Consider the following 55,140-nt stretch of genomic DNA (forward strand, 5'->3'; position numbering starts at 1 on the left):
TGCGAGAGCGCACCGGCGCCTGGGTCGGCTGGGACGGCTCGCCCGACGGCGTGGGCGAGCGCTTCGACTTCGAGGGCATCCGCCTGGTGACGGTCGGCCTGTCGTCGGACGAACGTGACGAGTACTACGGGGGCGCCTGCAACGAGACCATCTGGCCGCTCTTCCATGGCTCCATCGAGGCTGCCCAGTTCCATCGTGAGACGTGGGCCGCCTATCGCACGGTCAACCAACGCTTCGCGGACGCCGCCTGCGCCGAACTGGCCGAGGGTGGCACGGTCTGGGTCCACGACTACCAGCTCCAACTCGTTCCCCAGATGATCCGCGAGCAGCGACCCGACGCCAAGATCGGGTACTACCTCCACATCCCGTTCCCGCCGCTCGAGCTCCTGGCTCGGTTGCCGTGGCGGCAGCAGGTGCTCGACGGCCTGCTCGGTGCCGACGTCATCGGCGTCCAGACCCAGGCCGACGCCCGCAACGTGCTCTCCGGCGTGCGGCGCTTCTGTCGGACCGACGACGTGACGTTCGCCGGCGACGGTGGCATCGTCCGCACCGCGAACACGACGTCGGTGGTCAAGGCCTTCCCGATCTCGGTCGACTTCGGTGCCATCGCCTCCCAGTCGTCCACCGACGACGTCCAGATCGGCGTGAAGCACCTGCGGAGCGAGCTTGGCGACCCCGACGTCGTGCTGCTCGGTGTCGACCGCCTCGACTACACCAAGGGCATCGACCTCCGTCTCAAGGCGATCCGCGAGCTGCTGATCGAGGGTCGCCTCGACCCCCGCAACACCGCGGTCGTGCAGGTCGCGGTGCCCAGCCGCGAAGACGTGCTGGGCTACGACGAGGTGCGCAACCGGGTCGAGCAGTTGGTCGGCACCATCAACGGCGACTTCGGTGAGCTCGGCCGTCCGGTCGTGCAGTACATCCACAAGAACCTGCCGTTCTCCGAGTTGCTGGTGCTCTACCGCGCGGCCGACGTCCTGCTCGTCACACCGTTCCAGGACGGCATGAACCTCGTGGCCAAGGAGTACGCGGCCGCACGCGTCGATGAGCGCGGCGCCCTCGTGCTCTCCGAGTTCGCCGGCGCCGCCGAGGAGTTGACCGAGTCGTTCCTCGTGAACCCCTACGACACCGAGGGTCTGAAGGACCAGATCCAGGCTGCGGTCGAGATGGGCGAGGACGAGGAGCGGCAGCGGATGATCGCGCTGCGCTCCCAGATCGAGAGCAACGACCTGGCGGCATGGGCCAAGGCGTTCCTCGCCCTGTTGTCGATGGCCTGAGCTCGGCTGCGTCCGATCACGGCTCCGCCCATACGATCGCTCGCCATGGACCTGTCGCCGCTCGCGCTGCTCGAACGCGCCAAGCTCACCGCCGACGCACTTCGCGCGATGGGCGAGACCGGACTCCTCCGTCCCCGGGTCGCGGTCACCGCGGCGCAGGCGGTGCGTTCGTGGGGGCCCACGCTCGCATCGGGGTATGTCGCCAGCGCCCGCCGTTCACCGGACGCCATCGGCATCGTCGACGACGAGGGTTCGCTCACCTTCGCCGAGATCGACGACCTCTCGAACCGTCTGGCCTCGGTGCTGGCATCTCGCTCGGTCGGCCCCGGCACGCCGGTCGGGCTCCTGGCCCGGAACAGTCGGTGGTTCGCGATCTGTACGGCGGCCCTCAACAAGCTGGGCGCCTCGGTCCTCTACATGAACACCGGTTTCGCCGGGCCGCAGTTGGCCGACGTGATGAAGCGTGAGGGCGGCGAGTTGCTGCTCCACGACGACGAGTTCTCCGCCGCGGCCGCGAAGCATGCGCCGGACCTGGCGCGGATCATCACCGACCGAACCGACGGCGGAGGCGACGCCGATGTCATCACGGCGCTGATCGACGGCGTGGAGGCCGGCCCGCCGGACCCGCCGGCCACGCAAGGCCGACAGGTGATCCTGACCTCGGGCACCACGGGCGTTCCCAAGGGAGCGTCCCGGAGCAACGAGGGGATCACCGACCTGGTGGCCACGAGCGCGCTGTTCCAGCGGGTGCCCTACCGGGTGGGCGACGTGCACGTCATCCCGTCGCCGGCGTTCCACTCGCTCGGCAACGCGGCCCTGCTCCTGTCGGCTCAGCTCTCCCAGACCGCGGTCCTCAGCCGTCGCTTCGACCCGCGCCACACCCTCGCCCTCGTCGCCGAGCACCAGGCACAGGCGATGACCGCGGTCCCGGTGATGCTCCAGCGGATGGTCGACCTCCCCGAGGAGGACATCGACACCTCGTCGCTCCGTTCCGTCCTGTGTTCCGGCGCCGCGCTGCCCGGCTCGCTGGCGACCCGCTGGATGGACCGCTTCGGCGACAACCTCTACAACATGTACGGCTCGACCGAGGTCGCTGCCGCCACGATCGCCACGCCGGAGGACATGCGCGCCGCACCGGGCACTGCGGGCAAGCCGCTCGCCGGCGTCGCCGTCCGTCTCTACGACGACGACGATCGGGAGGTGAAGGCGCCCGGCGTCGACGGGCGGATCTTCGTCGGCAGTGCGCTGCGCTTCGACGGGTACACCGGTGGCCAGACCAAGCCGTCGATCGACGGTCTGTTGTCGAGCGGCGACGTCGGCCGCTGGGACGACGACGGACGTCTCTACGTGGGCGGCCGCGACGACGACATGATCGTCTCCGGCGGCGAGAACCTCTACCCGCGTGAGGTCGAGGATCTCCTGGCCGACCTCGACGGCATCAACGACGTCGCCGTGGTCGGCGTCGACGACGAGGAGTTCGGCAAGCGACTGGCAGCGTTCGTCGTCCTCGAGTCCGGCGCCGCCTTGACGGCCGACGACGTGAAGGCCCACGTGAAGGCCAACCTCGCCAACTTCAAGGTCCCCCGGTCGGTCACCTTCATCGACCAACTGCCCCGCAACGCGACCGGCAAGGTCCTCCGGCGCGACCTGCGCGAGAAGTAGTTCAGCTTCGGGGCGTCGGCCCGTCGGTGGCGCCGCCGGCGAACGCCTGCGCGATCTCCATCCATCCAAGGGCGAGTTCGCCCTCGGTCTCGAGTGCGGTGTCGTCGACGTGGCGTCGCTGGGTGACGACGAGACAGAAGTCCTCGGCCGGGCCGCGCACTGCGCCGTCGGTCGCCCCCTCGTTCCATGTCCAGGTCTCGCCCGACGGGGCGGTGAGTTCGACCAGGATCTTGCCGCCGGGCGACTCGAGGCCACGGTTGCGGTACGACCAGCTCCGGGTGATGACGCCCATGTGCGCGATGTGTCGCAGCCGATCGGTGGCCGGACGTTCGGCGCCGACGGTGTCGACGATGTCCTGGCCGTGCGCCCAGGCCTCCATGAGTCGGGCGGCGAGGAACGCCTCGCCTCCCATCGGCGGGCCGTACCAGGGGACGCGCGTGTCGTCGGTCAGGCGTTCGGCCGCGGCGGCGAGTCGGTCCCGGTTGGTCCGCCACCGGGTCAGCAGGTCCGCCGGCGTGAGGTCGCGGCTCCACGTCAGCGTGGCAGCGTCCATGTCGACGTCGCCGCCGGTCATCTGTTCGAAGAGCGCGGCGGTGTCGGCCTGGAAGCGTTCGGGGTCCTCGATGGCCGTGGCGGCGGTGTCGTCGAAGTAGGTGAGGTGTGCGATCTGGTCGAACACCGTCCAGCCGGGGCTGGGGGTGGCGGCCGCCCACTGCGTGTCGGAGAGGGCGGCGACCACGTCGTCGAGCGCGGCCTGCTCGGCTCGGAGATCGGTGGCGACGTCGGCGACGGTCATGATCGAGAATCTACGGCCGAGCGGCTACGCCTTGGCCAGGTCGACCCACGTCGGGAACTCCCAGTCGACCGGCGGGCCGCCGGTACCCCGGACCGCACGACAGCGGCCGGTGCCCTCACTGGTGGCGAGGTCGAGTGCGGTGCGGGCGATGTCGGCGGGGTCGATCAACCCGATGCCGAGCTCACTCGGCGACGCTCCACCGAGCGCCTCGACGGTCATCGGCGTGTCGACGATCCCGGGGCACACGGCGTCGATCGAGATCTTGTCGGGAGCGAGGCTCGGAGCGACGGCTCGGACGAAGCCGGCGACCGCCTGCTTGGTCAGCGTGTAGAGCGGGTTCCCGTCGAACGCCACGATGCCGGCGACCGACGCGGTCACGACGATGGCCCCGCCGCCGTTGGCCCGCAGCGCGGGTACGCACGCCCGGGTCCCGAGGACCACGCCGCCGATGTTGGCGTCGACCGTGCGCTGGTAGAGGTCGAGGGGGAGTTCGTCGATGGGCCCGTTGTGCCCGTACAGCCCGGCGTTCAGGTACACGGCGGCCAGTCGATCGCCGGCGGCGTCGACCAACTCGTCCCAGACCTCGGGGTCCGACACGTCGCCGGCGACGGCGATGCCGTCCACGGCGTCGGCTGCATCCTGGGCGGGTTCCGGGTGGATGTCGGCGGCGATCACGGTCGCACCTGCGGCGGCGAACACCTCGCAAGCGATCCGTCCGATGCCCGATCCGGCGCCGGTGATGATGACCGTCCTGTCGTTCAGATCCATGTGCGGGACCCTACGGCGGTCGTCAGGGCTCGGTGACGACGACCTTCTCGAAGAAGTGATCGGGGTAGGGGTTGTCGTTGTACCGATCGATCTCGACGTAGCCGGCGGCGCGGTACATCGCCACCGCCTCGGGGAGCTGGCTGTTGGTGTCGAGACGGACCGTGTGGTGCCCGAGCCGCACGGCCTCCGCTTCCAGACGTTCGAGCAGCTGCCGCCCGAGCCCCTGCCCTCGTGTCGACGGCGCGACCCACATGCGCTTCACCTCGCCGATGCCCGGTCCGATCATCTGCAGCCCGCCGCACCCGACCACGGCCTCGCCGTCCTTGGCGACGACGAACGAGCCGTCGGGTGGGCCCATGGCATCGAGGCCGGTCTCCAGCGCGTCGCCGGGATCGAAGCCCTGCGCGAAGCGAGCGTCCAACTCGTCGAAGTACTGGCGCATGGCCCACACCGCGTCGTCGGTGTCGGGGGCCACGACGTGGAACGACGCGGTCACGGTCGGGTCAGCCGCTGAGCTCGTCGGCCACGGCCTGCACGCCGCGTCGGATGATCGTGGTCAACGTGCGGACGAGTTCGTCCCGGTCGGGCTCGTGGGTCTCCTGCCACGACTCGACGGCTGCGAACACGAAGCCGAACAAGCCGTCGGTCAGCACGGCGACGTGCGCAGCCGGGGCGTCGGGGGAGACCAGTCCGACCACCATCGTCGCCCGGTCGCGGACGACCCGCACCAGTGCGTTGTCGAGGAATCCGCGGTCGCTGACCCGGATCGACCGCACGAGGAAGGCGTAGAGCTCGGGCTCGCGGACGATGATGTCGATCAGGCTGTCGATGGCCGACTGGATGGCGACGTCGACGTCGAACACCTTGTTGGCCTTGAGTTCGTCGAGCACCACGAACTCGAGGTCCTCGGCCAGGACGAGGGCGATGGCGTCGGCGATGCCGAGCTTGCCCCCGAACTCGTCGTAGAGGACCGGCTTGCTCACGCCGGCCGCGACGGCCAGGTCGTCGATCGAGATGTCGGGCCCGCGATCGCGCACGCCCTGCATCGCCGCGTCGACGAGGCGTCGCCGTTGCGCGGCCCGCTCCGTGGCCGACCGGGGCGGGCGGCCCCGGCGCCGTGGCGCGTTCGCTGGCTGCGTGCTCACACCGTGCAGGATGCCACTGCCGGACGTGTGGTGGGGAAGCCCGATGTCGGGAATCGAGGTGTCCACGTCCTTGCCGCCATCGCATCGAGTCGGGACGATGACGCCATGCTCGAGATGCGCCCCCACTGCGAACGATGTGAGTCCCCCCTCGACGAGGCGTCCACCGACGCTCGGATCTGCAGCTTCGAGTGCACGTTCTGTGCGACCTGCGCTGCCGACGACCTCGCCGGCGTGTGCCCCAACTGCGGGGGCGAACTCCTGCAACGCCCCGCCCGAGTCGCCGCCACCTGACACCAACCCGTCCTCCCGGCGGCGCTGGGCGGGCGGAGGGGCGCCGGCGGGCGGAGGCGGCGGGTGCCAGCGGGCCGGTGGCGTGCGGCGTGCTGGCGGGAGTGCGTGCAACGTGCCGATCGGTACGTTCGATGTCGAAAACGACGCGGTACGTGCCGATCGGTACGTTCCGAACATCGGGTGGGTGCAGCGGGGCGGCGCTACGTCGCCGGCGCCAGACCAACCACCGATCGCGTCATCGTCGTCGGCACAATGAGCGGCGCCCGCCGTCGAGGACGGCGAACCCGATCCGAAGTCGCGCCCATGACCAACCGTTCGACCGCCGCCGACCTCGCGCCGATCGAGCGCGCCCGCACCCGGACCACGGCATCGGGTCTGCCGTATCTGCCTGGCCTGGACGGTCTGCGTGCGGTGTCGGTGGTGGCGGTGGTGCTCTACCACCTCGACAACGACCACGCGATCGGCGGCTACCTCGGTGTCGAGGTCTTCTTCGTCGTGTCCGGCTACCTCATCACCAGCCTGTTGCTCACCGAGCGCGATCAGCGCGGTCATGTCGACCTCGGCCGGTTCTGGCTCCGTCGCGCCCGCCGGCTCCTCCCCGCCGCCATCGCACTCATCACGACGGTCTGTCTCCACGGCCTCGTCTTCGCACGGGACGACGTCGCCGGGTTCCGGGGCGACGCCCTGGCCAGCATCTTCTACGTCCAGAACTGGTGGGCGGTGGTCAGCGACCAGTCCTACTTCGCCGGCTTCGGGCGTCCGTCGCCGCTGCGCCATCTGTGGTCGCTGGCGATCGAGGAGCAGTTCTACCTGTTCTGGCCGGTCGTGGTCGCGGTCGTGCTCCACCGCTTCGGTGGGCGTCGGACCCTGCTCGTCGCGACGTCGGTTGCCGTCGTGGTGTCGCTGGTCCTGATGCGGTCGCTGGCCGACGTGACCGATCTCGACCGGGCCTACTACGGAACCGACACACGAGCGTTCGGCCTCCTCGCCGGCGCAGCGCTGGCCATGGTCTGGCGGCCGGGTCCGTCACTGGCCGATCGAGCGATCCGCGTCCCGGTCGTCGCGCTCGACGTCGCAGCGGCCCTCGCCGTCGGTGCATTGGTCTGGCAGTTCGAGTTCCGCAGCGAGTTCGACTCGTTCACCTTCCCGTGGGGTTTCGCATGGGTCGACGCCCTCACCCTCGTCGCGATCGTGAGCGTGTCGACAGCGGGCACGGTGAGCGGGCGCATCCTGGGGGCGTCGCCGTTGGTCGCACTCGGTCGGCGCTCCTATTCGATCTACCTCTGGCACTGGCCGGTGTTCGTGTTTCTCCGGCCGGGCGAGGAACTGCCCTTCGGCGGTGTCGTCGCCGACCTCCTGCGGATCGCGGTCGCTCTCGTGCTGGCCGAGCTCTCGTATCGACTGGTCGAGCAGCCATTTCGCGACGGGCGCGCCCGCGCGGCACTGCGTCGTGTGGTGGCCCGGCTCATGGCCGCCGACCGGCTCGGGGCGGGGGTGGGTGGCGCCTTCGGTGCGGTCGTGCTCCTGGTCGGTGCTGTCGCGCTGCAGAACGGGTCACCCGGCGACGATCTCGAGGCGCAGTTCCGCGATGCGGTCGAGGCCCAGGGCGTCGATGCCGACGACGTCATCGCCGACGAGAACGCGCTGCCCTCGACCACCGCCGTGCCGACCACCGGTACCGGTCCGATCGGGCCACCCGCACCAGCCGTGCCCACCGAGGCGACCACGACCACCTCCACCACCACGACCGTGCCGATCCCGACGTCGCTTCCCGACGGCACGCCGACCGGCGGCCCGGTGACGATCATCGGCGAGTCGGTCACGTTGGGAGCCCGCGCCGAACTCCTGCGCCGGCTCCCCGTCAGCACCGTCAACGCCGAGATCAGTCGGGAGTTCGTCAAGAGCGTCGACGTGGCAGAACTGCTGGAGGCCGGTGACCTGCTCCAGCCGACCGTGCTGGTGCACATCGGCAACAACGGCGTGGTGCCCGACGGTCAGCTCGATCGTCTCCTCGCCATCGTCGGCGGCCGTCGGCTGATCGTCACCACCGTCAGCGTCCCCCGTCGTTGGGAACAGCAGGTGAACTCGTCGTTGCTCAACTTTGCCAACGCCCACGACAACGTCGAGCTCCTCGACTGGCAGGCCGTCGTGGCCGCGGAGGACGGGCTGCTCTTCGACGGGGTCCACCTGACGAAGCCGGGGATCCAGCGCTATGCGGCGTTCCTCGTCGAGGCCATCGGGCCACCGTGATCGCGGTCCGCCCCACGTGGGCGGACCGCAACGGGACGGGTCAGCCGCCGAGTCCGGCGTCGACGGTCGCGTCGATCACCGACTGTTCGATGCCGCAGTCGAGCGCGGCCTGGACCACGGGTGCGAGTGCCTCGGGGGCGAACGACGCGAGCCCGAGTCCGAGCAGCTCCTGCTCGCCCACTCGTTCGACGGCGGTCGAGCCGGCGCACACCGCCTGCTGCTCGGTGGCGCCCTGCTTGACGAGGAGCGGGAACAGCGTGGACTGGATGAGGCCGTCCTCGGGCACGGTGCCGAAGGTCGACACGTCGACCGCACCGGTCTCCGCCGGCTCGGTCGTCGACGTCGTCGGCAGCGGCTGCGATGCGTACGACAGGGCAGCGACCTCGCCGCTGGTCTTCTCCGACGTCGTGTAGAGCAGCACCGCGGCGATGCCGACGACGACGATGGCACCGACCCAGGCGATGGCTCGGGTGCCGACCGGCTTGGTGGCGAGCACGACGGACTTCTTGGCGTCGACGTCGCCGGTGGTCAGCAGACCCTTCTCGTCGGCCCAAACCAGCAGCGGGGGCATGACGACGAGGGCGGCCAGCAGTGCGACCGTGACGTTGAGGGTGACGATGATGCCGAAGTCACGCAGGAGGGGGAGCGCCGAGCCGATCAGCACCGCGAACCCGCCGATGGTCGTGATCGCGGAGGTGAAGAAGGCTCGTCCGGTGCGTCCGGCGGCCTGATCGCTCGCCTGCCGCGGGTCGAGGCCGGCCTGACGTTCCTCGAGATAGCGGGCGAGGATCAGAACAGAGAACTCGGTACAGCTGGCCACGACGAGTGGTCCGGAGACCGTCGTCAACGGCGAGAGCGTGAGCCCGAAGGCCCCCACGACCACCGACGACGTGCCCACGGCGAGCCCGATCGGGACCAGGGCGAGGAGGGCCCGGGCGAGGCTGCGGAAACGGATGAGCAGCCACAGGGCGACCAACGCGAGTCCGAGGTAGGTGAGCACCGCACGGTTCGCCGAGAGGTTCTCGAGCAGACCGACGCCGACGACCGCGAGTCCTGCAGGGACGGCGCGGATGGCTGGGTCGTTGTCATCGAGACCGACACGCAGGAGCGAGTCGTCCGGGAGGTCGAGGGCGTCGATCCGTGACTCGAGGTCGGCTTCGAGGCGTTCGACGAGCACCGCTCGTTCGTCGAGCCCGGCGGGAGCGAGACGCAGGTTCACCTGGGTCGCGGTCCGATCCGGGTTGAGCAGGACGCGCTCGATGTCCGGTGACATCGCTTCGGCGGCGGCGACCAGGTCGGCCGACGTCGGAGCGAGCGGTGTGGCACCGGGGACGGCGATGATCTTGGCGATGGTGTTGACGAGACTGGACGACGTGACGACTTCGTCGCTCGACTCGGCCTCGAGCGTGAACTCGTTGACGACCTCGGCGACCTCGTCGGCGAGCACGTTGTTCGACTCGACGAGGATTCCGAGGGTCGACGAGAAGCCGGTGTCCTCCTCGAGCGTCTCGACGTCCTTCACCGTCTGGCTGCTCTGATCGATCCAACGCAGCGGGTCGGACTCGATCTTGAAGCTGCCCTCGAGCGCGATGCCGCCGATGAACAGTGCGATCGATGCGATCACCAGGGGTACCGCGGTGGTGGACGGGAGTGAGCCGAGCTTGACCACGGCCCGCTCGACGAGCGAGGCGCCGCGCTGCGACGTGGGGACCCGGTACTCGCGGATGCCGAGCAGGGCCGTCGGGATGACGATGCCGACCATCACCAGGACGACGATGCCGATGGCGAGCATGACGCCGAAGTCGCGGATCATGGGGACCTGCGAGACCTGGAGTGCGAGGAATGCCACCACGCCGCTGATGGTGGCGACGATGAGCGCCGGCCCGAGGTTGGCGAGCGTCTCGGACATCGGGTGGTCGGCCTTGTCGAGGACGACTTCCTCCTCGACCCGGTTGTGCACCTGGATCGCGAAGTCGATGCCGAGGCCGATGAGGATCGGGAGTCCGGAGATGGTAACCAGCGAGAGGTCGACGTCGATGAAGCCGAGCAGTGCGAACGACCATGCGACGCCGATGAGCACCGACAGGAGGGGGAGCAGGCGCCAGCGGACCCGGAACAGGAGCAGCAGCACGACGGCCATGACGGCCAACGCCGCGGCACCGAGGGTCAGCATGCCGCCCTGGAGGTAGTCGTTGATCTCCGCGAGGAAGACGGGCGAGCCGGTGGTGATGACCTCGAACCCCTCGAGGTCAGCGGTCTCCATGATGGCGAGGACCGACTCGGTGCCCGTGGAAAGGGTGTCGAGGTCGGCGTTGCCGGTGAGCAGCACGCCACCCACGGCGGTCTGCAGGTTGGGGAAGGTGCCGCGCAGCGATGCCCGCACGATGCGGTCCTCGTCGGCCGGAGCCACGACCCCGTCGTCGCCGGTGCTGAAGCCGGTGTTGTCGAAGAGGAGGAACTGCGTCCAGTCCGGGTTCGTCATCTCCTGCCCGTCGATCTGGCCGAGGCGAGCGAGCTGGAGTTCGATGTCGGCCTGGCGAGCCGCCTTGCCCTCTTCGGAGGGCTCGCGTTCGAGCGCCGACAACAGTGCGTTGGTGCCCACGCTCTGCTTGACGATGGCCTCGGAGTACCCGACCGAGGTGAGCGGTGCGACCACCGAGTAGACCTCGGGCACCTCGCGCAGCTCGGCCTCGAGGCGGGCCAGCTCATCGAGGTTGGCGCCGGCGAACAGGTCGGTGATGTCGGCACCGTCCTGCGCCCGGAACAGGACGATGATCGCCTCGCCGCCGAAGTCGTCCTGGAACTCGACGTTGTCGATCGCGACCTGCGAGTCCGGGTTGAGATAGCTGTCCTGGCCCGTGGCGAACTCGAGCTGGCCGAGGCCGAAGCTCAACATGCCGGTGATGGCGACGGCCAGTGCGAGGACGGCGTACCAGTACTTGCCGAGCTGTACGCCGGCTTTCCTCCAGAACTGTTCCATGGCGGGTGTGATCCTCGGTGGTCGATTGTTACCGGTAGGTAGGTTGACGCCCGTGTCGAACCGCTTTCTACTCGCCACCGCGGTCGCCGTGCTCCTCGTGGTCACAGGTTGTCGCGAGCGGGACGATCTCGCCGGTGACACCGTGCGCGTCACGTATCCGGACAAGAAGGTCGAACTGGACGTCGTGAGTTGTGGGCTCGATGGCGACGTGTTCGTGCTCGCTGCCGCCTCGGCCGACGCGGTCGTGCAGTTGCTGTTGGTGAGCGACGGCGACGAGGTCGACCGTGCGGCGTCGGCCTTCACGGTCGAGGTCGCCGGCGACGGCGTCCTCGGCGCGGGGTCGGCGGCGTTGTTGCAGGTGGCCGTGTCGGTGCCGGGCGAACTCGACGCGGCATCGATCCGTGGGGACCGCGTTGACGTGACCGCGTCGGCCAGGCGACTCGACGGCACGCCGGCCGACGAGGTCATCGGCGTCGAGGTCGCCGCGCGCTGTCCCGCGGTCGACGACTTCGTCTGATCGCTCCGGTTCTCCCCATCGGGGCGCGAGGCGGGAGAATGGGGGAGTGAGTGATGTCGCTGCCCCCGAAGGATTCGAAGGACTCGGCCTCGCCGATGAGTTGCTGCGCTCGTTGGCGCGGCTCGGGTACGAGGAGCCGACGCCCATCCAACGCGAGGCGATCCCGGTGCTGTTGTCGGGCCAGGACGTGTTGGGGCAGGCCGCCACCGGAACCGGGAAGACGGCGGCGTTCGCGCTCCCGATCCTCCAGTCGATCGGCGCCGGCGCCCCCGCCGTGCCGACCGCCCTGGTCATTGTGCCGACGCGCGAGTTGGCCGTGCAGGTGAGCGAAGCGCTGTTCAAGTACGGCCAGGACTTCGGGATCAAGGTGCTCCCGGTCTTCGGCGGACAGCCGATCGTCCGCCAGCTCAAGGAGCTCAAGCGCGGCGTCCACGTCGTGGTCGCGACCCCGGGGCGCGCCATCGACCACATCAAGCGCCGGTCGCTCGATCTCGAGAACGTCACGACCGTCGTGCTCGACGAAGCCGACGAGATGCTCGACATGGGCTTCACCGAGGACATCGAGTCGATCCTCGAGTCCACGCCCGAGGGTCGGCAGACCGTGCTGTTCTCGGCCACGATGCCCGGACGCATCGCCAAGCTCGCCCAGCGCTACCAGCGTGATCCGGTGCGCATCGAGATCGCCAAGCCGAAGACCGAGTCGGGCAAGGCGCTCGTGCGCCAGACCGTCTACTACGTGCGCCGGGCCGACAAGTCGTCGGCGCTCGGCCGGGTCCTCGACATCGAACAGCCCGATGCCGCCATCGTGTTCTGCCGCACACGACACGAGGTCGACGAGCTCACCGCGACGATGAACGGTCGGGGTTACCGGGCCGAGGCGCTGCACGGTGGCATGGACCAGCCCCAGCGCGATCGGGTCATGGGCCGCCTCCGCGACGGCACGGCCGAACTCCTCGTCGCGACCGACGTCGCGGCGCGAGGCCTCGACGTCGACACCCTCACCCACGTCGTGAACTTCGACGTCCCGGCAGCGGCCGAGAGCTACGTCCACCGGATCGGCCGCGTGGGGCGTGCCGGGCGTGAAGGCGTGGCCATCACCCTCGCCGAGCCGCGAGAGAAGCGTCAGATCGGCAACATCGAACGGCTGATGAAGCAGTCGATCACCGTCGCGAAGGTGCCGTCGGTGGCCGACCTGCGCAGCCGGCAGATCGAACTGACGGTCGAGTCGTTGAACGAGGCGCTGACCGGTGTCGATCTCGAGGACTACAACGGCGTGTTGCACGCGCTCGCAGGTGAGGACCAGCGTCGGGTGACGCTGGCGGCGATCAAGTTGGTGCACGAGGCCCGTGGAGCGACGCTCGACGAGCGCGAGATCCCCGACGCGTCGCATGCAGCGTCGAAGCACGACAAGGGTTCCAAGGGGAAGCCGGCCAAGGGCAAGGGCAAGATCGCCTCCGGCCCGACCGGCTTCATCCACGTGAGCGTCGGCCGCAAGGAAGGGGTCCGTCCCAAGGACCTCGTCGGCGCCTTCGCCAACGAGAGCGGACTGACCGGGAGCCAGATCGGCCCGATCCGCATCGCCGACGGCCATTCGGTCGTGGGTGTGCCCGACGGGCAGGTCGAAGACGTCCTGCAGTCGATGAAGAAGGCGCAGGTGCGCGGCAAGCCCATCAAGGTCCGCCGCTTCGTCGAATGACCGGCTCGCCGACCTGGGCCGAGCCCTGGGCGGTGCACGAGGACGAGCACGTCCTCGTCGTCGCCAAACCTGCCGGGGTCAACACCCACCGGGCCGACGTCCACGCCCAGGACGGGATGTACGAGTGGGTGCAGCGTCAGCGTCCGGACGTCGCCCTGTCGATCGTCCATCGCCTCGACAAGGTGACCTCCGGTGTCCTCGTGTTCGGGAAGACGGCCGTCGCCAACCGTTCGTTGACGCGGCAGTTCGAGGAGCGCACGGTCGCCAAGGCCTACGACCTCGTCACCACGAGGGACGATCCGCCGGCATCGGCACAGACCGCTCAGCCGATCGACGGCGCTGCCGCGTCGACGGCGTTCGAGCGCCGTGCGACGGGCGCGGTCCATCACCGCTATGTGGCCACGCCGCACTCGGGACGCACCCACCAGGTGCGGATCCACGCCGAAGCGCTCGGGCTCCCCATCACCGGCGATGTGGGACACGGCGGTCGCGAAGCCCCGCGCGTGTACCTGCATGCCGGATCGATCGCCTTCGACCATCCCGAGGGTGGCCGCCGCACCTACGAGGTCGCGGCCCCACCGAGCTTCGACGACCTCGTGGCCGGTCGCGGTTCGCCGCTCGGTCCCGCAGCGCGGTTCGCTGCCGCCCACGAGTCGCGGGCGGCGCTGTTCGACCCGGCCGACACCGACGCCTATCTCTGGGTCGACCGCGACCACGACGGGTTCGCCGACCTGCGGATCGAACGCCTCGGTCGGGTGGCCCTGGTGCTCGACTACCGCGACGCCGAACCCGACCTGCCCTCCGGATGGATCGACGGCCTCCACGACACGCTCGACCTCGACGCGGTCTACGTCCAGCACCGACCCCGAGGCGGGGGCGGCGGCATCGCTCGCCGCGTGTCGGGCGAGGCCGGTCCGACGTTCGACGTGTCGGAGTCCGGCGTGCGGTATCGGATCGACCTGTCGGCGAGCCCCACCTCGAGTGGGTTGTTCCTCGACCAGCGCGAGACGAGGCGCGAGATCCTTCGCACCGATCTCACGGGCACGACGGTGCTCAACACCTTCGCCCACACCGGGGCGCTGTCGGTTGCCGCCGCGCTCGCCGGTGCCGAGACGTTGACGCTGGATCTGTCGAAGCACTACCTCGACTGGGCCCGCGAGAACCTGCGGGGCAACGACATCGATCCCGCGGCACACGACTTCATCTACGGCGACGCGATGGAGTGGATGACCCGACTCGCGAAGAAGGGTCGGACCTTCGACCTGGTGCTGGTCGACCCGCCGACGTCGAGCACGGCGCGCAAGGGTTCGAAGCGGTGGACGGTCGGTCGAGACCTGCACGACCTGGTCACGCGCGCTGCGATGCTGTGCGCGCCTGGGGGCCGGGTCTACGTGTCGACCAACTTCCGCAAGATGCAATGGCCGGCGTTCCTCGACCACGTCGCTCGAGGCCTCGATGCTGCCGGCCGGGTCGGCGAGGTCGACACTCGGACGCTTCCGCTCGACCATCGCAGCGGGCCCGGCGACCCTCCCTACCTCAAGGGTGCCTGGATCCGACTCGACGGCTGACGCTGGTCGTCGACTCGCCCTAGGTTCACGACATGCGAGCCGTCGTGTGCACCCAGTTCGGTCCACCGGAGCAGTTGGTGGTGGAGGAACGCCGCGACCCGGTTCCCGGCCCCGGGCAGGTGCTGATCGACGTGAAGGCATCTGCGGTGACGTTCCCCGACACGCTGATGCTCGAGGACAAGTACCAGTTCAAGGCCGAGACGCCCTACATCCCCGGTGGCGAGGTCGCCGGCGTGGTCGCCGCGCTCGGCGATGGAGTCGACTCGTTGTCGGTCGGCGACCGCGTCGTCGGTGGCGTGGGCGTCACCGGCGCCTTCGCCGAGTTGGCGGTGGTCCACGCGGGAGGGGCCCGACGACTGCCCGATGCCGTCGGCTTCGCCGAGTCGACCGGCCTCAACTACGCCTACGGCACCAGCCTCTACGGGTTGAAGTACCGGGGTGAACTGCAGGCGGGCGAGACCCTCCTCGTGCTCGGGGCGGGCGGCCAGGTCGGGATGTCGGCGGTCGAGCTCGGAGTCCTGATGGGGGCTCGGGTCATCGCCGCGGCGTCGAGCCAGGAGAAGCTCGACCTGTGTCGCGAGCGCGGCGCCGCCGAGACGATCGACTACTCGACCGAGGACCTCAAGGCTCGCGCCAAGGAACTGACCGGTGGCGCTGGAGTCGACGTGATCTACGACTGCGTCGGCGGCGAGTACGCCGAGCCGGCCCTCCGAGCCATCGGCTGGGGTGGCCGGTACCTGGTGATCGGGTTCACCGCGGGCATCCCGTCGTTCCCCCTCAACCTCACACTGCTCAAGAGCTGTCAGGTGGTCGGCGTCTTCTACGGAGCGATGGTCGCCAAGGAGCCCGACCTCGCACGTGCCGTCAGCGACGAGCTCATCGGTCTGGTCGCCGACGGCAAGATCCGCCCACACGTGTCGGCCCGTTACCCCCTCGACCGCGCCGGCGAGGCGCTGCGTTCGCTCATGGACCGGACGGCGCTCGGCAAGGTCGTCGTCGAGCCCTGACCGGGGTCACGGCACGTCGATGCTGCTGGTCGCCGATCCTCCTGGCCCGACAGCGGTCAGCGTGTAGCCGGACGGAGGCGCACCGCAGACAACGGTCGTTCCCGATGCAGGCTGCCGACCGGACGGTGCGTCGGGCCCGCTGATGGTGACATGGTCGGCGTTCTCGGTCGCCCAGGTGAGCACGATCCGCTGGTCGAACGTGAGACACTCGCCCGGGTCGCCGAACTCTCGTTCGCCGCGGAAGCTGGTCACGACCGGAGTCGGCGCGGGTGGTGGCTCCGGTGACGATGGCGGGGGAGGTTCCGCCGAGGGAGGGGGCACGGGCACGACCGTGGTGCTGGTCGTCGTGGTGCTGGTGGTCGTGGTGGTGGTCGTCGTCGTCTCGGTCGTGGTCGTCGACTCCGCGGTCGTGGAGGGGTCGGCATCGGCCGTGGTCTCGGTGGTCGACGATGCAGGGGCGGCGATCGTGACCGGAGCGTCGTCGCCGGTCGAGAGGATCCACGCCAACGAACCGCCGAGCAGGACGAGGAGCACGCCGGCGGCGACGGCGAGCGTGCGGCGTTTCGTGTGCCCGGGCTCGTCGTGCTCGGGTGCCGGCGCCACGACCTCGGAGACGAGGGTCGCATCGACGGATCCGGTCGGCTCGGGCGTCGGTGCGCGTGACGAGCTGATGGGCACGCCGTCGGCCTCGAGCGCTCCGGCGACCCTGGCCTTGAGGCCGACGGGTGCAGCGAGGATCGGGACGGCCGCGAAAAGGGCCTCGGGTGCGACGAGCACAGCCCGGTGGCGACCGCAGCGAGGGCAGTCGTCGGCGTGAGCCGAGATGGCCCGGACGGCGTCCGCCCCGAAGCGTTCGATGCCCGCGGCGACGAGCGTGTCGTCGAGGGTCTCGCATGCAGGATGGCCGTGGCGCCACAGCACCCAGGCGCGGATGGCTCCGCCGAGCCGGTTCCGGAGTCGGAACATGGCTTGGTTCGCGGCGTTGGGAGACACGCCGAGTTCTTCCGCGAGGTCGGCGCCGTCGAGCCCGTGGCGGAGGTGGAGGTGGAGGATGCTGGCGTCTCGGTCGCCGAGCGCAGCAGCCGCTGCCCAGACCATCTCCTCCTGTTCGTTCTGGGCGAACACGTCGGCCGGTCGGTCGTCGGTTCGTCCGGCGTTGGACGCCTGGCGATCGATCTCCATCACGGTCTCCTCATCGCCCAGTGCGACCGAGCGACGTTCTCGCTCGAGTCGGTTGAGCGATCGATTGCGGGTGGCTCGGAGGAGCCAACCGCCGAAGGATTCCGGCTGACGGAGTGTGCCGAGCTGCCGCCAGGTCACCAGGAACACGTCCTGGGTGACCTCGGCGGCGATCTCGGGATCGCGGACCACGCGGCGAGACAGGTCGTGGACCCGGTCGAACCACCGGTCGTAGAGCTGACCGAAGGCGTCGCCGTTGCCCTGTTGGGCGGCGACCACCAGGTCGACGTCTTCCTGCCCGCGCTCGCTCATGTGCACTCCTGTCAGCCCAGACGCTAATCCGCATCGGACGGTGGCCTCGTCGCATCGTGCGTTCAGCGGTAGGTGACCGAGATGGTCACCGGGGCGCTGAAGGAGAAGTAGTACGGGTCGCCGTAGCCGGGAGGCAGCGCACCGCCGCCACCAGTGGGGGTGGAGATGGTGGTGCTGGCGACGGTCTGGGTCCAGCGGGTCTTGCCGGCCGGTGCCGTGTCGAGATCGAGGTCGTCGACGGAAGCGTGGTGCCAGGCGAGACACGAGTCGGACCAGTGGCCGTGCGAGGGTCCGTCCTCGTTCAGCTGCCAGGCCTCACAGACGTCGCCGTCCCAACTGCGGACGACGAGCAGACGGAGGTCGAGGAACCGGTCCATGTCGTTGTAGATGGGGATGCCAGCTTCGCCAGGGGTGAAGTTCGACGATGTCCCGTCGACCTTCATCCACAGGTCCGTCTCGACGATGTTGTCGGGACCGCCGGTGACGGCGACGTCGCCCAGTGACACGTAGATGTCGCGTTGCGACAGGGTGGTGAACTCGCCGAACGCATGGGCGGTCTTGTCGTTGTCGTCGGTCGCCGCGGCCATGGCGTAGTAGGTCTGGCCGGGATCCAGATGGTCGAGCGTCCACCGGAAGTCGTCGACGGCGCCATCGCTCCAGGTGAACTCGGAGAAGTCGTAGTCGCCGTCGCCGTCGGTGTCGGCGATGACCGACACGAAGATGTCGGCGTCGACGCTGGTCTTCACCACGAGTTCGGCGCCGAATCCCCGCGGGTAGGCGACACCGGAGGTGATGCACTGGACGTGGCAGCCGGGGCCGACCGAGTAGCTGCCCGGGCCGGCGTGGGGCGTCTTCGCCGGGGCGTTGCCGGGGAACGACGTGAGGCCGATGCCCTCGGGCGCTGCGCTGTCTCCGACCCCACCGATCGGGGCGTCGGGGTCGGCGCCGGCCGGGGCTGCGCCTCCGTCACCAGCGCGGACGACGTCGTGGACGTCGCCGAACGCCACCGGTCCGTCGCCGGACTCGGGCGTCCTCGTCGGGGCGATGGTCGTGCCGCCACCGTGGCCCGGCGTGGAGGTGGTCGTGGTGGTGGCCCGGGTCGGTGCCGCCGACCGGTGCTGGTCCACCGTGTCGTCGACCGGACGGGTCTCGGGGCCTGCGGCCTCGACGGACCCGTCCCGGCCGGCGTCGCCGCCCTGGGCGAGCACCGCGCCGCCGGTCAGCGCCAGTGCGATTCCTGCTGCTGCGAGTGTCTTGACGTACCGCATCGCATCCTCCTCGAGGATCCTCGTGCCCGGGGGATCCAGGCTGTTCGAGGGTCCTGACCGACGAGGAGGCGTGCGCTTACACCCCGGGAGGGATCAGGTGTGCGAGGTGTCGTGCATCAGCGACGGGTGCGTGCGGTTGAAGATGTCGGTGGCGGCCCAGCCGTCGTAGCGGGGGAGCCAGACGTGCACCATCCATTGGCTGTCGTAGTTGACGTTGACGCCGCCGAGGGCCGAGCACTCGGCGTCGGTTGCGTGTTCGGCTGCGATGTAGAGATGGCCGTCCACGGTCGTGGTGCACAGTTCGCCGTGGCGATGCCAGTGGTCGTTTGCTCCGTCGAACCCCGCCGGCGGCAGCGGCCCGCTCGCGACGAGGTACATCATCCCGGTGAGTTCCGACGTCGGACTGTTGCCGTCGTACATGAGCCAGTTGGGGTGCGAGGGGTCGAACGAGCCGGTCAGTCGTGACGGGTCGGCGTAGTGGACGCCCTGGCCAGGGCTGAAGACCGCGGCCTCGATCCACCCGGCGGCCTCGGCGTCCGCGACGGTCGCCAGGTTCGAGACGAACGCGACCGCCTCGTTCGTCTGTTGCTCGAGCAGTCGACAGTCAGCGGCCGACAGCGGGCCTTTGGGCTGCGTGTACACCGACAGGAAGGTCAGATCGGGATCACCGCCGTGGACGTGGCCGTCGTTGACCGCGGTGTCGGTCGGATCGCAGATGACGGGGCGTGCGGTTCCGGGTTCGTAGGTCAGCGGCTGACATGCCGCGACCAGGAACGCCAGTGCGGTCGCGCCAGCAGCGCGACGAACGAGTCGTTGGCGACTTCTCACGATGTACCTCTTCTGATCCGTGGCTCGGAATCGCCATCGTCACACGGATCCGGTGGTTCGACAACCGTTGCGCCCCGACCTTCCCACCACGGGGTCGGGACGCAACGGCGTCGAGATCAGCCGGTGAAGGTCGGTGTCGCCCGCACGGGCGTGGCCCGCGGGGTGGCCCCGACGCCGCCGACACCGTCGTCGTCCGGGTCCGTCGTGTCGGTCGGGTCGGGCGGGTCCGTCGGATCGGTGGTGTCGGTCGGGCCGCAGGCGTTGGTCGCGTCGTCCCACGCGATGGTCACCGAGCCGCTGTCGGCGTCGCTGATCGCTGTGGAGGAGGAGACGGAGGAGTCGTCGACGAAGCTGCCACCGCCGGCTCCGCCTCCGGCGCCGCCGTAGCCCTGTTCGGTCGCAGGATCGAGGCGGCTCTCCCCGGCCTGTCCGCCGGGAAGACCGCCTCCGCCGCCACCGCCGCCGATCGGGTTCTGGGTGTCGCTGGCCACGTCCTGGGCGTCACCGCCGTCCTCGCTGCCGGAGTCGAGCGAGCCGCCACTGGCGCCGGAGGGCCCGCCCGCGGCGTCGCCGGGTTCGCCGCTGTCCCCGCCGTCGCCGCCGGGCCCGGTGGGGAAGCCGCCGCCGCCTCCGCCGCCTCCGCCGGCGACCACCAGAGGGTCCGCGCCGACGAGGACGGCGCTTCCACCACCGCCGCCACCACCCGAGATCGCGGAGATCTCGCTGGCGGTCGCCGTGCCGCCATCCCCGCCGGTGCCGTAGCCCTGCCCGCCGACGCCGCCGGGAGCGGTGTCCGAGTCGACGGAGTTGTTGTCACCCTCGCCGCCGTTCTGACCCACCACGATCGTGAGGACGGCGCCGGGTTCGACGGGAAGGCGAGCCGTCACCAGTGCACCGGCACCGCCCTGTCCTCCGGAGATGTCCTCGAACCCGCTGCTTCCACCGTTGCCCCCGAGGGCGGTTGCGTCGATACAGGTCACGCCGGCGGGCACGGTGAACGAGCCGTCGGCGTCGAACACCTGCTCGAGCGGCGCGGCACCGGCCGAGCTCGGCGCGAAGGCCAGGGTGCCGGCAACGAGCGCCGAAGCAGCGAATGCACGGACGTCCATGCGAAGTCTCCTGAGTGTCTGGGGGGGGGGATCGGCTCGAGGTCTCGAGCGAGTCGTGCCGACGACGCGGAACGATACGAGTCACTTCGGCACCGATGAACCGGAGACCGGTCTCAGATCGGTCTCAAACCCCGGTGTGGGCGCCGCTCTCGAACTCGCGCACGAGACGCGTCCGAGCGTCTCGGAGCCGCCGGAAGTACGTCGCTCGGCTGAGATGGAGCGAGCGTGCCGCCCCGGGGTGGTTGGCACCGGGGTCGAGGTAGCCGCGCTCGAGAACCGACCGGAGCAGCACGTCGCGCGCTCCCTGACCGAACGCCCGCTCCGCAGCGTCGCGCACGGCGACACGCACGCTCTCGGCCCGAGACGCTCGGTCGGGGCCCTCCGCCAGCGGACTGGACGCCAGCACCTCGTCGTCGTCGAACGAACGGAGGACGTGGTCGATCACCTCGGTGAGCGAGGGCGGCTCGGGTGCAGGGGTCGGGAGGCCGAGGCTCTCGTGGACCATGCCGTGCACTGCGGCGATGAACCCACCGGTTCCGTGGTCGAGAACGTGGAGCGAGCTCGTGCGATCGCCGGTCACGACGTCGGCCGACGGCACGTGGATGGCTCCCATGGCGGCAGAGAGTTGCACCATCGCCTCGTTCTCACGGTCGACGTCGCCGTAGAACCACCGCGGATTCGCCAGCCCGCACGTCCGCACGACGGCCTCGTTGAGCACCGCTGTCACCGTCGATTCGGCGTCGGGATCACGGAGGGTCTCGAGATCACACTCGCGGCGCCACAGGATGACGTCGCCGTCGGGGACGCGGCGTCGGGCATCGGCCAACCACGTTGCGAGCACCTCGTCCTCGTCCGCCCACGCCGGAGCCCGGTCCGGGGTCATCGCGATGCTGAAGCCGGCGATGACGCCGGATCGGTCGCGAGCCACGACGACGGTGTCCGGTGCGTCGCGGAAGAAGCGTTGATCGGCCTCCCACCAGGACTGCCCCGCGAGGGCGGCGTCGATCTCGGCCACGTCTCCCTCACGGACGCGGTCGACGTGATAGCTGGACCGGTCACCCACCAACCCCCAGCGGAGCACCGGGTCGTCGATCAGTTCGGCGAGCTCGACCAGCAGTTCGGACTCGCCGTCGAGGATGCGATCGCGCAGGTGGTCGGCGACGCGACCGACGAGCGTGCGGTGACGCTCGGGGGCCCGCTCGCGCAACTGCCGCCGCAGCACTCTGCGCACCGTGTCGTGCAGGGCGACCCGGTCGCCGAGCGACTCGGCGATGGTCGTCGTCCGCAGCGCGGCGTGCGGCTCGGTCCCGCGGAGGTCGGTGACGACCTCGTCGAGCAGTGGCCCGTCGACGGCGACGGCGACGGCGGCGACTTCGAGGACTCGTCGGTCGACGTGCGTGAGCGACTGGTCGACGAGGTGATCCATGATGAGGGCGTCGAGGTCGGTGTGGCCGTCGGCGCCGTTCGTACCCGCCGTCGCTGCGACGGTCACGGCGAGGGGAAGGCCGCGACTCCACTCGGTGATCGTCGCGACGCGTTCGGGGTCCACGATCCCGTGGTGGGCCAGGAGCCGACGGGTCTCGGCTCGTCCCAGCGGCTCGAGTGGCAGGACGCGGGCCACGTGTTCCCAGCCGTCCGCGAGCCACCCGTGCTCGGGTCGATCCCGGCCCGCGAGGACGACGACGGCGCCGACGCCGAGACGGGGGACGATCCGCTCGCGCATCGCCCGCTCGAGCGCCGGCGAGTGCTCCAACGCGTCGAGCAGCACGACGGGTTCGGGATGGTCGAATGCTTCGGCGACGCGGTGTTCCAGTTCGGCGAGGTCGCCGCCGATGGTGCGTCCGTCGAGCGTCCACACCGGCCGCCCTGTGTCGTCGGAGCGTCGGGCGATGGCGCGCAACAGGGCGCTCTTGCCGACGCCTCCATCGCCGTGGACCAGGAGCACCGATGCCGTGGTCCGGTCGGCCAGAGCTGCGTCGACGAGCGCGAGGATCTCGTCTCGGCCGGTGAAGCGCGCGGCGTCGAGGTCAGCCACCAGCTCACCGATGCGTCCAGCAGGCCCAGCAGCCACGGCGCGCAGCGTACGGCCATCACCGCGAGGGTGGTGGACACATCAGCGCCGGGGGAAGCCGACGCCCCCGTGGATAGCGTCGAGCCGTGCCGCCACGGACCGTTCCTCTTCGCCTGTCGATGCTCGACCTCGCCTTCGTCCGACGCGATCAGCGGCCCCGCGACGCGTTCGAGGCGTCGATCACGATGGCTCGCACGGCCGAGACGCACGGGTTCGAACGCATCTGGTACGCCGAGCACCACAACATGGGTTCCATCGCCTCGTCGGCGCCCGCCGTGCTCATCGCCCACGTCGCCGCCCACACGTCGACCATCCGGCTCGGTTCGGGCGGGGTCATGTTGCCCAACCACTCGCCGCTCGTGATCGCCGAGCAGTTCGGGACCCTGGCCGAACTCCATCCCGACCGCATCGACCTCGGGCTCGGGCGTGCGCCGGGCACCGACCAGGTCACCTGGCGGGCGCTGCGCCGCGACCCGGCCGCTGCCGAACGCTTTCCGCAGGACGTCCTGGAGCTCCAGGGTTTCCTCCGCGGCGAGAGCCTCATCCCCGGCGTCAAGGCGCATCCCGGCGCCGGCACCGACGTGCCGCTCTACATCCTCGGTTCGTCGCTGTTCGGCGCGCAGCTGGCCGCCCATCTGGGCCTGCCGTACGCATTCGCCAGCCACTTCGCCCCGCAGGCACTCCGGGAGGCCGTGGCCCGCTACCGCCACGAGTTCAAGCCGTCGGACCAGCTCGCCGAGCCCTACGTGATCGCGGGCGCCAACGCCGTGGCGGCCGACACCGAGGCCGATGCTGACGCCGAGCTCGAACGGGTCATCCGCTCACGCGTCTCGCGGTTCCTGGTGAAGGACCGAGAGCTGTCGTCGGACGAGGTCGACCGACTGGTGGCCAGTCCCCAGGGTCAGCAGGTGGTGGGGATGATGCGCTACACGTTCGCCGGTACGGCACCCCAGGTGGCCGACCAACTGCGTGAGTTCGCCGTCCACGCCGACGCCGACGAGATCATGCTGGCGTTCGCCTCGGCCGATGTCGCCGACCGTGTTCGCTCGATCGAACTGGTCGCCGAGGGCATCGCCGCGTAGCGCCGACGACGCCCTCGACGGCCGATCAGATGGTGGGTCCCGGTCGCCCCGGTCCGACGGCGTCGTTGCCGGCCATGTCGGCGTTGGGGCGGGCGTCGGCCATGAGCCGCGCGACCACGTCGGCCATGGCGGTCGGGTCGTCCGGGTTCTGTTCGGTGGGCCCGCGGTGCCACGACTCGGCGATGGCGATCTCGCTGCCGTGCACCTGGAAGACGCGTCCGGTGACGTTGCGTGACTCGGGCGAGGCGAGCCACGTGCAGATGGGAGCGATCCATCGCGGCGAGGCGGCTTCACGTTCCTCTTCGCTCGGTGGCTCGGCCCGCAATGCCTCGGTGAGGCGCGTCAGCGCACCGGGCGAGATGGCGTTGACGGTCACGCCGTAGCGTGCCAGTTCCATCGCGGCGATGATCGTGAAGCCGGCGATGCCCATCTTGGCGGCGCCGTAGTTGGTCTGACCCGGGTTGCCGTAGATGCCCGACACCGACGTGGTGTTGATGATGCGGGCGTCGTTGGTCTCGCCGGCTTTGGCGCGCTCACGCCAATGGGCGCCGGCGTGACGAGCCGGGGCGAATGTGCCCTTGAGGTGAACGCGGACGACGGCGTCCCACTCGTCCTCGGTCATGTTGACCATCATCCGGTCGCGGAGGATGCCGGCGTTGTTGACCAACACGTCGAGGCGCCCGAAGGTGTCGATCGCCTGGTCGACCATCGCCTTGGCGTCGTCCCAGTCCGAGACGTCGGCGCCGTTGGCGACGGCGCGTCCGCCCATCGCCTCGATCTCGGCCACGACCTGTTGGGCCGGCGACAGATCGCCGCCGTTGCCCTCGGGCGTGCCGCCCATGTCGTTCACGACCACGGCCGCGCCGTGCTCGGCCAACATCAGCGCGTGCTCGCGGCCGATGCCGCGCCCCGCTCCGGTCACGATCGCCACACGTCCGTCACACAGTCCCATTGGTGGGTCCTTCTTCCCCTCGTCGAAGGGGGCGACGGTAGTGGAGGGGGACGGTGACGACGGTCAGCTGCGTCGACGTCGACGGAGGCGCTCGAACCACCCCTTGGTGGCGATCGCCCCGCCGATCTGGTCGCCGGAGGTCGGGCCGCCGGTGATCACGCCGGCGGCCACGGCGGTCACGCCGTCACGACACGAGACGCAGACCTTGCGATTCGTGAACGACGTGACGAGCGGGGTCTTGGTCGACTTGCCGCACGACGGGCATCGGTACGTGGAGAGCCCCATACCGCCATCGTGCACCCGATCGTCGACGGCCGCCACCCCGATGCGCGTCGGTCAGGTGCAGCAGTCGCCCTCGGGTCGATGGCTGATCGAGGGTGCGGCGACGCCGTCGACCTGCGAGATCTCGTCGAGCACGAGGCCGACGAGATCGAGGCGGTCGGCCGCGACCGGGAGATCGACGTGGAACACGTCCTCGGCGAACCCCGGCGTGCGCGCCGCCACGACCACGTCGGTGATGTCGCCACCGACCGCTCCGATACGTGACGCCACTGCGCCCAGCGCGCCGGGCCGGTCGGGGAGCGACACCTCGATGACGACGTGCTGCACCCGTGGCGTGGGCACCGCTGCGGTGTCGTCGGGTGCCAGCTCGTCGGATTGGGCCATCGTGCCGATCATGTTCTCATGTTCCCTTCGTCGGGTTCCGTCCGTGCGCCGTTCTCGTGAACGCTGTGTCAACAGCGGCGGGTCTCGATACCAGGACAGCGATCAGTAGATCGGTCTCGGTGCCCAACCGATCTGGGCTCGGGCCCGTGCGCCGCCGAGGCGGATGTCGAGTGGACGAGTGGCTCCGGGCGCGCTCGTGCCAGCGACGATCGACGATCGGTCGAGCCCCGCCTCGCTGACTGCGCGCTCGGCGATCGTCAGGCGGGAGAGCAGCTCTGGGCCCGGCAGATGCCAGGGGCCGGTCCGCTCCTCGGTCGGGAGCGAGGCGATACGCCAGATCGCCTCCGCGATGTCGACAGCTCGGGCGGGCTGGCGCATCTCGTCGACGAACCATGTCGACGGCACCCCCCGTTCTCCGGCGTCCTGGATGTCGCGGACCATGTGGTCGACCGGGTCCAGCGAGGTCAGCAGCGGCAGGCGCACGATGGCGGCATCTGGGGCGCTGGTCACGACGAGGTCTTCCGCCGCCAGCTTCCATCGGCCGTAGTCCCAGACCGGGTCGGGCCGGTCGGTCTCGACGCGCTCCCTGCCGTCGCCGGCGAACACCGCATCGGACGATATGTGTACGACGGCAGCTGCCGTGGCGGCGCACGCCCTCATGAGGTTGCGGGTGGCGTCCACGACCGATCGCTCGTCCCGAGCGAAGGCCGCGTGGATCACCAACGCTGGCCGGACAGCATCGACGGCGGCCCGCACGGATTGCTCGTCCCGGAGGTCGACCCTGACGGTCGCCCCTTCGAGGGGTCGTCGATGGACCATCGACACCAGCGCGGTGTCTTGCGGTGAGGTACGTCTGATCCACGTCCCGAGCAGGCCTGCTGCGCCCGTGAGCAACACCGGACCGTCGACGTTCGCAACCACGCGGCGAAACTATGGGCCCGGCGGGCCGGGCTCCGTTGGTTGCGTATGTGGTGGACAGTTCAGGCAAGCATGTACCATCGTCGAATGGCCGTGACCACCGTTCCCGCCGTCGATGTCGACACGCTCGCCCGCGTCGGAGACGCGTTGGCCGATCCGACGCGACGAGCGGTGCTGGTCCACCTGCTGTCGGGCCCGGACTACCCGGCCGAGATCGCAGCGGCGCTCGGCGTCTCGCGTTCGGTCATGTCCAACCATCTCGCCTGCCTCCGGGGTTGTGGCTTCGTCACGGCCACGTACGAGGGGCGACGCGTTCGCTACGCCCTGCACGGGCCGGAGATCGCCGACGCCCTGACCGCACTCGCAGCGCTGCCGCTCGGGCCGTGCCCCGAGGACGGCACCCCGTGACCGCAGCGGTCGATGCTCGCCGGGCGTTGGTGCGGCGGGGCGTGGTCCTCGCATGGTTCACGATCGTCTGGAACTGCATCGAGGGCGTCATCGGCATCGCGTCCGGCATCGCCGCCGGATCGATCGCACTCGTGGGATTCGGCATCGACTCCTACGTCGAGGTCTTTGCCGGCTCGGTCATCGTCTGGAGGCTGGGACGCGAGCGCCATGGCCAGCAGCTGTCCGAGGCGGCCGAGCGCCGAGCCGTCCGCCTCATCGCCATCACGTTCCTCGTGCTCGCCGCCGGTGTGGGAGTCGAGTCGGTCCGCAAGCTGATCGTCGGCGCCGAGCCGGACGAGAGCTTCCTCGGGATCGCGCTGGCGGTCGTGTCCCTCGTCGTCATGCCGGTGCTGGCTCGGGCCAAGCGGCGTGTCGGCGAGCAGCTCGGGAGCCGTGCCGTCACCGCCGATGCCACCGAGACCACGTTGTGCGTCTACCTGTCGGCGATCCTGCTCGTCGGCCTGGTCGCCAATGCCGCCTTCGGCTGGTGGTGGGCCGATCCGCTCGCCGGTCTGGGCATCGTCTACGTCGCCGGCCGCGAAGGGCTCGAGCACTGGGGTTCCGACGAACTCGACGAGTGCTGCACGTGAGTGCATGTCGACGGGGATCCCCCGATCGTCTCAGCTGATCACGCCCGTGCGGAGGTAGCGCTGGAGGACCCACCCGCTCGCGGCGGCCAGGATCGCGGTCACCACGAGGATCGGGCCGTGCCGGGGGTGGGGGATCGAACCGTCAGGCCGGATGATCCGAACGGTGCCCGGGTCGTCGGGCAGGAACACGACGTCGACGGCGCCGGTCGCCTCCGCCGCCTCGAAGACGGCCGGTTCGACGATCTGTTCGCCGTCCTTCACGTCTCCGTCCTCGATCTCGTAGCGGAACCGGACGACATGGGTGGTCGTGTCGATCCATCCGGTCTGGCGGAGCTGCGACATCGACCGGGACCGCGTGAGCTCGGTCCCCGTGACCTGCGCTCTGGTCCGGGTCCCGTCGTCAGCGAGGCGTGCGACCTCGGACCGGGTCTCGACGAACGCGACGCCGAGGACGACGGCTCCGATCACGAACAGCAACGTGACGCTGGACAAGAGCACGACGATCCAGGGGATCCGCCTGCGTCCGGGTTCCTCGGCCGTCGCCGACGGGAGACGGAACGCGGCCTCCAGCACGATCTCGTGTTGTTCCGGACCGGTCTCGCCCACCCCGAGGACGAGCAAGGTGGTGCCGTCGCGATGGGCGACCCGGTCGAGCGTCGTGAGGCCGAGGAGCGATTCGACCTCGTGGCGTGTCGCCGGGTGCAGCCCGTCGGTGACCGCCCGCAACGGTGCGAAGTCGGCCATCGTCAGCGTGTGGGTCTCACCGTCGGCGCGGATCACCAACGGCTCGACGTGGTCGCCGATCGGGAATCGTCTGGTGACGAGTGGCCCCACCGCCACATCCAGCCGTCTGGTCTGTGGGCCCGCCATGACCGTGCTCCTGTCGGCCGTTCGGCGGTGCCCGCCGAACGGGTCGGTCAGCTGACGATCTCGCTCGTCTGCATGACCGGCTGGATGGTCGTGTAGTTGGCGACATCGCCGATGACCTTCGCGGTGTCGGGGCTGCCCATCGCCGCGCCGAGCGCCTCCATCGAGTCGAAGGTGAAGTGCACGGCGGCGACGTACGGCCCGTCGACACCCTTGTCGATGTCCGCGGCGTCGAGCCCCCACGTGGAGCACGCGAGCGGAACATGCGAGTCGCGGTAGTAGTCGTGGTCGAAGTCGGCACCCTCGGTTGCGGGGTACAGGACGCTGAGACGGATCATCGGAGGCTCCTCGGGACGTGGAGGAGGGAGCCTGCCACGGATCTGTTGGACGGCGACGCCCCGGGTCAGCCGGTGAACGTGGGTTGCGCCTTCACGGGCGTCGCCGGCTGAGCGACGCCGGTGCCGTCGACCCCGTCGTCGATGGTCGTCGTGGTCTCTCCCTCGACGTTGACCGTTCCCGCACCGGTGCCGGTGATGACCACGTCTTCTGGCGAGTAGTCGGTGTAGTCCTCCGACGTCCACGTCGCGGTGTTCACCGTGGTGGTGTCGATCGTCACCGGGGTGGCAACGCCGAACTCGTAGGTGTCGCCGAGGCCGGACATCAGGCTCATGTCTGCGTCGGCGACCATCCCCTGCACGTCGCTGTCGATCGTGTGCTCGTTGATGTCGATGTCGCTGAGCAGTTGTGCCGAGTAGCAGAAGAACACCTCGGTGCCGGCGTCGACCGTCCGGGTCTCCTGGCCGCCGTTCTCGGGGCAGGCGGTGTCGGCCGTCAGGCCGCTGGTGACGAACACGTCGATCGCCGGCGTCGGGGTGATCGTGATGCGGACGAGGTCACTCACGGCACGGTTGTCCGATGCGTCCTCGAGGACGACATAGACGTCGAGTGTCCTCGGGGCGTAGTTCCTGCCGCCGTGGCCCCTCACCTGGTAATCGGCACCGCCGGGAAGCGGCGTCGCCCCGCCCCAGCCCGGGTAGGTGTAGTTCGTACCACCTAAACCGGTGCCCACGTCTTGGTAGACGGCGAGGATCCGGCCATCGGTACCGACGATCTCGCCGAGCGGGTTGGTGAAGTCGTAGCAGAGGTCGACCGAGGTCCCCATCGGGATCATGGCGTCGACCGCCGACGTCGCGCAGTCGTCGGCCGATGCTCCCGCCGTGAAGTCGACGGTCGGGGTGACGACGTCGATGACGAAGTCGGTGGTGCCCCCGCCGGAGGGGCAGGCGACCGTGTAGGTGTACGTGCCCAACGTGTCGGGCTCGATTCCGCCGAAGCTGCGGGCGCCTCCGAGATCGATGGCGACGACTCCGTCGCTTCCGTTGGCAGAGACCGGCACGGCGGTGTCGCCGACGTCGTTCGCGCCCGGACCATCGAGGCTGACGGTGGCGTCGCCCGTGTTCTCACCCGTGCACTGTGCGGAGAAGTTGGACGAACCCCCGGGCGGGATCACCGGTGGACTGGGCGGGTTGAACGTGGTGGGCGGCGCTGCCCCTGCCGGGGTCATCGGCGCGAAGGCCAGCGCCCCGACGCCGATTGCTGCTGCTGCCATGCACTGAAGGATCTTCCGCACGTATGCCGCCTTGCTTGTTCCCGCAACCTGAACGAGGCGAACAGTACCAATTCATGCCGGGGAGTTCTCCGGATCGCCTGCCCTGGTGGTGTAACAGTGCATCAGGCTCGGGGTACTAGGGGGTGATGGGAGTTGGGTCCGGTGCATGACGACGCGAGGACCGACGGGGCGTTGTTGACCGCGGGCGACGGGGCGTCGTTCGCGGTGTTCTACGACCGTCACGTCGGTGCGGTGTTGCGGTTCCTGCATCGCAGGACCGACTGCGCGGAAACGGCGAGTGACCTCTGCGCGGAGGTGTTCGCCGCTGCGTATGTGCATCGTCGCCGGTTCCGCGGGACCGACGAAACAGCACGCGGATGGTTGTTCGGGATCGCCCGGAACCAACTGGGTCACTTCCTGCGACGGCGTCGGGTCGCGGACCGGTACCGCCACCGACTCGGCATCGAGTGGGTGCCGCTCGGCGAGACGGGGTTGGAGCGCGTCGAGGAGTTGGTCGACGCCGAGCCCTTCCGCTCGGCGATGAGCGATGCCCTCGAGTCGCTCCCCGAGGCGCTGTCGACCGCAGTGATGCTCCGTGTCGGCCACGACCTGCCCTATTCGACGGTGGCCGAGCGACTGGGCTGCACCGAAGGAGCGGCTCGAGTGCGCGTGAGCCGCGGCCTGAGCCGTCTCGCCGACCTCCTGGAGGACACATGACCATGGACCCGCTCGACGGGTATCGAGATCAACTCGCCGATGCGATCGACCGGAGGTCGCCGTCGAGGGCGCGACTGGCGCTCGTCGTCGCCGTTCCGTTGACGGTGCTGTTCGTGGCGGTCGGTTTCTGGTTGCGCACCGACGGCTCCGAGCCGGCGGTGATCGAGTCGGCCGACGAGCAGTCGTCCACCGACCCCGCCGACATCATCGGGGTCGACTGGTACTTCACGTCGATCGCCTTCGACGATGGCCGACCGATCATCGACCTGTCGCAGAACGTGAGCGCATTCCGCCTCGATGGCGACGGTACGTATGGAGTTCAAGCCTGCAACCACCTCTCGGGTGAGTACGAGCTGACCGGGGATGGCGTGATCACCCTGACCCCAGGCGTCCAGACCGACATGGGCTGTGGCGGCACGATGGGCGACGCCGATGCCGTGGTCTCGACGGAGCTCAGCGGTCCCGTGGCGTGGGAGGTGCAGGGCGAACTGCTCGCCCTTCGGGCACCAGGCGTGACCGCGTCGCTGCGCTCGCTCCCGGCCGTGTTCCCCGATCGACTGACCGCGCTCCAGAGCGCGGGTCACCCCGCATCGGAGCAGTACGCCATCGGGTACTCCGGCGACCCCGGAGGAACCCAGACGATCGAGATCCTGATCCGAGCTGACCCGTCGCAGGAGTTCCGATCGGCGACCGTCGACTCGGACGACATCCTGGTGCCGGCTGGGCTCGTCGCATCCAGATGGGGCACGTACGTCGCATCCTGGCTCCCCCCGGACACGGCCAAGGCGTGGGTGCGGCTCAGCACGGGTGGTGCCGAGATCAATCTGGACCTCGAGCGACTCCCCAACGGACGCATGCTCGGCTGGACGTTGCTCCCCGAATCCGCGGGGGAGATCGTCGCCTTCAGGAGCGACGGGAGTGAGATCGACCGATCCGCCCCTTTCGACTTCTGAATCCGTCGGCCCAGATCTCGGCCGTCAGTCCAGCGACTCCTCGAGCGCCGGCAAGCGAGTCGGGTCCACGTCAGCGGAGCGATCGAGCCGGAGGAAGCGAACCACCAGGAACGCGGTGAGCGCAGCGGCCACCACCAGGGTCGCCTCGACGCTGTTGTTGGTGATCGTGTCGGTGATCCTGACCAGTGGTTCGTTCAGGGCCTCGGCCGCGGCCACGCTCGCGGCGACCCACATCGCCGTCGTCGTCACCATCACGACCACGTAGCGGCGGTGCGGGACCTTCTGGCTGGCGCAGAGCATGCCCGCCCACATCCCCGGTAGGAAGAACACGCTGAGTGCCCACGACCGGCGGGCGATGCGGCCGTCGACGATCCGTGCGGCTCGGTGCAGGCCGACGCGGCGCATCTCGTCGAGCCCGTCGCCGGCCATGCGGAAGGTGATGTAGTACTTGACCGACCGGACCGTGAGGGCGAGCGCGAAGAGCGTCAACCAGTTGGCCGAGCGAGCGAGCGCGATGTGGTGGTCGCCGGGGCTGATGGCCACGACGAAGAGCGGAGCGGTGTCGATGAACGTCGGGGCGAGCAGCGTGCCGACCATCTCGATCGCGAAGAACGCGAGCATCAACTGTGCGATGCGTGCCCCGAAGATGAGGCGGAGACGCTCGAGGCGTCTCGTCGGTGCGGTCCCAGCAGCCAGATCGCCAGCGTACGGGAACGCCCAGCGACGAACGGATACGGTCCGCGCATGGCCGAACTCGAACCGATGCCCGAGGATTGGGACCGAGCGCTCGCGGTGGTCGCCCATCCCGACGACATGGAGTACGGGGCGGCGAGCGCGGTGGCGCGATGGACCGCGCAGGGCAAGTCGATCAGCTACGTCCTGGTCACCGATGGCGAAGCCGGCATCGAGGTCATGGCGCCCGAAGAGGTGGGACCGCTCCGCCGGGCGGAGCAGACGGCCAGCTGCAAGGTGGTCGGCGTCGACGACGTCGAGTTCCTGGGTCGCCCCGACGGTCTCGTGGTGGCCGACCTCGCGCTCCGCGCCGACCTGGCCGAGGTCATACGGAAGCACCGCCCCGAGATCATCCTGTCGATCAACTTCCGGGACAGTTGGGGCGGCCCGTCGTGGAACCACACGGATCACCGTGCCGTCGGTGTCGCCCTGCTCGACGCCGTGCGGGATGCTGCGAACCCCTGGTTGTTCACCGACCGTGGCGAGCCGTGGGGAGGCGTGCGGATGGTCGCCTTCAGCGGCTCGCCCCAGGCGACCCACGCGGTCGACGTGACCGACACGCTCGAGGCCGGCATCGCCTCGCTCGACTGCCACCGCACGTATCTCGACAACCTCGGCGACGGCTCGACCGACACCGATGCGTTCCTCCGGGGCAGTGCTGAAGCCACCGGTCCGCGTCTCGGCGTTGCGCTCGCGACGTCGTTCGAGGTGCTGCAGCCCTGAGCGGGTCGGGCGAGGCGGGCTAACCCGCCATGCCCATCGAGTCGCCGCTGTCGTCGAACGACTCGCTGAGTCGTTGTCCGAAGAACGCCGACGCGCTCACCACGACGATGGCGATGAGTGCGATGAGCAGGGCGTACTCGACCAGTGCGGCGCCGCGGTCTCTCGCTCGCCGGGCAGTTCGCTCGTTGTTGAGGGGTTCGGCCTCCATGACACAGATATCGGCTGTCGACGACGATCTCTGATGCGAATGGGTCGTTCGCCCTGTCCGCAAGTGGCTCTCCCGGGGCGCGAACCGGACATCGGAGAAGATCCGGCATTGCCTGGTGGGGTCGACGAACGTCAAACGCTGTGTCAAACGAAGGCGTTGTTCGATGGCTGTATCCGGAGACCACGGCGATCATGCGCCGGGCTCACGACAGACAGGAACAGCGATGCCACTCTTCATGGACGTGCACAACATCGAGGGCGGGGTGTCGGCGAGCGACGTTGCCGGTGCCCATCAGGCAGACCTCGCCCACCAGGCCCAACACGGGGTCGACTACCTCCGCTATTGGGTCGACGAGGAGGCCGGCAAGATCTTCTGCCTCGTCGATGCCCCCGATGCGGAGGCTGCCAACACGGTGCACCGCGAGGCGCACGGCCTGGTCGCCGACGAGATCTACCCCGTCAGCGAGCACACGTGAGCCCCCTGGCGGCGCGCTCTCTCGACGAGTTGACCGTCGCAGCGGAGGCCGAGTGGCTGGCCGGTTTCACCGCGGGGCCGACCGAACCGGAGGGATCCGGACTGCGAGGAGGGACTGCGGCCCCGGACCTCGTGCTGTCGGACCACGCAGGGGCCAGCCGGTCGCTGTCGGAGTTCTGGGACGGTCAGCCCGCACTCGTCATGTTCTGGCGTCACTTCGGGTGCGGGTGTGGAGTCGATCGGGCGAAGCGTCTCCTCGCGGAATACCCGGCCTACGCCGCAGCGGGCATCACCCCGGTGATCGTGGCCCAGGGCGAGCCGGCGCGAGCAGCCGAATACCGGGCTCAGCTCGGTCTGCCGTGCCCCGTCCTCTGCGATCCGGATCACGTCGCATACCGTGCATACGGCCTCGGCCACTGGGCAGTGGAACGCATCCTGTTCGACGCCCCCGTCGAACTGTGGTCGCATCCGCACCATCTCGGCGTGCGGTTCCAGGATGATCGTCGAGCCGGAGGTCGTCCACTCGTGGACGATCCGTGGCGGGCGACAGGGGAGTTCGTCATCGGCACCGATGGATCAGTGCGACTCGCGCACCTCTACCAGCATTGCGAGGACTTTCCCGAACCGCTCGTGCTCATCGCCGCGGCACAGCTCGCAGAGAGTCGGGCGCTGCCGGGAACGTGAGAAGCTTCGGGCGACCATGGGCCTGACGATCCACTTGCTCGGTTCGCCGCGACTCGAGAGTTCGACCGGCGACGTCTACCAGTTCCGGAGTCGCAAGAGCTGGGGGCTGTTGGCCTTCCTCGTCCTGAACGACCATCCGCCGGCTCGCCGGCAGCTCGCTTCGCTGCTGTTTTCCGAGGCGGACGACCCGCTCCGGGCGTTGCGCTGGAGTCTGTCGGAGATCCGGCGAGCCCTCGGTGACGGCGGGTCACTGGAGGGCGACCCGGTCGTCCTGCGGCTCCCCGTGGACTGTGTGGTCGATGTCGAACTCGTGGCCAAGGGCGCATGGGACGTCGCGGTCGATCTCCCTGGACTCGGATCGGACCTACTCGACGGGATCGTGGTCCGAGGTGCGCCGGCATTCGAGTCGTGGGTGCTGTCGCAGCAGCGTCATGTGGCGGCGGCGTCGGAGGCGATCCTTCACGAGGCCGCGCTCGGTTCGTTGTCCCGCGGCGACACGCAGGCCGCGCTCGCGCACGCGACGAGGGCAGCGATGATGAGCCCGCTCGACGAGAACCATCAGGCGTTGTTGATCCGCCTGTATCGGCTCACCGGCGATGACGTGGCCGCCGAGCGGCAGTTCGAGGCGTGCGCCGAGTTGTTCGACCGCGAGTTCGGCGTCGCACCGGGTCCGATCGTGCTGGCGGCGATGCGCGAGACCGGCGACGACATGGGGACCGACACCGATCCCGCCTCGGTCGCGGCGATCGTGGAGGCCGGATCAGCGGCCATCGCCGCTGGGGCGGTCGAGGCGGGGGTGCAGTCGCTGCGCGCTGCTGTCGGCTTGGCGGACGCGACGAGCGCCACCGATCTCCGTGTCGGTTCCCGCCTGGTGCTGGCCGAGGCACTCGTGCACTCGCTCCGCGGTTTCGACGAGGAAGGGCTGGCAGCGCTCTATCAGGCCGACGAGGTCGCGGGTGCCCATGGCGACCGTGCCTCGATGGCGCACGCAAGAGCCGAAGTGGGCTACGTCGACTTCTTGCGCGGTCGCTACGACCGCGCGGAACGGTGGCTGACCGATGCCCTCGAGCTCGCCGAGGACGCCCCGTCGATGGTCGCGAAGGCGAAGACGTACCTCGGGTCCGTCGAGAGCGATCGATCGAACTACGAGAACGCTGCTCGTCTTCTCGAGCAGGCGATCGAGATGGCGCGCGTCGCCGGCGAGCCTCGGCGCGAGGCCTTCGCATTGTCGATGATGGGCCGAATCGGTCTGCTCCGCCACGATCTGGATGCGGCCGCCGACCACCTCGACGCCTCCATCGAGATCGCCCAACGCGATCACTGGCTGGCCCTTCTGCCCTGGCCGCAGTCGCTGCGGGGCGAGGTGCAGCTGGCCCGTGACGACCCCGAGGGTGCCGAGGTCCTGCTGCGTCAGGCGTTCGCCAGAGCTTGCCAACTCGGCGATCCCTGCTGGGAAGGAATGTCGGCGCGGGGTCTCGCCACGGTCGTCGCCGCCCGTGGCGAGCCCGACCGAGCGTTCGAGACGCTCGCCGACGCACGCAGCCGATGCAACCGCCTCGCCGACCCCTACGTCTGGCTCGACGTCTACATCCTCGACGCTCAGTGCAGCCTCGGCCTACGACACGGCCATCCGGACACCGCCCGGTGGGTCGACACGATGCGACATCTCGCGTCGAGGACCGGAATGAACGAGCTCACGGTCCGCGCCCTGCTCCACAGCGCAGCGCTCGGGCACGACGGTGATGCGTCGGCCGCCGCCCTCGTTGCCGCAGACATCGACAATCCGGTCGTCCGCGAACTCGTGTGACCGCCACGGAGAGCTCGAGCTCCAGCTGAGCGATGGTGGACAGACCGGGTGTACGCCCAGGCTCGAACTCGACGAGCAGGTCGACGTGGCGTGCGAGGCCGTCCAGGCGCCGAGCCTGGGTCCCGTGACGTCAGCGCACCTCCAACGGTTCAGCGCACTCACCGCCGGAGCCGCCGCAGTCCAGCGACCTCTCGGCGAGGTGCACTGTCGGTCCGGTACCCGATGACCTGCAGTTCTGGTGCGCCCGGAGGAACTCGAATCCCCAACCTTCTGATCCGTAGTCAGATGCTCTATCCAATTGAGCTACGGGCGCTGGAGTGCGAAAGCGTAGCGGAGGGTCGGGAGAGGCTCCCAACGCATCACGAACGATCCGGCTACGATCGAGTCGTCGTCGGCACGGGGTCGTGGCGGCGACGGACATCCGTTCAGGCCTGGTGCGATGGCGGCGCCGGAGTACGAGGCCGATGTAGGCGGCGATGTTCGGGTGATCGCTGCGTTCCTGGAGGAATCGCAATGCACACGTTGCCGGTCTCGAAGGCCGCCGAGCGGCTCGGCATGACATCGAGCAAGATCCATCTGCTGGTCCGACGCGGCGACCTCGAGCTCACCCCGGCCGAGACCGGCATGTTCGAGGTCACGGCCGACTCGATCGATCGGTACAGCGAGACCTCCAGCGAGCGCGCTGCGCTTCGACGCTCGTCGACCTGACCCCGGACGCGACGGTGGGGGCGGCCGAACCGCCCCCACCGATGTCGTTCGTGATCGACTGTTCGGTCAGCCGGTGAACGTCGGCGATGCGACGACGGGCTGCGCAGCGTTCGCGTCGTCGACCTCACCGTCGGGCGAAGTGGTCGTCGGCGTGTCGGCCTCGGTCGTCGTGGTCGGGGCCGCGGTCACCGTGAAGACGGCTTGGGCGTAGTCGAACCCGATCGACTTGCCGGCGGGCGCACGGAAGCCCTGGACGCTGGAGGAGGCCACGCCGCCGAAGTCCTCGATGCACCTGGCGTCGACGGTGATCTCGTCGTCGGCTTCTGCGGTGTCGGGCACGGTCAGCTCGGCCGACCAGTCGCCGGTCTCGTCCGGAATGGCCGTGACCATCATCTCGACCGTGTCCGCAGCGGTGATCTCGACGCTCATGTCTCCACCGTCGCGCTGCACGCACTCCGAGCCGGACACGGTGATCGCGGTTCCGGGGGGACCCGTGGTGGGGGTGAGGGTGAGGGCCGGGAGCGGGATCGGCTCCGAGATGTCGCCACCGATGGCGGCGCCGGCGGCAGCCGTTCCGCCGAACACGAGCGCGGTCGCGAACAACGCGCCGAAGAGCTTCTTCATGCTTTCCTCCGTGGGAATCGTCGTCCGCCGTCGGACGATCGCCCCCGAAGATAGCGATCCGGTGTCGTGCTCGCAGCAACCCGGTTGGTTACCGTTCGGCGATGACCTGGACCCGACGGCAGTTCCTCACCATCGGCACCGGCGCGGTCGCCGGCGCAGCGTTCGTGTCCGCGTGCGCAGGTGACGATGACGACGACAAGGCGGCCGCGGTCCCGACGACCACGACGACGACGGCACCGTCGGCGCTCCCGGTCGACGACGAGGATGCGCTGAAGGAGCTGTTCGACCCGTTCTTCGAACCCCTCGGGCAGAAGGTCACGCGCATCGGTCTCTACGACCTCACGCTGGGCTTCGAGCGCTCCGACGAGGGTGACCACGTCGCCATCTACGTCGAGCCCATCGACCCCGACGGCGAGGGCTGGGACACGGCGCACTACATCGAGATGCTGGCCCCGGGCATGGCCGCGTGCACGCCGTTCATCTTCGACACCTGGTCGGGCGTCAACAGCATGGACCTGTGCCAGGAGCCGCCCCAGTCCGTGGCCCCCGAGCCCGAGCCGCCGATCGAGACCCAGGTACAGCTCAGCCGGGCCGACAGCGCGTTCATCGACTGGGACGACGTCGAACTCGCCGACCTGATCGCCGCCCGTCTCCGCTCACCGCAGACGGCGCGGGTCGCGGCCAGCGACGAGATCGAGCAGCACCCGGACTGGATCGCGGCGACGGAAGCGGCACGCGACCTGGTCTGATCGCTCCGGGAGACCCACCCGACGATCGGTACGCTCGGCGCGGTGATCCTGCCCGTCCTCGTCGCCGGCCTCGTCTCGGCCGTCGTCGGTGCCATCCGGTCGACGTGGTCGCCGTGAGGCGAGTCGATGCTCTCCAGCATCCACCCGCTCGGTGAGCGGGCCAAGGACAACCGATTCGCCGTCACCGCCACGCTGTTCGTGGTCGGTTGTGTGCTGGGCGGGATCACGACCGGGGCCGTCGCCGCACTGGTGGGGCTCGCCGTCGGCGCGCTCGTGTCGTCGAACGCAGCCGTCGTGCTGGTCTCGGTGCTCGTCGCTGCGGCCGCCGTCGTCGAAGGCCGGGGCATCTCCCTGCCGTGCCTGCACCGCCAGGTCGACGAGGCCTGGCTCGACCGCTACCGCGGGTGGGTCTACGGCGTGGGATTTGGCTTCCAGTTGGGCGCAGGCGTCCTGACCTACATCACCAGCGCCGGCGTGTACGCGGCGATCGGCGCTGCCGTGCTCGTGGGCCACCCACTGGGCGCGGTGGCGATCATGGGGCTCTTCGGACTGGTCCGCGGCCTGTCGCTGGTGCCCGCCCGCTCGATCACCAGCCCCGAGCAGCTCCGTTCGTTCTTCCGCCGGCTGCATGCCACGGCGCCCACCGCCCAGCGGGTCTCGTGTCTGACCTTGGCCGTGGTGGCCATCGCCGCCCCCGTCACCCTGCTCTGAGCTCATGGCCCGCCGTCACGACCACGACGCCGGCGGCGACGTCGACCTGCTCGCCGTCAAGGCCGCGCTGCGCGAGGACACGTGGTCGCGCATGGGTGTGGAGGGCGTGGCGCGCTTTCCCCGTCCGGACGGTCGCATCCCGAACTTCGTCGGTGCCGAGGCGGCGGCCGAACGCCTCCGCTCGCTGCCGGCATGGGTGGCGGCGGCGACGGTCAAGTCCAACCCGGACTCGCCCCAGTGGCCGGTCCGTCAGCGGGCCCTGGAGGACGGCAAGGTCGTCTACATGGCCGTGCCGCGGCTGGCGGAGGACGACCCCTTCTTCCTCCTCGACCCGGACGACCTGGCCGACACGCCCCGGAAGTCGAGCTCGATCAAGGGGGCGTCGGCCAGCGCCCGCACGGTCCGGATCGAGGATCTCGAGACCGTCGACCTCGTGGTCACCGGTTGCGTCGCGGTCGACGAGACCGGCGCCCGACTGGGCAAGGGTGGCGGGTTCTCCGACCTCGAGTACGCGCTCGCCGCCGAAGCAGGACTGATCGGTCCCGACACGGTCGTGGTCACCACGGTGCACGAACTCCAGGTCCGTCCACCCGGCGAGATCCCCATGGGTGTCCACGACTTCGGCCTCGACTTCGTGGTCACCCCCGACAGGGTCATCGAGTGTCCCCGCCGCTCGTCCGGCGGCTCGATCGTGTGGGCCGAACTGACGTCGGAGAAGGTCGGATCGATCCCGCTGTTGCAGGCGATGGCTGCGAGACTCGGGAGATGACCGAGGTACTGCTGACCGTGCTGGCCGCGTGCCTCGCGTTGTCGCAGCCCGTCCCCCAGATCATCCGGCTGGTGCGGACCAAGTCGGTCGTCGGGGTGTCCGGGCCGACCACCTGGCTCGGCCTCGCGATCAACGCCGGATGGATGGCTTTCGGCGTCGCACGTGGACTGGTCCCGGTCGCCGTGCTGTCGTTCGCCTACGTGGTCGGCTATGCCGCGATCGCCGCGCTGTTGGTCCGGGGCGGCAACCGCCGGGGCACCGTCACGGCGCTCGGCTCGGCCGTCGCCATGGTCGCCACTGCCACGCTGTTCGGTTGGACGGTCCTCGGCACGGCGCTGGCGCTCACGGTCGGGGCCCAGTTCGTGCCCCAGGTCGTGCTCGCCTGGCGCAGCATCGACCTGACCGCGTTGTCGACCGGCACCTACGTCGTCTGCGGTCTCGACGGGGTGGTGTGGGGCAGCTACGGAGTCCTCACCCGCGAGGCCCCGCTCGTGCTCTACGGCATCGTGATGTCGTCGGTGGCCGTGCTCGTGCTGGTGCCGAAGCGTCGGTGGACGCTCCGCACCGCGGCAGCCGCGGCGGCCTGATCCTCCAGCCGACTTCGTGTCAGCCGAGGCCGGTCAGCTCGGCCGAGCGTCGCCACAGTTCGGCCGCGGCCTCGTCGTCGGTGGCCCGCTTCGCCAGATGCCCGTCGGCGGGCTTCTCCTTGACGAAGTAGCTCCCCGACACGTCGGCGAACTCGGGTCGGAGGGCGGCCGCGAGCGTCGTCCGTGCGCCCTTCTCCGGTGAGAGGAAGAACAGCCCGACCACGGCTCGCACGATCGCCGGCGGGTCGCCGAGGTTGGTGCGGACGGCGCCGGGGTGGAGGCAGTTGGCGGTGATCTCGGTTCCGGCGAGCCGCCGGGCGAGTTCGCGCGTGAAGAGGATGTTCATGAGCTTGGTCTCGCCGTAGCGGGCCATGCCGAGGAGCCCGTAGCCGCGAGTCGCCTGGAGGTCGTCGAGGTCGAGGCGTCCGAACTTGTGAGCGTCACTGGCGACGTTGACGATGCGTGCCGAGGGCGCAGCCTCGAGCTTCGGCAACAGGAGGTGGGTCAACAGGAACGGTCCGAGGTGGTTGACGGCGAGCATCGTGTCGATCCCCTCGGCCGTCTCGGTCCGCGAACGGACGGAGATGCCGGCGTTGTTCACGAGGAGGTCGAGGTGGTCGATGCGGGTCTCGAGATCGGCGACCGCCTCGCGCAGCGACGCCTGGCTTCCGAGGTCGGCGAGGACGATCTCCGTGTGGCCGTCGCGCACCGACCCGTCGATGTCGGCCTTGGCGGCGGCGGCTCGCTCGGCGTTGCGGCAGAGCAGCAGCGTGCGGAATCCGGCCCGAGCCAGCCCCCGCGCGGTCTCGAGCCCGATGCCCGAGTTCGCGCCGGTGACGATTGCTGTCTGCTCGTTCCCCATGCCCGACATTGTGCACGCGGTCAACGGTTCCGACGGATCCAGCCGCTCAGCAGGTCGACCACGAACGTCACGGCGATCAACGACAGTGCGATCCCCGACACCTTGCTCCACGCGAACGCGGACAGTTCGTCGTCGAGGGCGCGGCCGAGCCCGCCGGCGCCGACCACCCCGACGACGACGGTCTCGCGGATGGCCACCTCCCAGCGATAGAGGCCCAGCGCCACGAGTCGTCCCCACACGTCGGGGACAGTGGCGTAGCCGACCGCCTGGGCACGCGTCGCTCCCTGAGCGACCAGCGCTGCGGGGACCGCGTCGTCGGCGTTCTCGACCACCTCGGCGAAGAGCCGGCCGAGTACGCCGACGTTGTAGATGCCGAGCGCCACGGCACCGGTCCACGGTCCCGGCCCCATCACGAAGAGGGCCACGATCGCTCCCACCGGCGCCGGGATCGCACGCGTCACCAGGAGCGCGAGCCGGGTGAGCGGACGGACCACGGCCCCCACGATCCCGCGAGGTCCAACGGCGCCGCTGGCCACGAACGCCATGCCGGCGCCGACCACGAAGGCGAGGACCATCGCCAGCACCGCCAGCAAGATGGTGTCCACACACTGGGCCAAGAGCGTCCCCCAGCCATCGCGCAGCGCCGGGGGCCACATGGCCCCGACGATGTGTTCGGCCTCGCCGCGGCTCCGTTCGCTCCAGAGAGTCGACGGGTCCAGGCCGACCCTCCACCACGCCAGTGGGACGGCGACCGCGAGCACGCCGGCGGTGGGAACGCTGGCACTGCGGCGACCCGGGGGCGCCGTGCGCACGCCGTCGGGTGCGACCGCGCTGGCTGTCCGCCGCCGCACCCACCCGGACCACGCGTCGGCGAGACCCGACAACAGGATCAGGGCATAGAGCAGCGTCCAGACCTCGTCGTAGTGGAGCGACGTGAACGACAGTTGGAGCTGAAAACCGAGCCCACCAGCGCCGACGATCCCGAGGATGGCCGCCGATCGGATCGAGCACTCGAACCGGTAGAACGCGTACGACGTGAGATCGGCGCGAGCGTCGGGACCCAACGAGTAGACGATGGCGGTGAGTCGCCCGGCACCGCCCGAGCGAAGCGCCCGGTAGGCGTGGGCGTCGCGCTCGTCGATGACGTCGGCGAACACGGTCGCGGTGATGGCCCCGAACGGGATGCCGATGGCCAACACGGCGACGATCGGATCGAGGCCGAGGATGTTCAGCAGGAGCAGGCCCCAGACGACCTCGTGCACCGACCGCGGGACGACGCCGATGGCCCGGGCGACACGCCAGCCCGCCCCGACGCTCCCGCCGGTCGGGGGCTCCCACCATCGCCGGCTCAGCAAGACGCCGCCGACGAGGCCGATCGCGACGGCGAGCGCCGTGCCCAACAGCGCGTACGCGAGCGTCACCAACGACTCGTCCCACGTGAGGCCGAGGAAGTCGCTCGACAGCTCGGGGGAGAGCGCCGCCTCGAAGAAGTCGCCGAACCGGTCGAGGCCGCCGGCGTTGAACGACCCCGTCGGGTCGCCGGCCCGGATCGCCGACCCGACCACCAGGGCGCAGACCACCGCCCAGACGAGCCGCCGTCGGCGACTCGCCCGGGCTCGCTCGTCGACCACCTGGCCGACGGTGGCGTTCACCGGTGGTACACGGCTTCGATGTCCGTGGCCGAGACATCGTCGATGGGCCGGTCGAACACCACCCGCCCTTCACGCAATCCGACCAGACGGTTGCATGTCGACATCGCCAGGCCGGGGTCGTGCAGGCTCACGACGAGGGCACGAGCGTCGGTCGCGGCCACGTCGCGGAGCAGCTGCATCATCAGCCGCCCGAGTTCGGGGTCGAGACTGGCGGCGGGTTCGTCGGCCAGCACCAGGTCAGGGTCCTGGATGAGGAGCCGAGCGATCGCCACCCGCTGGCGCTGGCCACCGGAGAGGTCGGAGGTGGGCTCGTCGATCTTGTCGGCGATGTCGACGGCTTCGAGCACGGCTTCGACGCGGGCCCGTTCCACCGGGATCAGCAGAGACCGGAGTGCGCGGAGGGTCGACCACTCGGCCAGTCGTCCCGCGTTGACGTTGTGGATCACGCGAAGCCGGTCGGTGAGCGCGAGGTCCTGGTGCACGGTCCCGATCCGCCCACGTACTGCGCGGGCCGACCGGCCACGGAGATCATGGCTGGCCGTGCCCAGGATCTCGGCCTCGCCTTTGTCAGGCACGACTCGAGCGCCGAGCACACCGAGCAGTGTCGACTTCCCCGCGCCGCTCGGACCGAGGAGTCCCACACGTTCGCCCACGCTGATGCAGAGGTCGACGTCCCGCAACGCGACCGTCTCGCCGAAGCGGACGGTCACGTTGCGGAGGCGCGCCAACGTCGTCGACGTCGCCATGGTTCAGCCCTCGATGCGGCCGATCTCCCGACCAACGGCTTCGATGTCGGCGTAGTTGGCGTCGTCGGTCTCGATGAACGACTCGGCGCCGAACAGCTCGAGAATGGCCGCGTCGTCGGGGTCGTCGATGTCGAGGGCCAGCAAGGATGCCGTGATCCGGTCGACGATGTCGTCACCGAACCGCTCGGTCACGTCGGAGCGGACGACCCAGTGGTAGTCGAAGTACGGCGGCGTCCGGAAGACCTCGACGATCTTCGAGGTGTCGACGTCGCCTTCGGCCACGCGGGAGTCCCACACCTGACTGTTGACCGCGCCGACGTCGAAGGTGCCGGCCTCGACCAACCCGATCGTGGCGTCGTGCGATCCGGAGAACCCGGCCTCGCCGTCGAAGTCGTCGAGCGACACGCCTGCCTGGTCGAGGAAGAACTGGGGCATCAGCCGACCGGACGTCGACGAGTCGGAGCCGAAGGTGAACGAGCGCCCCGCCATCGCCGAGAGGCCGTCGACGTCGTCGAAGGGCTCGATGCCGGAGTCGGTGTTGGCCACGAAGACGCTCGTGAACTCGGCGTCGATGTCTCGTTGGACGATGGCGTGCGCGCCCTCGGTCTGGAGGCGAGCCTGGACTCCTGTCAGGCCACCGAACCAGACGAGATCGAGATCGCCGATCCGGAAGGCGCTGACCGAAGCGTCGTAGTCGGCCACCGGTTCGTAGACCACGTCGATGCCGAGCGCCTCGCTCAGATGGTCGGCCACCAGGCCGAACTGGCGCTGCAGACGATCGGGGTCCTGGTCGGGGATGCCGCCGATGACGAGCGTGCCGCCGGATGGGGTCTCGTCGTCGCCTTCGTCGCTTGCGGTGCTGTCGTCGTCCCCGCATGCGGCGAGAACGAGAGCGGCTGCGAGCAGGCTCAGCAGCAGGATCTTCAGGGGGTTCGAATCGCGGCGACCGCCGCGGGTGGTGCTCGTCATTGATGTGCTCCTGTCATCGGTCTGTCCTTCTCGTCGTCGGATTGCGAACGACAATCATGCACGCCCGGGTCGCCGCTTCCGTGGTTCTGCTGCCGAGGTTGCCGATGAGCGCAACGTGGGCCACAGTGCGAGTCGGATGTCCGATCTCGCCCCCCACGATCCGGCAGCACCACCCGGCCTCGCCCGCGTGGTCCTGACCGCATGGCCGTTGCTCTTCTCGGTGCTGTTGCTGATGATCGGCTCCGGCCTCCAGGGTTCGCTGCTCGGCGTCCGCGCCGAGGGAGCGGGGTTCAGTGCGACCACCACGGGTCTCGTCCTCGGCGTCTACTACGTCGGCTACGTGCTCGGATCGTCGTGGACCCCGGGCCTCATCCGCAGTGTCGGTCACATCCGCGTCTTCGCCGCACTGACCTCGACGGCGTCGGCGGCGGTCGTGGTGCACGGCGTGTGGGTCTCGCCGGTTCCCTGGCTCACCCTCCGTCTGGTGACGGGGATCTGTGTCGCCGGACTCTTCGTCGTCAGCGAGTCGTGGTTGAACGACGCCGCGACGCCGGCGACCCGGGCGACGCTCCTCGCCGTCTACAACACGGTCGTCACCGCCGGTCTCGCAATCGGGACGTTCCTGCTCAACGTCGGGGACACCACCGGCGTCCTGCTCTTCGTGATCGGCTCGGTGCTGCTCTCGATGGCCGCGGTGCCGATCGCCCTCGCACCGCACGGCGGCCCCGTGCCGGAGCAGTCCTCCGCCGTCACGTGGGGGTCGGTGTTCGCTGCAGCGCCGCTCGGCGTGATCGGCGCGGTCCTCGCCGGTCTCACGACCGGCTCGGCCCTCGGCTTCGGCGCCGTCTATGCCACCCGGGCAGGGTTCGGCGTGAGCGGTGCGTCGCAGTTCGTCGTCGCCGTGCTCGGTGGTGCCGTGGTGGGCCAGATCCCGTTGGGCAACTGGTCGGACCGGACCGACCGTCGCATCGTCATGGGCGTGGCCGGTGTCCTCATCGTCGCCGGGTCGGTCATCGGCACCGCCGCGACGACCATGGACAACTTCCCCGCAGCCCTGGTGGCCGCCGCCCTGGTGGGTGCCGGTGGATTCTCGCTGTACGGGCTCTCGCTGGCGCACCTCGCCGACTACATCGATCCCGAGAAGATGATCGCCGCCGGGGCCCGACTGCTGACGGCCAACGGCATCGGTGCAGCCACCGGCCCGATCCTGGCATCGGTGCTCATCGGCCTGATCGGCCCCGAGGCTCTCTTCGAGATGCTCGCCGTCGTGCTCGCCGTCTTCACGATCTACGTCGTGTGGCGTCTCGCCTGGCGCGAGGCCGTGTCCGAGGAACGTCGGGCCCACTACACCTCCCTCGTCACCGGTGCGACCGTGTCGTCACTCGACCCGATCGTGTCCGAGTCGGTCGGCATCGAGTCGACCGAGCTGCGGCGTCGGTGGAAGCGCCGGCGCCAGAAGCTCACCAGCGAGCGCTGACCCTCCGTTCCTCGTCAGCCTCCGGTGAACTCGTGTCGGGTTCACCGTCGGGCACGCCAGACTGCAGCGGTGGCCCCCTCGACGATCCAGCGGGCCGCGATCCGTGACGGGTTCACGGCCGCGGCCCCGATGCTGATCGGGATCATCCCGTTCGGTCTCGTCGCCGGTGCCGCGCCCGCCGCCGCCGGCTTCGGCATGAGCGAGGCGCTCGGTCTGTCGTTCTTCATCTTCGCCGGGGCGAGCCAGTTGGCCGTGGTCGACGTGCTGAGCGACGGCGGGTCCGTGGCCATCGCCGTCGTCACCGCCCTCACGATCAACCTGCGCATGCTCCTGTACTCGGCTTCGCTCGCGCCGCGGTTGGCCGACGAGCCGCTCCGTCGGCGGCTGGCGGTGTCGTACTTCCTCGTCGACCAGGCGTACGCACTGGCGATCGTGCGGTGGACGGGCAAGGACGACCCTCGCGCTCGGCTGCCCTTCTACTTCTCGGTCGGGGCCACCCTCGGCACGACGTGGATCGTGTCCACGGCCGTCGGTGCCCTCGTCGGCAGCAGCGTCCCCGACGACGTGCCGCTCGAGTTCGCCATCCCGCTCGTCTTCCTCGTGCTCCTGGTCCCCGTGCTCCAACGACGTCCGGCGGTCATGGCCGCGCTGGTCGGTGGCGTCAGTGCGGTGGCGGCTTCGGAGCTGGGCGCAGCCCGCGTGTCGATCGTCATCGGGGGAGTGCTCGGGATCGTGGCCGGGACGATCACCGAGGGACTCCAGGACCGCTCGCCGGACGCGGAGGTCGATCCATGAGCGACGTCTGGTTGACCATCGTCCTGGCCGGTGCGGGGACCTACCTGCTCCGGGCGAGCTTCCTCGCCTTCGCCGACCGTCTCGTCGACCTGCCACCGATGGTCGAGCGGGTGCTGCGCCAGATCCCGCCGGCCGTGCTCGCCGCCTTGGTCCTGCCGCAGTTGGTCCGACCGGAGGGTTCGCTGGATCTCTGGCAGCCCGAGCTGCTCGCCGGCGCGATCGCCGCGGTGGTGTCGTGGAAGACGCGCAACATCGCAGCGACGCTCGTGACGGGGATGGCCGTCCTGTTGGTGATGGAGCAACTGGTCTGATCCACGGGGCAGGATGACGGCGTGACCGCGACCGAGACCTCCACCACCGACGCTCCGCCCATCGACATGCTCGATCCGACCTTCTGGCGCGATCGACAGCACGAGGCGTGGACGTGGTGCCGGGCCAACGACCCGGTGTACCGCGACGAGGCGAGCGGCTTCTGGGCGGTGACCCGTCACGCCGACCTGCTGCACGTCGAGCGCCACGACGAGATCTTCTCGTCCAAGGGGTCGTACCGGGTCAACGAGGCGCCGGTCGAGTCGAACATGATCGCCAGCGACGATCCGCAGCACCTGGCCCAGCGACGCCTGGTGAACCGGGGGTTCACGCCGCGAGCCGTACGGGAACAGACCGCCGACTTCGAGGAGATGATCTTCGGTCTCGTCGACGCGGTGACCGCCGACGGCGGGTGCGAGGTCGTCGACGCCATCGCCGGCCAGTTGCCCGCTCGGTTCACCTGCAACCTCCTCGGTCTGCCGGAGGAGTCGTGGCGGGAGGTCAAGGGTTGGTCCGAGCGACTGATGCGGATCGACTCGATGATGTTCGACGAGAAGGCCATGGCCGGGATGATCGAGGTCACCACGCAGCTGATGACGATGATCATGACCGCCGTGCCCGAGAGCCGGGGGTGCCCGGTCGAGCCGGGTCTGATCTCGCAGTGGTCGCACGCAGCGATCGACGGCGAGGAGCTCCCGGTCGACCAGATCTTCCACGAGGTCGGCCTGTTCGTCGCCGGCGGCGCCGAGACCACCCGGACCGCCATCGCCCACGGGCTGCGCACGTTCTGCGACCACCCCGACCAGTGGGAGGCGATGCACGACGACCCGTCGCTGATCCCGGGTGCCGTCGACGAGGTCATCCGCTGGGTGACGCCGCTCAACAACATGTTCCGCAAGGCCGTGGTCGACACGACGCTCGGGGGCAAGGACATCGCCGCCGGCGACCGGCTGGCGCTGGTCTACCCGTCGGCGAACCGTGACGAGTCGGTCTTCGACGACCCGTTCACCTTCGACATCCGTCGCAGCCCCAACCACCACCTGGCCTTCGGTCACGGGACGCACTTCTGCATCGGCGCCAACTTCGCCCGCCACGAGCTCGAGATCCTCTTCGGCAAGCTGACCCGTGACTGGACCGACCTCCGCGTGGTCGACGAGATCGACGTCGAGGCCAACATCTTCGCCCGGGCCGTCCGCTCCTTCGGGATCGGCTTCACGCCCCGGTAGTTTGGACGTGATGCAGCCGGTCACCGCCTCCGATCACCCGTCGGTCTCGCCCACACCGACGATCACGCCCGACACGACGATCGATCCGTCGATGGGTGACGGCGACCACGACCGCTTCGCCCACATCTGCCGCAAGGAAGACGTGACCCGCGCCTACATCACCGGTGAGGCGATCGAAGCGCTGTGCGGGAAGAAGTGGGTGCCCACCCGCGACCCGGAGAACTACCCGGTCTGCGAGGCGTGCAAGAACGCCATGAGCAAGATCAACACCGCCGGCGACAACTAGTCGGCCGCCGCCCGCCCGGCGCCGCCCGCCCGTCCGCCGGCGCCACGGACGTTCCACGGGACGTTCGGAACGTACCGATCGGCACGTACCGCGTCGTTTTCGACATGGAACGTACCGATCGGCACGTTGCGAACCTGCGGCAGCCTTGCCCGAACGCTGTGCCCGGACGCCGAGCCCGGACGGAACGATCGGCGCGTTCGAACCGCCCGTGCCCGAACGGAACGATCGGCGCGTTCGTTTCTGCCGGGGCGGGGTCGCCCCCGTGGCGGTCAGTCGAGGCGGCGGAGGTCTCGGGCGAAGCGCTTGCCGTTGCCGACGTAGTGGTCGGCCGAGACCTTGATCATCATCGGGTCCACCGAGTCGAGGCGCAGCTTCGCGGGGATGCCGAGAGCCATGGCGCCGGCGGGCACCTCCATCCCCTCGGGGCAGACGGCGTTGGCGCCGACCAGACCACCGGAGCGCACGACCACGTTGTGGAGCACGACGCTGCCCGACCCGACGAGCGCATCGTCCTCGATGGTGCAGCCCTCGAGGTGGACCATGTGGCCGACGACGCACCCGTTGCCGACGCGGGTGTTGGCCCACTCGGTCGTGTGGATGACCGAGCCGTCCTGGATCGACGTGCGTTCACCGACGAAGATCGGTCCCGAGTCGCCCCGCATGACCACGCCGGGCCAGATCGACGACTCGGATCCGATGCGGACGTCGCCGATGACGACGGCGTCGGGGTGCACGTATGCATCGCTTGCGATCGTCGGTTCGAGGTCGCCCAGTGCATAGATGGCCATGGCGTCATCCTGTCCGACGGAGGCGGGTGCGCCACGAATCCGACTGATGACGAGCCACGGTCCTGGCCTGCGACCGGACACGTCGGCTGCGTCCCGACAACCGGCTGAAGATCACGAGGATCGGGAAGATCTCGAGCCTCCCGGCCAGCATCATCACCATCAGCAGGGCTCGTGCGGGCCGACTGAACACGAGGAAGTTGGATGCCGGCCCCGCATCACCGAGGCCGGGGCCCATGTTGCCCATGACCGACGCGGCACCGCCGACCGATTCGGGGAGACCGCTGCCCATGGCCGCGAGCGCAACCGTGCCCACCAGGATGATGAAGATGTAGAGCAGGGCGTAGCCGACGACGCGGTCCACGGTCCGCTCCGGGATCACGTCGCCGCCGAGTCGCAGGGGGAGGGCTCCTCGCGGGTGGCGCACACGGGTGATCTCGCGGCGGGCGAAACGGAAGAGCACTCGCACGCGGATCAGTTTGAGACCGCCTGCGGTCGACCCGGCCATGCCGCCCGAGATCATGAGCGCGAGCAGCAGCAACTGCGACGCTGCGCCCCACTGCACGTAGTCGACGGTGCCGAAGCCGGTCGACGTGATGAGGGTCGCCACGTTGAACGCCCCGTCTCGCAGCGCGGTGGCGAAGGGCACCTCCTCCTGCAGCCAGTGCAGGACGGTGATCATGATCGTGAAGGCCACGAACACCTGGAGGTAGTAGCGGAACATGGTCGAGTGGCGATACGCCCCCCGGTCGCCGGTCAGGAACCGGTAGTGCAGGGTGAAGTTGGTCGCGCCATAGAGCATCAAGACGATGAGCACGACCTCGATGAGCACCGAGTCGAACGCTGCGACGGAGTTGTTGTACGGCGACAGGCCACCGGTCGACACGACGGTGAAGGCGTGGGTGACGGCGTCGAAGGGCGACATCCCGACGGCGAACAGGATCGCCATCGAGATGATGGTGAAGGCGCCGTAGACGAACCACAGCCGCTTGGCGGTCTCGGAGACCCGCGGGGCGAGGCGGTCGGCGCTGGGCCCGGGCGCCTCGGCCCGGAGCAGGTCCATGCCGCCGATGCCGAGGAACGGGAGGATGGCCACGGCGAGCACGACCATGCCCGTGCCGCCGTACCACTGGGTCATGCTCCGCCAGAACAGCACGCCACGGGGAGCGTCCTCGATCGGGTCGAGCACGGTCGAACCGGTGCCGGTGAACCCGGAGACCGACTCGAACAGGGCGCCGTCGATGGTCTCGAACGACCCCGCGAGCACGAACGGGACGGCGCCGCCGATCGCGGCCACGATCCACGTGGCGCCCACGGCGATGAACGTCCCGCCCGCGCTGGTCTTGTCGGGAAGCGTCGTCGTCCGCCACAGCAGGGCGCCCACGGCGGCGACGATCCCGGCAGCGAGCAGGAGCGACAGTGTCTCGTCGCCCCCGGCGCCTGCCTCGACCACCGCCGACAGCAGGATCCCGGCGGCGACGAAGAGCAGAGCGGCGCCGCCGATGTGCGCGGCGAGGTTCGGGATCCGACGCGAACGCGTCGCGAATGCCCCCGAGTCGTGTGCGTACGTCGTCACCTCTTGGTGACGGTATCTCCCGGGCGCACGGTGCCTTCGACCACGACCTTGGCGTTGACGCCACGCAGGTGCAGTTCCTTGCCGACGGGTGAGTTCACGAACCGCAGCGCGTCCTGGCCGAAGCGCTCGCGGAACTTGGGACAGCCGTTGTGTGGTTGGTCCGTGATCTCGATCACGGCCGACCCGATCGCCAGCTGAGTGCCCGCCGGGGCGTTGCTCTCGCTGATGTCGAAGTCGACGTAGAGCTGGTCTCCGGCGAGCGCCATCCGCTCCGGGTCGACGGCGATGAAGCGACCCAGCCGCGCGTTCATCACGTTGAGCTGCATGTCGGGGTGGGACGACCCGTCCTCGGTCCGCTTGCTCCCGCGCACCTTCCAGGTGTCGCCCTCGACGCCGTCTTCGAAGGTGAGGTTGGCCTCGTCGAGCACTTCGCGCTCGCCTTCGGCAGGACGGCGGAGCACGAGCTCGAGCGTGCCGTCGTCCGACGGTGCCGAGCGGAAGTCCTCCAGCGCGGCCTCGAGCTCTTCGGTCGTGCGGGTGCCCATGGCCCGAGTCTGGCGCAGCCGGTGCTCAGGAGCCGCAGGAGTTGCGACGCCGCCCGTCACGAGCGAGGAAACCGATCAGGGCTGACGAGCGGCCTTGTGCTCGGCGACGACGCGGTCGATGACGGCGCGCAGGACGTCGGAGACCATGCCCTCGTCGAGGTCGAACTCGTTGGCCAGGCGCCGGATCTTGGCGTCGATCTGCGACTCGCGCAGGGCGTCCTGGGGAGGGAGTCCACGGTCGGCCTTGATGCGGCCCACGCGACGGGTGATCCGGAAACGTTCGGCCAGCAGTTCGACGAAACGCTCGTCGACGGCGTCGATCTCAAGCCGCAGCGTGTCGAGCTCGTCCGGCTGGTCCATACGCCCTCCATGGTGCCCCGAGCAGACGGCGTGCACGAAGTCCGTGATCTCCCGCGTCGCCGTGTCTTCCGGTTGTGCGGCAACTTCTGTTGATTTGTCTCAAGTCGCCCGGATTCCCGGCCGATCCATAGTGCAATCGCACTATGACACCTCCCCCTGTTACCGCCGAACCCGTCGAACCCGCAGAAGCGGAGATCGAGCTCGATGACACCGATGGTGTCCTCGACCTGACCGATCGGCGTCGAGTCCTGCTCCAGGTGGTCTTCGGTGTGGACGTGCCGGCGACGGTCACCGACGAGGTCTTCACCCCGCCGGCGACCGGTACGCCCAGCAGTTCCCTCTAGCTCAGGACGCTGCTTCGCGGTCCTTGGCGACCTCGTCGAGCATCTCGTACTCCTCGCCGGTGTCGACCCAGTCCTCGAACTGCGTGACGCCGAGGGTGTCGAAGCGCTTGCGGAGCCAGCCGTCGTTGGCGTCGAGCAGGCCGAGCTTCTTGCAGTTCGGCACGATCTTCGAGAACAGCAGCTGCTGGAACGGGTCCTCGTTCTTCAGCTCGGGGTCGTCCTGCTTGAAGATCGAGATGGCTTCCTTGACCGGGACACCCATGCGCTCCCAGACCTCTTGCTGGAGGAAGCGGTCACGCATGCGGACGGCGGCCTCGAACGCGAACTCCTGGCGATCGAGCATCTCCTTGTCGGAGAGACCCTCGTAGTACTCCTTGAGCGACAGCACGCCGAAGGCCACGTGGCGGGCCTCGTCGGACATGACGTAGCGGAGCAGCTGCTTGAGCAGCGGGTCGTCGGTGGTCTGCATCGCCATGCCGAACGCGGCGAGGGCGAGACCCTCGACCATGATCTGCATGCCGAGGTAGGTCATGTCCCACCGGCTGTCGTTGATGATGTCGTCGAGCAACATCTTCAGGTGGTGGTTGATGGGGTAGTGGCCGCTGAGCTTGGTGTCGAGGTACTTGGCGAAGACCTCGACGTGGCGGGCCTCGTCCATGACCTGGGTGGCGGCGTAGTACTTGGCGTCGATCCACGGGACGGTCTCGACGATCTTGGCGGTGCAGAGCAGCGCGCCCTGCTCGCCGTGCATGAACTGGCTCAGGCTCCAGTTCTGCTGCTCGATGGCCATCTCACGCCACTTGGCGTTGTCCCACTTGGCGAACGACGTGCCGGTGAAGTCGGCGCCGAGCGCCTCCCAGCCCTCGACCGTCGGCGTCATGACGCTCTCGGCGGCGAGCTTCTCCTGGTCGACCTCGATGGTCCAGTCGAGATCGGTCTCGCCGTTCCACTGGCTGTTCTTGGCCTTCTCGTAGAGCTTGATCAGCGGCGGGCGGCTGCGCTCGTAGTCCCAGGTGAACAGCGCGTCGGCGTTGTCCTGGACCGTGTGGATGACCTCTTCCTTGTCGGTGTTGGTCATCGCGAGGATCGCGTCGAGGTCGTCGACGTCTTCACGGCCGAGGATCTCGGCGTCGGAACGGGTGCTCATCAGGAATTCCCCCGGGGAGATGCGGTTGTCATTGTCGATAATAACGATAGTTATCGTGCGGGATCCCCGCAAGGGGTGGTCGTTGCGGACGTGGGATACGGTCGCCTCGTCCCCGACGCCGCGGGACACGGGAGGACGGGCGAGATGCAGTTGACACCGCGCTACGACGGGGACCCGATCATCGTGATCGAGGGCTCGGGATCGGCGATCCGCGAGCCGTTCGTGCGTCAGCGCGATCGACTGTGCCGGACCCTCGCCGATCTCGACGACGAGCAGTGGCACGCAGACAGCCGTTGCGATGGTTGGTCGGTGCAGGACGTCATGACCCATCTGGTCAGCACCGACGGGTTCTGGTCGGTGTCGTTGGCCTCGGGGATCGCCGGCACACCGACACGGTTCCTCGACGGGTTCGACCCGACAGCATCGCCGGCAGCACTGGTCGCCGCCAAGGAAGCGGAGCACCCCAGCGAGACGCTGGCGACATTCGTCGACGGGTGGACCAGCCTGCGCGAGCAGGTGATGGCGCTCGACGAAGCGGACTTCGGTGCCGTGGCCGAAGCGCCGCCGGGCCATGTCGCGGTCGACGCGATGCTGCACCACGCGCTGTGGGACTGCTGGGTCCACGAGCGCGACATCGTGATCCCGCTCGGGATCGCTCCGTCCATCGAAGCCGACGAGGTCGTGTCGTGTCTGCGCTACGCCATCGCGCTGTCGCCGGCGTTCGCCGCGGGAATGGGTGAACCGCGGACCGGGACCCTGCGATTCGAGGTGTCCCACCCCGACGCCGTGTTGGAGGCGACGATCGGCAACTCGGTCGTGGTCCTGGCCGAACCCGTCGACGGCGGCGGCCCCGTCGTTCGCGGCGACGCCGTCGACCTGCTCGAGGGCTTGAGCGTGCGTGCGCCGCTCGACCACGACCTCGGACCCGACGACGAGTGGCTGTTGTCGGGTCTGGTCACGGTCTTCCAGACCGACTGAGCCGACGTCGCCCTAGGGTCCGGCCGTGCACGACGACCGGGAACTGGCCGAAGCGAGGATCCGTCGCGCGATCCGGGAGCGGATCCGGCCCGCGACGTACGGCGAGCGGGTCCCGTTCACGGTCACGGCATGGCATGCGCCCGGCGAACCCGTCCCCGTTGCCGAGGCCCGTGCGGCCGACTTCGCGCCGTTCGAGATCGGTGGCCGCTGGGGCAAGCCCTGGGGCACGACGTGGTTCCGCCTCCGGGGACAGGTGCCCGAGGAGTGGAGCGGCAAGACGGTCGAGGCGCGCATCGACTTCAGCACGGGCGTCGGTGCCGGTTTCCAGTCGGAAGGGCTGTTGTACCGGACCGAGGGCGGCGGACCGATCCGCGGGCTCCACCCCTTCCACCAGGCGGTCCCGGTGGGCCTGGTCGCCGACGACGACGGAGCGGTCGACGTGTTGGTCGAGGCCGCGGCGAACCCGATCATCGCGGTGTCGCACCAGCCGACGCCGCTCGGCGACCCGGCCACGGCCGGCGACGCCCTCCTCTATCGGTTGAACGCCGCCGAACTCGCGGTGCGCCACGACGAGGTCTGGCACCTGACCCTCGACCTGCAGGTCCTGACCGGTCTGATGCGGGAGCTCGGCACCGACGATCCACGACGCTTCGAGATCCTCCGCGGCGTCGACGCCGCGATGGACGCGCTCGATCTCGACGACGTCGCGGCGACCGCCACCGCCGCCCGTCTCGCGCTGCGCCCGCTCCTGCAACGTCCCGCCGCCGACCACGCCCACCGCA

General features: G+C 69.5%; 59 protein-coding genes and 1 tRNA gene (2 of these 60 running past the window's edge). 30 read left to right on the plus strand and 30 right to left on the minus strand.

The genetic code is table 11. The features are described from left to right. Positions 1-1,277: the 3' portion of an alpha,alpha-trehalose-phosphate synthase (UDP-forming) gene (locus tag AB8619_RS19875; protein WP_436794362.1), read on the plus strand. The gene continues 154 nt to the left of window position 1, outside the view; only the last 1,277 of its 1,431 coding nucleotides appear in the window; its start codon lies beyond the left edge, outside the window; its stop codon occupies positions 1,275-1,277. A gap of 45 nt (positions 1,278-1,322) precedes the next feature. Further along, a complete protein-coding gene (locus AB8619_RS19880) occupies positions 1,323-2,939 on the plus strand; it encodes an AMP-binding protein (RefSeq protein ID WP_436794363.1) in 1,617 nt (538 codons plus the stop codon). Position 2,940: 1 nt separating this feature from the next. On the opposite strand, the gene AB8619_RS19885 is transcribed toward AB8619_RS19880, so the two are convergent. Genes AB8619_RS19885 through AB8619_RS19900 form a run of 4 tightly spaced genes read right to left on the minus strand, consistent with a single transcriptional unit; the run spans position 2,941 to position 5,648 of the window. After that, complete coding sequence (locus tag AB8619_RS19885; protein ID WP_436794364.1) at positions 2,941-3,735, minus strand: TIGR03084 family metal-binding protein; 795 nt, start codon at positions 3,733-3,735, stop codon at positions 2,941-2,943. A 24-nt stretch (positions 3,736-3,759) separates the two neighbouring features. Next, positions 3,760-4,503: an SDR family oxidoreductase gene (locus tag AB8619_RS19890; protein WP_436794365.1), complete on the minus strand. Its 744-nt coding sequence runs from the start codon at positions 4,501-4,503 to the stop codon at positions 3,760-3,762. Positions 4,504-4,525: 22 nt separating this feature from the next. Then, a complete protein-coding gene (locus tag AB8619_RS19895; RefSeq protein WP_436794366.1) occupies positions 4,526-4,999 on the minus strand; it encodes a GNAT family N-acetyltransferase in 474 nt (157 codons plus the stop codon). Positions 5,000-5,006: 7 nt separating this feature from the next. Beyond that, complete coding sequence (locus tag AB8619_RS19900) at positions 5,007-5,648, minus strand: TetR/AcrR family transcriptional regulator (RefSeq protein WP_436794367.1); 642 nt, start codon at positions 5,646-5,648, stop codon at positions 5,007-5,009. A 105-nt stretch (positions 5,649-5,753) separates the two neighbouring features. Between AB8619_RS19900 and AB8619_RS19905 the strand changes: the two genes are divergently transcribed. Next, positions 5,754-5,939: a DUF1272 domain-containing protein gene (locus AB8619_RS19905; protein ID WP_436794368.1), complete on the plus strand. Its 186-nt coding sequence runs from the start codon at positions 5,754-5,756 to the stop codon at positions 5,937-5,939. Between the two features lie 303 nt (positions 5,940-6,242). Continuing rightward, entirely contained in the window at positions 6,243-8,189 is a 1,947-nt protein-coding gene (locus AB8619_RS19910; protein ID WP_436794369.1) for an acyltransferase family protein, read from the plus strand. A 40-nt stretch (positions 8,190-8,229) separates the two neighbouring features. Here AB8619_RS19910 and AB8619_RS19915 read toward each other — a convergent pair whose 3' ends face one another. Further along, positions 8,230-11,169, minus strand: a complete 2,940-nt coding sequence (locus tag AB8619_RS19915; RefSeq protein ID WP_436794370.1) for an efflux RND transporter permease subunit — start codon at positions 11,167-11,169, stop codon at positions 8,230-8,232. Positions 11,170-11,221: 52 nt separating this feature from the next. Here AB8619_RS19915 and AB8619_RS19920 point away from each other — a divergent pair, with 52 nt between their 5' ends. Genes AB8619_RS19920 through AB8619_RS19935 form a run of 4 tightly spaced genes read left to right on the plus strand, consistent with a single transcriptional unit; the run spans position 11,222 to position 15,957 of the window. Beyond that, the gene (locus AB8619_RS19920; protein WP_436794371.1) at positions 11,222-11,686 is read left to right on the plus strand and encodes a hypothetical protein; all 465 of its coding nucleotides are present in this window, start codon (positions 11,222-11,224) and stop codon (positions 11,684-11,686) included. Positions 11,687-11,732: 46 nt separating this feature from the next. Beyond that, a complete protein-coding gene (locus tag AB8619_RS19925) occupies positions 11,733-13,382 on the plus strand; it encodes a DEAD/DEAH box helicase (RefSeq protein ID WP_436794372.1) in 1,650 nt (549 codons plus the stop codon). After that, positions 13,379-14,950: a class I SAM-dependent methyltransferase gene (locus tag AB8619_RS19930; RefSeq protein ID WP_436794373.1), complete on the plus strand. Its 1,572-nt coding sequence runs from the start codon at positions 13,379-13,381 to the stop codon at positions 14,948-14,950. Before AB8619_RS19925 ends, AB8619_RS19930 begins: the two co-directional genes overlap by 4 nt. A 32-nt stretch (positions 14,951-14,982) precedes the next feature. Beyond that, positions 14,983-15,957: an NADPH:quinone oxidoreductase family protein gene (locus AB8619_RS19935; protein WP_436794374.1), complete on the plus strand. Its 975-nt coding sequence runs from the start codon at positions 14,983-14,985 to the stop codon at positions 15,955-15,957. A 6-nt stretch (positions 15,958-15,963) separates the two neighbouring features. On the opposite strand, the gene AB8619_RS19940 is transcribed toward AB8619_RS19935, so the two are convergent. From AB8619_RS19940 to AB8619_RS19960, 5 genes are all read right to left on the minus strand, one after another. Then, positions 15,964-17,448: an RNA polymerase sigma factor gene (locus AB8619_RS19940; RefSeq protein ID WP_436794375.1), complete on the minus strand. Its 1,485-nt coding sequence runs from the start codon at positions 17,446-17,448 to the stop codon at positions 15,964-15,966. A gap of 62 nt (positions 17,449-17,510) precedes the next feature. Beyond that, positions 17,511-18,716 (minus strand): hypothetical protein, encoded by a 1,206-nt coding sequence (locus AB8619_RS19945; RefSeq protein ID WP_436794376.1) that lies wholly within the window; start codon positions 18,714-18,716, stop codon positions 17,511-17,513. Positions 18,717-18,809: 93 nt separating this feature from the next. Beyond that, positions 18,810-19,544 (minus strand): hypothetical protein, encoded by a 735-nt coding sequence (locus AB8619_RS19950; RefSeq protein ID WP_436794377.1) that lies wholly within the window; start codon positions 19,542-19,544, stop codon positions 18,810-18,812. A gap of 116 nt (positions 19,545-19,660) precedes the next feature. Continuing rightward, positions 19,661-20,653, minus strand: a complete 993-nt coding sequence (locus AB8619_RS19955; RefSeq protein WP_436794378.1) for a hypothetical protein — start codon at positions 20,651-20,653, stop codon at positions 19,661-19,663. 124 nt (positions 20,654-20,777) lie between these two features. Continuing rightward, complete coding sequence (locus AB8619_RS19960) at positions 20,778-22,724, minus strand: hypothetical protein (protein WP_436794379.1); 1,947 nt, start codon at positions 22,722-22,724, stop codon at positions 20,778-20,780. A gap of 119 nt (positions 22,725-22,843) precedes the next feature. Here AB8619_RS19960 and AB8619_RS19965 point away from each other — a divergent pair, with 119 nt between their 5' ends. Continuing rightward, a complete protein-coding gene (locus tag AB8619_RS19965) occupies positions 22,844-23,806 on the plus strand; it encodes an LLM class flavin-dependent oxidoreductase (protein WP_436796417.1) in 963 nt (320 codons plus the stop codon). 25 nt (positions 23,807-23,831) lie between these two features. Here the strand turns inward: AB8619_RS19965 and AB8619_RS19970 are convergent, their stop codons facing one another. The 4 genes from AB8619_RS19970 to AB8619_RS19985 all read right to left on the minus strand — a co-directional run bounded on the left by AB8619_RS19970 (position 23,832) and on the right by AB8619_RS19985 (position 26,345). Continuing rightward, complete coding sequence (locus AB8619_RS19970; protein WP_436794380.1) at positions 23,832-24,758, minus strand: SDR family oxidoreductase; 927 nt, start codon at positions 24,756-24,758, stop codon at positions 23,832-23,834. 63 nt (positions 24,759-24,821) lie between these two features. Continuing rightward, the gene (locus AB8619_RS19975) at positions 24,822-25,043 is read right to left on the minus strand and encodes a hypothetical protein (protein ID WP_436794381.1); all 222 of its coding nucleotides are present in this window, start codon (positions 25,041-25,043) and stop codon (positions 24,822-24,824) included. Between the two features lie 51 nt (positions 25,044-25,094). Further along, on the minus strand, positions 25,095-25,424 hold the full coding sequence (locus AB8619_RS19980) for an ACT domain-containing protein (protein WP_436794382.1): 330 nt from the start codon (positions 25,422-25,424) through the stop codon (positions 25,095-25,097). Between the two features lie 102 nt (positions 25,425-25,526). Then, positions 25,527-26,345, minus strand: a complete 819-nt coding sequence (locus AB8619_RS19985; RefSeq protein WP_436794383.1) for an SDR family oxidoreductase — start codon at positions 26,343-26,345, stop codon at positions 25,527-25,529. 84 nt (positions 26,346-26,429) lie between these two features. Here AB8619_RS19985 and AB8619_RS19990 point away from each other — a divergent pair, with 84 nt between their 5' ends. Both AB8619_RS19990 and AB8619_RS19995 read left to right on the plus strand, forming a co-directional pair. Continuing rightward, complete coding sequence (locus tag AB8619_RS19990) at positions 26,430-26,750, plus strand: ArsR/SmtB family transcription factor (RefSeq protein ID WP_436794384.1); 321 nt, start codon at positions 26,430-26,432, stop codon at positions 26,748-26,750. Next, positions 26,747-27,379 (plus strand): cation diffusion facilitator family transporter, encoded by a 633-nt coding sequence (locus tag AB8619_RS19995; protein WP_436794385.1) that lies wholly within the window; start codon positions 26,747-26,749, stop codon positions 27,377-27,379. Before AB8619_RS19990 ends, AB8619_RS19995 begins: the two co-directional genes overlap by 4 nt. Positions 27,380-27,409: 30 nt before the next feature. Here the strand turns inward: AB8619_RS19995 and AB8619_RS20000 are convergent, their stop codons facing one another. From AB8619_RS20000 to AB8619_RS20010, 3 genes are all read right to left on the minus strand, one after another. Beyond that, the gene (locus tag AB8619_RS20000) at positions 27,410-28,213 is read right to left on the minus strand and encodes a hypothetical protein (protein WP_436794386.1); all 804 of its coding nucleotides are present in this window, start codon (positions 28,211-28,213) and stop codon (positions 27,410-27,412) included. An 83-nt stretch (positions 28,214-28,296) separates the two neighbouring features. After that, entirely contained in the window at positions 28,297-28,584 is a 288-nt protein-coding gene (locus AB8619_RS20005) for an EthD family reductase (protein WP_436794387.1), read from the minus strand. A gap of 65 nt (positions 28,585-28,649) precedes the next feature. Continuing rightward, positions 28,650-29,855 carry a hypothetical protein gene (locus AB8619_RS20010; RefSeq protein ID WP_436794388.1) on the minus strand — a complete coding sequence of 402 codons (1,206 nt, stop codon included), beginning with the start codon at positions 29,853-29,855 and terminating at the stop codon, positions 28,650-28,652. 162 nt (positions 29,856-30,017) lie between these two features. Here AB8619_RS20010 and AB8619_RS20015 point away from each other — a divergent pair, with 162 nt between their 5' ends. Together AB8619_RS20015 and AB8619_RS20020 are read left to right on the plus strand one after the other, a co-directional pair. After that, positions 30,018-30,572 (plus strand): RNA polymerase sigma factor, encoded by a 555-nt coding sequence (locus AB8619_RS20015; RefSeq protein ID WP_436794389.1) that lies wholly within the window; start codon positions 30,018-30,020, stop codon positions 30,570-30,572. 2 nt (positions 30,573-30,574) lie between these two features. Further along, positions 30,575-31,525, plus strand: coding sequence for an META domain-containing protein (locus AB8619_RS20020; RefSeq protein WP_436794390.1), 951 nt, complete (start codon positions 30,575-30,577; stop codon positions 31,523-31,525). A 24-nt stretch (positions 31,526-31,549) separates the two neighbouring features. On the opposite strand, the gene AB8619_RS20025 is transcribed toward AB8619_RS20020, so the two are convergent. After that, positions 31,550-32,146: a hypothetical protein gene (locus AB8619_RS20025; RefSeq protein WP_436794391.1), complete on the minus strand. Its 597-nt coding sequence runs from the start codon at positions 32,144-32,146 to the stop codon at positions 31,550-31,552. A gap of 123 nt (positions 32,147-32,269) precedes the next feature. Between AB8619_RS20025 and AB8619_RS20030 the strand changes: the two genes are divergently transcribed. Continuing rightward, complete coding sequence (locus AB8619_RS20030; protein ID WP_436794392.1) at positions 32,270-32,980, plus strand: PIG-L deacetylase family protein; 711 nt, start codon at positions 32,270-32,272, stop codon at positions 32,978-32,980. A gap of 19 nt (positions 32,981-32,999) precedes the next feature. Here AB8619_RS20030 and AB8619_RS20035 read toward each other — a convergent pair whose 3' ends face one another. Then, a complete protein-coding gene (locus AB8619_RS20035) occupies positions 33,000-33,188 on the minus strand; it encodes a Flp family type IVb pilin (RefSeq protein WP_436794393.1) in 189 nt (62 codons plus the stop codon). Positions 33,189-33,411: 223 nt separating this feature from the next. On the opposite strand from AB8619_RS20035, the gene AB8619_RS20040 reads away from it, so the two are divergent. From AB8619_RS20040 to AB8619_RS20050, 3 genes are read left to right on the plus strand one after another with little or no spacing between them, the layout of a single operon-like run. After that, positions 33,412-33,663 carry a DUF4242 domain-containing protein gene (locus AB8619_RS20040; RefSeq protein ID WP_436794394.1) on the plus strand — a complete coding sequence of 84 codons (252 nt, stop codon included), beginning with the start codon at positions 33,412-33,414 and terminating at the stop codon, positions 33,661-33,663. Beyond that, positions 33,660-34,346 (plus strand): peroxiredoxin-like family protein, encoded by a 687-nt coding sequence (locus tag AB8619_RS20045; RefSeq protein WP_436794395.1) that lies wholly within the window; start codon positions 33,660-33,662, stop codon positions 34,344-34,346. Before AB8619_RS20040 ends, AB8619_RS20045 begins: the two co-directional genes overlap by 4 nt. A gap of 16 nt (positions 34,347-34,362) precedes the next feature. After that, positions 34,363-36,153: a tetratricopeptide repeat protein gene (locus tag AB8619_RS20050; protein WP_436794396.1), complete on the plus strand. Its 1,791-nt coding sequence runs from the start codon at positions 34,363-34,365 to the stop codon at positions 36,151-36,153. 236 nt (positions 36,154-36,389) lie between these two features. On the opposite strand, the gene AB8619_RS20055 is transcribed toward AB8619_RS20050, so the two are convergent. Beyond that, a tRNA-Arg gene (locus tag AB8619_RS20055) sits at positions 36,390-36,466 on the minus strand. Between the two features lie 200 nt (positions 36,467-36,666). Here AB8619_RS20055 and AB8619_RS20060 point away from each other — a divergent pair. Then, positions 36,667-36,861 (plus strand): hypothetical protein, encoded by a 195-nt coding sequence (locus AB8619_RS20060; protein WP_436794397.1) that lies wholly within the window; start codon positions 36,667-36,669, stop codon positions 36,859-36,861. Positions 36,862-36,927: 66 nt separating this feature from the next. On the opposite strand, the gene AB8619_RS20065 is transcribed toward AB8619_RS20060, so the two are convergent. After that, complete coding sequence (locus AB8619_RS20065; RefSeq protein WP_436794398.1) at positions 36,928-37,485, minus strand: hypothetical protein; 558 nt, start codon at positions 37,483-37,485, stop codon at positions 36,928-36,930. A 101-nt stretch (positions 37,486-37,586) separates the two neighbouring features. Here AB8619_RS20065 and AB8619_RS20070 point away from each other — a divergent pair, with 101 nt between their 5' ends. The 4 genes from AB8619_RS20070 (at position 37,587) to AB8619_RS20085 (ending at position 40,301) form a co-directional block, all read left to right on the plus strand. Further along, on the plus strand, positions 37,587-38,234 hold the full coding sequence (locus tag AB8619_RS20070; RefSeq protein ID WP_436794399.1) for a hypothetical protein: 648 nt from the start codon (positions 37,587-37,589) through the stop codon (positions 38,232-38,234). A 126-nt stretch (positions 38,235-38,360) separates the two neighbouring features. Further along, positions 38,361-38,945 (plus strand): hypothetical protein, encoded by a 585-nt coding sequence (locus AB8619_RS20075; RefSeq protein ID WP_436794400.1) that lies wholly within the window; start codon positions 38,361-38,363, stop codon positions 38,943-38,945. 4 nt (positions 38,946-38,949) lie between these two features. Next, on the plus strand, positions 38,950-39,714 hold the full coding sequence (locus AB8619_RS20080; protein WP_436794401.1) for a 5-formyltetrahydrofolate cyclo-ligase: 765 nt from the start codon (positions 38,950-38,952) through the stop codon (positions 39,712-39,714). Further along, positions 39,711-40,301, plus strand: coding sequence for a PQ-loop domain-containing transporter (locus AB8619_RS20085; protein ID WP_436794402.1), 591 nt, complete (start codon positions 39,711-39,713; stop codon positions 40,299-40,301). The genes AB8619_RS20080 and AB8619_RS20085 overlap by 4 nt, the downstream gene beginning before the upstream one ends. A 19-nt stretch (positions 40,302-40,320) precedes the next feature. Here AB8619_RS20085 and AB8619_RS20090 read toward each other — a convergent pair whose 3' ends face one another. From AB8619_RS20090 to AB8619_RS20105, 4 genes are read right to left on the minus strand one after another with little or no spacing between them, the layout of a single operon-like run. Next, positions 40,321-41,163 (minus strand): SDR family NAD(P)-dependent oxidoreductase, encoded by an 843-nt coding sequence (locus tag AB8619_RS20090; protein ID WP_436794403.1) that lies wholly within the window; start codon positions 41,161-41,163, stop codon positions 40,321-40,323. A 20-nt stretch (positions 41,164-41,183) separates the two neighbouring features. Continuing rightward, positions 41,184-42,815: a PhnE/PtxC family ABC transporter permease gene (locus AB8619_RS20095; RefSeq protein ID WP_436794404.1), complete on the minus strand. Its 1,632-nt coding sequence runs from the start codon at positions 42,813-42,815 to the stop codon at positions 41,184-41,186. Next, the gene (locus tag AB8619_RS20100) at positions 42,812-43,561 is read right to left on the minus strand and encodes a phosphonate ABC transporter ATP-binding protein (RefSeq protein WP_436794405.1); all 750 of its coding nucleotides are present in this window, start codon (positions 43,559-43,561) and stop codon (positions 42,812-42,814) included. The genes AB8619_RS20095 and AB8619_RS20100 overlap by 4 nt, the downstream gene beginning before the upstream one ends. 3 nt (positions 43,562-43,564) lie before the next feature. Next, positions 43,565-44,530, minus strand: a complete 966-nt coding sequence (locus tag AB8619_RS20105) for a putative selenate ABC transporter substrate-binding protein (protein WP_436794406.1) — start codon at positions 44,528-44,530, stop codon at positions 43,565-43,567. 136 nt (positions 44,531-44,666) lie between these two features. On the opposite strand from AB8619_RS20105, the gene AB8619_RS20110 reads away from it, so the two are divergent. The 5 genes from AB8619_RS20110 (at position 44,667) to AB8619_RS20130 (ending at position 48,623) form a co-directional block, all read left to right on the plus strand. Then, complete coding sequence (locus AB8619_RS20110; RefSeq protein WP_436794407.1) at positions 44,667-46,007, plus strand: MFS transporter; 1,341 nt, start codon at positions 44,667-44,669, stop codon at positions 46,005-46,007. Positions 46,008-46,076: 69 nt separating this feature from the next. Further along, positions 46,077-46,802, plus strand: coding sequence for an AzlC family ABC transporter permease (locus AB8619_RS20115; protein WP_436794408.1), 726 nt, complete (start codon positions 46,077-46,079; stop codon positions 46,800-46,802). Further along, positions 46,799-47,113 carry an AzlD domain-containing protein gene (locus tag AB8619_RS20120; RefSeq protein ID WP_436794409.1) on the plus strand — a complete coding sequence of 105 codons (315 nt, stop codon included), beginning with the start codon at positions 46,799-46,801 and terminating at the stop codon, positions 47,111-47,113. Before AB8619_RS20115 ends, AB8619_RS20120 begins: the two co-directional genes overlap by 4 nt. A 21-nt stretch (positions 47,114-47,134) precedes the next feature. Beyond that, on the plus strand, positions 47,135-48,337 hold the full coding sequence (locus AB8619_RS20125; protein ID WP_436794410.1) for a cytochrome P450: 1,203 nt from the start codon (positions 47,135-47,137) through the stop codon (positions 48,335-48,337). 10 nt (positions 48,338-48,347) lie between these two features. After that, positions 48,348-48,623 (plus strand): DUF3039 domain-containing protein, encoded by a 276-nt coding sequence (locus tag AB8619_RS20130; RefSeq protein ID WP_436794411.1) that lies wholly within the window; start codon positions 48,348-48,350, stop codon positions 48,621-48,623. Positions 48,624-48,892: 269 nt separating this feature from the next. Here AB8619_RS20130 and AB8619_RS20135 read toward each other — a convergent pair whose 3' ends face one another. The 4 genes from AB8619_RS20135 to AB8619_RS20150 form a co-directional block, all read right to left on the minus strand. After that, entirely contained in the window at positions 48,893-49,411 is a 519-nt protein-coding gene (locus AB8619_RS20135) for a gamma carbonic anhydrase family protein (RefSeq protein WP_436794412.1), read from the minus strand. Between the two features lie 4 nt (positions 49,412-49,415). Next, the gene (locus tag AB8619_RS20140; RefSeq protein WP_436794413.1) at positions 49,416-50,984 is read right to left on the minus strand and encodes a TrkH family potassium uptake protein; all 1,569 of its coding nucleotides are present in this window, start codon (positions 50,982-50,984) and stop codon (positions 49,416-49,418) included. Next, positions 50,981-51,529, minus strand: coding sequence for an MOSC domain-containing protein (locus AB8619_RS20145; RefSeq protein WP_436794414.1), 549 nt, complete (start codon positions 51,527-51,529; stop codon positions 50,981-50,983). Before AB8619_RS20145 ends, AB8619_RS20140 begins: the two co-directional genes overlap by 4 nt. 75 nt (positions 51,530-51,604) lie before the next feature. Further along, positions 51,605-51,889, minus strand: coding sequence for a chorismate mutase (locus AB8619_RS20150; RefSeq protein ID WP_436794415.1), 285 nt, complete (start codon positions 51,887-51,889; stop codon positions 51,605-51,607). A gap of 143 nt (positions 51,890-52,032) precedes the next feature. Here AB8619_RS20150 and AB8619_RS20155 point away from each other — a divergent pair, with 143 nt between their 5' ends. Next, entirely contained in the window at positions 52,033-52,233 is a 201-nt protein-coding gene (locus tag AB8619_RS20155; protein WP_436794416.1) for a hypothetical protein, read from the plus strand. Between the two features lies 1 nt (position 52,234). Here AB8619_RS20155 and AB8619_RS20160 read toward each other — a convergent pair whose 3' ends face one another. Next, positions 52,235-53,380, minus strand: a complete 1,146-nt coding sequence (locus AB8619_RS20160; protein ID WP_436794417.1) for a ferritin-like domain-containing protein — start codon at positions 53,378-53,380, stop codon at positions 52,235-52,237. A gap of 144 nt (positions 53,381-53,524) precedes the next feature. Between AB8619_RS20160 and AB8619_RS20165 the strand changes: the two genes are divergently transcribed. Beyond that, positions 53,525-54,358, plus strand: a complete 834-nt coding sequence (locus tag AB8619_RS20165; RefSeq protein WP_436794418.1) for a maleylpyruvate isomerase N-terminal domain-containing protein — start codon at positions 53,525-53,527, stop codon at positions 54,356-54,358. 25 nt (positions 54,359-54,383) lie between these two features. Further along, positions 54,384-55,140, plus strand: partial view of an alpha-mannosidase gene (locus tag AB8619_RS20170; protein ID WP_436794419.1) — the 5' end (the start) only. Its footprint extends 2,240 nt past the window's final position; 757 of the gene's 2,997 nt are visible here — the first part of the coding sequence; its start codon is at positions 54,384-54,386; the stop codon falls past the right edge of the window.

The organism is Actinospongiicola halichondriae, from assembly GCF_049103745.1.
GTDB lineage: Bacteria > Actinomycetota > Acidimicrobiia > Acidimicrobiales > Salinilacustritrichaceae > Salinilacustrithrix > Salinilacustrithrix halichondriae.

Bases quoted from the DNA above. Each gene is read 5' to 3' on its own strand.
- AB8619_RS20080 (WP_436794401.1), top strand. From the start codon at position 38,950: ATGGCCCGCCGTCACGACCACGACGCCGGCGGCGACGTCGACCTGCTC.
- AB8619_RS20030 (WP_436794392.1), top strand. From the start codon at position 32,270: ATGGCCGAACTCGAACCGATGCCCGAGGATTGGGACCGAGCGCTCGCG.
- AB8619_RS20010 (WP_436794388.1), bottom strand. From the start codon at position 29,855: ATGGCAGCAGCAGCAATCGGCGTCGGGGCGCTGGCCTTCGCGCCGATG.
- AB8619_RS20040 (WP_436794394.1), top strand. From the start codon at position 33,412: ATGCCACTCTTCATGGACGTGCACAACATCGAGGGCGGGGTGTCGGCG.
- AB8619_RS19945 (WP_436794376.1), bottom strand. From the start codon at position 18,716: ATGCGGTACGTCAAGACACTCGCAGCAGCAGGAATCGCACTGGCGCTG.
- AB8619_RS19910 (WP_436794369.1), top strand. From the start codon at position 6,243: ATGACCAACCGTTCGACCGCCGCCGACCTCGCGCCGATCGAGCGCGCC.
- AB8619_RS19980 (WP_436794382.1), bottom strand. From the start codon at position 25,424: ATGGCCCAATCCGACGAGCTGGCACCCGACGACACCGCAGCGGTGCCC.
- AB8619_RS19890 (WP_436794365.1), bottom strand. From the start codon at position 4,503: ATGGATCTGAACGACAGGACGGTCATCATCACCGGCGCCGGATCGGGC.
- AB8619_RS20165 (WP_436794418.1), top strand. From the start codon at position 53,525: ATGCAGTTGACACCGCGCTACGACGGGGACCCGATCATCGTGATCGAG.
- AB8619_RS19880 (WP_436794363.1), top strand. From the start codon at position 1,323: ATGGACCTGTCGCCGCTCGCGCTGCTCGAACGCGCCAAGCTCACCGCC.
- AB8619_RS20155 (WP_436794416.1), top strand. From the start codon at position 52,033: ATGACACCTCCCCCTGTTACCGCCGAACCCGTCGAACCCGCAGAAGCG.
- AB8619_RS20120 (WP_436794409.1), top strand. From the start codon at position 46,799: ATGAGCGACGTCTGGTTGACCATCGTCCTGGCCGGTGCGGGGACCTAC.
- AB8619_RS20160 (WP_436794417.1), bottom strand. From the start codon at position 53,380: ATGAGCACCCGTTCCGACGCCGAGATCCTCGGCCGTGAAGACGTCGAC.
- AB8619_RS20020 (WP_436794390.1), top strand. From the start codon at position 30,575: ATGGACCCGCTCGACGGGTATCGAGATCAACTCGCCGATGCGATCGAC.
- AB8619_RS19935 (WP_436794374.1), top strand. From the start codon at position 14,983: ATGCGAGCCGTCGTGTGCACCCAGTTCGGTCCACCGGAGCAGTTGGTG.
- AB8619_RS20090 (WP_436794403.1), bottom strand. From the start codon at position 41,163: ATGGGGAACGAGCAGACAGCAATCGTCACCGGCGCGAACTCGGGCATC.
- AB8619_RS20060 (WP_436794397.1), top strand. From the start codon at position 36,667: ATGCACACGTTGCCGGTCTCGAAGGCCGCCGAGCGGCTCGGCATGACA.
- AB8619_RS19955 (WP_436794378.1), bottom strand. From the start codon at position 20,653: ATGGACGTCCGTGCATTCGCTGCTTCGGCGCTCGTTGCCGGCACCCTG.
- AB8619_RS20005 (WP_436794387.1), bottom strand. From the start codon at position 28,584: ATGATCCGTCTCAGCGTCCTGTACCCCGCAACCGAGGGTGCCGACTTC.
- AB8619_RS19905 (WP_436794368.1), top strand. From the start codon at position 5,754: ATGCTCGAGATGCGCCCCCACTGCGAACGATGTGAGTCCCCCCTCGAC.
- AB8619_RS19915 (WP_436794370.1), bottom strand. From the start codon at position 11,169: ATGGAACAGTTCTGGAGGAAAGCCGGCGTACAGCTCGGCAAGTACTGG.
- AB8619_RS19940 (WP_436794375.1), bottom strand. From the start codon at position 17,448: ATGAGCGAGCGCGGGCAGGAAGACGTCGACCTGGTGGTCGCCGCCCAA.
- AB8619_RS20025 (WP_436794391.1), bottom strand. From the start codon at position 32,146: ATGCTCGCGTTCTTCGCGATCGAGATGGTCGGCACGCTGCTCGCCCCG.
- AB8619_RS19885 (WP_436794364.1), bottom strand. From the start codon at position 3,735: ATGACCGTCGCCGACGTCGCCACCGATCTCCGAGCCGAGCAGGCCGCG.
- AB8619_RS19975 (WP_436794381.1), bottom strand. From the start codon at position 25,043: ATGGGGCTCTCCACGTACCGATGCCCGTCGTGCGGCAAGTCGACCAAG.
- AB8619_RS20065 (WP_436794398.1), bottom strand. From the start codon at position 37,485: ATGAAGAAGCTCTTCGGCGCGTTGTTCGCGACCGCGCTCGTGTTCGGC.
- AB8619_RS20075 (WP_436794400.1), top strand. From the start codon at position 38,361: ATGCTCTCCAGCATCCACCCGCTCGGTGAGCGGGCCAAGGACAACCGA.
- AB8619_RS20100 (WP_436794405.1), bottom strand. From the start codon at position 43,561: ATGGCGACGTCGACGACGTTGGCGCGCCTCCGCAACGTGACCGTCCGC.
- AB8619_RS20130 (WP_436794411.1), top strand. From the start codon at position 48,348: ATGCAGCCGGTCACCGCCTCCGATCACCCGTCGGTCTCGCCCACACCG.
- AB8619_RS19965 (WP_436796417.1), top strand. From the start codon at position 22,844: ATGCTCGACCTCGCCTTCGTCCGACGCGATCAGCGGCCCCGCGACGCG.
- AB8619_RS20150 (WP_436794415.1), bottom strand. From the start codon at position 51,889: ATGGACCAGCCGGACGAGCTCGACACGCTGCGGCTTGAGATCGACGCC.
- AB8619_RS20050 (WP_436794396.1), top strand. From the start codon at position 34,363: ATGGGCCTGACGATCCACTTGCTCGGTTCGCCGCGACTCGAGAGTTCG.
- AB8619_RS20135 (WP_436794412.1), bottom strand. From the start codon at position 49,411: ATGGCCATCTATGCACTGGGCGACCTCGAACCGACGATCGCAAGCGAT.
- AB8619_RS20070 (WP_436794399.1), top strand. From the start codon at position 37,587: ATGACCTGGACCCGACGGCAGTTCCTCACCATCGGCACCGGCGCGGTC.
- AB8619_RS20035 (WP_436794393.1), bottom strand. From the start codon at position 33,188: ATGGAGGCCGAACCCCTCAACAACGAGCGAACTGCCCGGCGAGCGAGA.
- AB8619_RS20085 (WP_436794402.1), top strand. From the start codon at position 39,711: ATGACCGAGGTACTGCTGACCGTGCTGGCCGCGTGCCTCGCGTTGTCG.
- AB8619_RS20105 (WP_436794406.1), bottom strand. From the start codon at position 44,530: ATGACGAGCACCACCCGCGGCGGTCGCCGCGATTCGAACCCCCTGAAG.
- AB8619_RS20145 (WP_436794414.1), bottom strand. From the start codon at position 51,529: ATGGGCACCCGCACGACCGAAGAGCTCGAGGCCGCGCTGGAGGACTTC.
- AB8619_RS19970 (WP_436794380.1), bottom strand. From the start codon at position 24,758: ATGGGACTGTGTGACGGACGTGTGGCGATCGTGACCGGAGCGGGGCGC.
- AB8619_RS20110 (WP_436794407.1), top strand. From the start codon at position 44,667: ATGTCCGATCTCGCCCCCCACGATCCGGCAGCACCACCCGGCCTCGCC.
- AB8619_RS19930 (WP_436794373.1), top strand. From the start codon at position 13,379: ATGACCGGCTCGCCGACCTGGGCCGAGCCCTGGGCGGTGCACGAGGAC.
- AB8619_RS19990 (WP_436794384.1), top strand. From the start codon at position 26,430: ATGGCCGTGACCACCGTTCCCGCCGTCGATGTCGACACGCTCGCCCGC.